Source organism: Bradyrhizobium sp. 138, from assembly GCF_023074075.1.
GTDB lineage: Bacteria > Pseudomonadota > Alphaproteobacteria > Rhizobiales > Xanthobacteraceae > Bradyrhizobium.
This window is the reverse complement of sequence record NZ_JADPKT010000049.1, coordinates 1-52,088: the sequence shown is the minus strand read 5'-3', so window position 1 is coordinate 52,088 and position 52,088 is coordinate 1. Positions and strand designations below refer to the sequence as shown.

Sequence of the window (52,088 nt, the reverse complement as noted above, 5' to 3'; positions counted from 1 at the left end):
AATCTTCCCGCGGAGGGGCTCTGGATTGCTTCGCTACGCTCGCAATGACGGAGGGGAGAGGCGCGTTTCTCTAGTACTATCGTGCGGAAGCGGCCGCGGCGCCGACGGTCATCGCCGCTCCTTGTCCTTCGGAGTGGCCGCTGGCTCGCGCGGCGCAGCCGGGCGCTGCGCGGCGGGGAGGCGCGGCTGGAATCCGCCGGGGCGCTGCACGCTTGGCGGTTGAGCTGCGGGCGGCTGGCGGGGCTGCATCCCCGTGCGCGGCGGTTGTGGCATCACGCCCGGCTGCGGCGTGATTCCGCCGGGCTGAATTTGCCCGCCGCGTTGCGGCTGGGTTTGCGGCGCGCCGTTCGGCAGGGGGCTTTGTCCGGGGCGCGCTGGACGCCCCGCGCCTTGCTGCTGGGCCGGTGCCCTCTCGCCGCGCTCCTGTTGGCCTCGCGGCTGTTGCCCCTGACCCGCGCGCTGGCCAACCGGCTGCGCCGCGCCACCTTGGCCCTGCCGCTGTGGCGGCTGCGAGCCTTGCCGGCCCGGCGTGCCCGGCTGCTGCTGACCCGGACGGATGTTCTGGCCGGGCTGACCGTTCGGCCGCTGCGGTTGCTGTCCTGGTGCCGCATTCGGCCGCAATTGTTGCTGCTGCGGCGGCTGGGCCGGCCGCGGAATGCGGCTGAGCGCGGTCGGATTGGCGCGGCGGAAGTCGCGCTGCTCGATGACGATCTGGCGGCCCGTGGTTTGTGCCAGATGCACCTGGCTGACGAAGCCGCGGTCGCGCGCGATCTGCTGCGCGGGAATCGTGATCGGCACCGCGGCGAAGCGCATCATTCCGGCGGTGGCTGCGCCGGGCCGGATCGCAAAGCCGCTCGATGCCTGCGTCAGCGCGCCGAGCCGCGTGCCGCTGGTGCGATCGTCGACGTCGATGTGCCCGACGCGGCCGTCGGCGTCGGGATAGAGCTTGATGTTGACGTTGCGCGCGCTGTTCGCTGCCGCGCCTTCAGGCACGTCGATGACGCCGGTGGTGCCGCGGATGCCGAGCGTCGCCGTCGGTGTCGTGATCTTCATGTTGCCGGTCTTCGCCACCGCTGCCGCGACGAAGGCGACCGTGCCCTTGCCGACGTCGAAGATCCCCGAGTTCTGCTTGCCGCCATCCTCGTAAACGTAATTGTCGATGGTGATCCTGGCGCTGGCCGAGAGGTTGAACGTGGTCGCGTCGTTGAAGGTGATGCCGAGCGAGGAGTTCGAGGAGGTCTGCACGACGTCATTGAGATAGATGTCGTCGCGGACGCGCAGCGGATAGGAATTCTTGTCGCGGATCACGGTCGCGATCCCCGTCACGGTCGCGACGTTGCCGATCGGCTCGACGGCGGTGGGCTGCGCGTCGGGCGTGGGGGAAGCCGATGGAGTCGGGGAGGAATCCGGTATCGGCTGTGCTTGTGGCGGCGCCTGCGCGAGCTCGATGGCATCGGATGCGGACGCCACGCTGCTGCCCGCCAGCGGCAAGGCCAGAGCGAACGCGAGGACGAAGCGGCGCCAAGCCACCAATGCAGTCACGAGAAGATCCCGGTGAGAACGCGAGGCGAGAGCTGCGGATTTCAGCCGGGATGAGCTGAATGGCAGATGAATAGGCGGCGCATGGACAGGCCAACGCTTGCACTCAACTCTCTTCCCTCATGGTGAAGGGTAAAGTGAAGTTGTCGCGCGAGATCCCGGGTCGATGCCTTGCATCGCCCGGGATGACGATTGTCGGAGACAACGCCTCCAGCGTCAGCTCACGCGCTTCCAGGTCTGGCCGCCGCAGAACATGCCGCCGAAGGCGCAGCCCTGCACGCGCATCGCATTCGGGCCCTTCATGGCGATCGTGGAGTCGTAATTGCGGCCGGAGTCGGGATCGTGGATGCGGCCGCTCCACTTCGACCCCTCGGGCTTCATGTTGATCAGGATGCGTGCGTTGGTCTTCTCGGCATAGCCGCAGAGATTGGCGCCGCATTGTTCGACGCGGACATTGCCCTTGTTCTGTTCGGTGGCCCAGACGCCGATCGGCGAGTTCGGTGCGGCTACGGGTGCAGCAGCGACCGGGGCCGGGGCGGGCGCGGGAGCAACCGCGACCGGCGCGGGCGCAGGAGCAGGAGCCGCAGTCGGTGCGGGCTGCGTCGTGTTGTCGAAGCTGGCGGACGGTGCGGCGGTTGCGGTCGTCACGGCCGCGGCGGGAGCTGCCGGTGCGGTCGCCTGAACCGGCGCCTGCTGCACGGGCTGCTGCTGCACCGGCGCCGGCGCGGGCTGGGTGGTCGTGGCCGGGGCGGGCGTGGTGTCGACGTCATCGTCCTTGGAGCCGCCGAGACCCTTGAGGTTGATGTTGTTCAGCTTGATCGGCTTGTCCGACAGGCCCGGGGCGACGATGGTCACGCAGTTGAGCGAGGCGCAGTTGCGCGGCGTCTCGATGCGGATGTGCTGGCCCTCGATCTGGAACGAGATCGAATTGCCGCCGGCATGCGCGGCGGCGGTCGAAGCGAGGAAGAGCGCGGTGGCGGCGATGGTGAGCTTGTTCATGACAACCTCCGAAAATGGCGTGGTCCCGATATGGACCGAAGTCGCTGGTGGATGAAGCGTGGTTCGACCCTACGTCCAGCCGCTCAGCCTCTCTGTGATAGACGTCACAAGGGGAGCCGGCGCCTGGGTGAGGCAGCGCACATTCAGCCGCGGTTGATTCTGCCTAACCTTGCCGCGACACGACAGGAGGCGCCGATGACCCGGCTTGTGACTTCGCTCGGCAGCTTGATCGCATTGATGGCGGTCGTGCCCGTGGCCGAGGCCGGTTCCTATTCCTTCTCGATCGGCGGCCACCGCTTCCACGTCGAGTCGCCCAGGAGTTGCCGATCCGCGTCCTGCGTTTCGATTTCCTCCCATCGCAACCTTCGGCCAAGGGAGGATGTCGACACGAGGCCCGTACCGTCGCCGGCGCCCGCGCCGGTCGCCCAAGTGCCGCAGCCGGCCTCAGTTGCTCCTGCCCGGCCATCACAGCCGGCCGTTGTCGCGGCACCGCCGGTAGTTCCAGCGCCCGTCCTTGCTGCGACGATTTCGCAGCCGGTTGTGCCGCCGCCTGCGCCGCCACGGATTGAGCCGCCGCGCGTCGATCCGCCGAAGATCGTTACGCTCGAGCCGCCGCGCATGGAGCCGCCGGTCGTTGCGCCGAGGCTCGAGATCAAGCAGGCGGCACCGGTCGCACAGCGCAGCGAGGATGCGCCGGCCTATTCGCCGCTCGGCGAATGGGAAAGCCTGGGTGCCAAGGGCATCGTTCGGATCGAACGCTGTGGACCCGCACTGTGCGGTTTCGCGCTCACGGAGGCGTCGAACAGGGGCGAGAGCGTGCTCGTCAACATGAAGCCGAAGACGCATGATGTCTGGACCGGCAGCATCTACAGTCGTTCCAGCGGCAGCACCTATTACGGAAGAATGACGCTGAAGAGCTCCGGCACGCTTCATGTCGAGGCCTGCGCGATCGGCCGCTTCTGGTGCTCCGGCAACGACTGGACGCGGGTCGAGGAGCCGCGCGAGCAACTGATCACGACGTCGCGGCAGTGGGGCGCACGGTCGTAGGAGTCTAGATCATACCGAGCACGATGGCGCCGACGAAGGCCATGGCGAGGTACGCGGTGACTACGCTCAGTCTCCCGGCGAAGGTCATGAGGTCCCTCCCTCCATGCACGCTGCTTGGCGCGCGACCTCATGGTTAACAGAAAGTGTCCTTCCGAAAAAGTCAGCCTTGTTGTCGCTGCGTCCTGCCGCGGTTTCGGCGCGCGCCAGCCGGCATGGTTAAAGAATCATGAAATCAACGTGTTGAAGAGTCTTTAAGTAAATTCACCGAACGTGCGTGCATGACGCGCGGAGTTCGTTTGTATCTCGTCGGCTCCATCGTCCTTGTTTCGCTAGCGGGTTGCGGACGCGGCTTCTTCCAGGCCGAACGCGAACCGTGGCGAGCCGAGGCGGAAGCCGCATGCCTGAAATCGGGCGCGGTGAAAGAGGGACCGGATCTCGTCCGGATCGATCCGATCTCCGGCCCTGGTCAGTGTGGCGCCGAGTTTCCGCTCAAGGTCGCCGCTCTCGGCGAATCCTCCACCAGCTATGGCTTTGCCGACGAGGAGCTGCGCCCGCCGGGCAACATCGGCGGCCAGCCGCGCTGGCCGGTGACGCAGCCGCGGTCGAATTACCCGCAGAGCCAGACTTATCAGTCGTCCTCCTATCCGCAGCGGCCGAACTATCCCGAAACCGCGGTGCGCCAACCTTCAGGCTATGGCACCTCAAACGGGCCGATGTCGCTGAACGCGCCCGGCGTCGCGCCGGAGGAAGACGAGATCGACCTGCCGCCCGACGGCACCGATGCCGCGGGCGCGGCGCGCTACATGAATGCCCCGAGCTATCCGGCCCGGCCGGCGCCTTACTCGCAGGCGCCGGCGCAGCAGCCGCTGCCACGCCTCGGCCCAGCGCAGGGCAATGGCGTCACGGCCGTCGGTCCGGTCGCGATCAAGCCGACCGCGACGCTCGCCTGTCCGATCGTGTCCGAGCTCGATCGCTGGCTTGCCGATACCGTGCAGCCGTCGGCGATGCGTTGGTTCGGCGTCCGCGTCGCCGAGATCAAGCAGATCTCCGCCTATTCCTGCCGCGGCATGAACGGTAACTCGCGCGCCCACATCTCCGAGCATGCCTTCGGCAATGCGCTCGACATCTCGGCCTTCGTGCTTGCCGATGGCCGCCGTGTCACCGTGAAGGACGGCTGGCGCGGCATGCCGGAAGAACAGGGATTCTTGCGCGACGTGCAGGCGGGCGCCTGCGCCCATTTCACGACCGTTCTCGCGCCGGGCTCCAACGTCTATCACTACGATCACATCCACGTCGATCTGATGCGCCGCGCCAGCCGCCGCCTGATCTGCCAGCCCGCCGCCGTTTCAGGCGAAGAGGTTGCCGGGCGTGCGAATTCGCGCAATCCCTATGCCAATGCGCGCGATCCGTCCGTGACAGGCTCGCTCGGTGCGCGCAAGAGCGCGACGCACAAGCGCGAGGAAGACGACTACGCCGACGATTAGGCGCGTGCGCCAGATCAGGCGCGGCAGTCCACCCGCTGCGGTCGGTCTGTTCAGGCGGCGCCGTGTCTTTGGCAAAGCACAGCTGACGCGCAAAAATTTGCGCAGTCGCGGATTTCCCCCAAATCATTGAATTGCAATCGGTATTGACGCCAGGGCGGACTTCCCTGGCGGTTGGCACAGTCGCTGCAATGAGGGTGCTGCAACGAAACGGCGCGGCCGGCGCTGTGAGCCAACGGAACCCGTCATGCAGATGCCTGTCAGCCCGCCTTACTCCGATCTCGAGCAGCGCGTGCTGTCGCGCATCACGGAGCAGCGCTGGCTCGACCTTGCATCCGAACTGATCCGCACCGGTCAGCCGCGTTCCGGCAATCCGCTCGATCCCGACCTCCCGCCCGCCGAGGAGGAGGCGATCTCGATGTTGGTCGCGGGCAAGCTTGAAGCCCTCGGCATGGAAGTCACCAAGCATAGTGCGCAGCCGCACCGGCCCAACGTGCTCGGTGTGCTGAAGGGGCGGGAGGGTGCGCCCTCGCTGATCCTCAACGATCATCTCGACACCTATCCGGTGGTCGAGCCCGAGAAATGGCACATGACGGATTTCGATCCGTTCAAGGCGACGCGCCATGGCGATTTGCTCTATGCCCGCGGCACCTCCGACACCCGCGGCAATCTCGCCGCATCGCTGCTCGCGGTACAGGCCCTGGTCGAAGAGGGCGTGAAGTTCGAAGGCACTTTGATGTGCTGCTACACCGTCGACGAGGAGCGCAACGGCACCGAGGGCTCGATCTACATGCTCAACAAGGTCGGCCTTACCGCCGACTATGAGATCACGGCCGAGCCGACCGCCTGGGGTGATGTCGGTAAAGACTGGGGCATCAACCTCTCGGTGGCCAATTCCGGCCACTGCCTGATCGAGGTGACGGTCCAGGGCATCAAGTCGCACATCTGGCGGCCTGACATCAGCGTCAACGCCATCAGCGAAGCGGCAAAGCTGCTGCCGAAACTCGAGGAGATGACGTTCACGCACGTGCCGAGCAAGTTCATGGGGCATACGCCGCCCTGCTGCTCGGTGGTGCGTATCCGTGGCGGCTTGCCCGGCGAGATGCAGTTCTCACCGGATGCCTGCACCATCACACTCGCCGTGGTCGGCATCGTGCCGGGCATGACGCTCGCCAGCGTGATGTCCGACATCGAGCGTCTCGGGCAGGCGACTTTTGCCGGCGCCAACGACGTCAAGGTCGGAGTGCGCCAGGTGCCCGGCTCGCTGTTCGTCAACGCGACCGAGCCCGTGCCGGTCGAGGAAGAGCCATGCCGCTCGCTTCGCGCGGTCTATCGACGCCTGATGGGCCGCGAGCCCGGCGTCAATCGCAAGAACGCCTTCAACGATACCATCCGCTTCCGCGAGGCCGGCATCAACGCGGTGACATTCGGTCCAGGCGAGGACGGCTGGGCCGTTGACAACGAGAACATCTCGATCACCAAGTCGGTGATGGCGACGCGGATCTACGCGCTGACCATCATGCAGATCTTGGGAGTGCGCGCATGAGTGTCGAGGCAAGTCCCGTGGCCATTCCAATCTCGGCCGATCGCACGCGGCGGGGCAGTTGGCGGCTGCCAACAGTCTCGCGGTCGGTGCTGCTCTCGACGCTCACCGTCGCCATGCTGCTCGCCGCCTGGGCTATCGTTACGGGGGTGGGCTGGGCCAACGAGCTGTTCCTGCCGAAGCCGCAGGCGGTGTGGGCCGCGTTGGTCAAGACCATGACGAAGGGCTATCAAGGCGCGACGCTATTCCAGCATCTTGGGGCGAGCCTCTACCGCATCCTCACGGCTTTCGCACTGGCCTGCTTCATCGGTATCCCGCTCGGGGTCCTCATGGGGGTGTCGCGCAATGCACGCGCGCTGCTCAATCCGCTGATCGAGTTCTACCGGCCGCTGCCGCCCCTCGGGCTCTATACGCTTCTGGTGATGTGGCTCGGCATCGGCGAGAGCTCGAAGCTATCGCTGCTGTTCCTCGCCGGCTTGCCGGGCATCGTGATCTCGACGATCCAAGCCGTCACCAGCGTCGACCCCGTTTATATACGTGCCGCGCAATCCCTCGGCGCAACCCGGCGCCATCTGCTGTTCCACGTCTATCTACCTGCGGCGGGACCCTTGATCCTTGCCGGCATGCGCATCTCGCTCGGCTTCACTTACACCGTTCTCGTTGCCGCCGAGATCGTCGCGGCATCCGCCGGCATCGGCTGGATGATCTGGGACGCTGCAAAATTCCTGCTGTCCGACGTCGTGATCATGGGCCTGATCGTGCTTGGCCTGACCGGCGTCGTGCTCGACTTGATGATGCGCGGAATCGCGAAACTGTTGATGCCGTGGGCTCGAACCTAGTCCTGATCGAGGAGAGATCGACATGATGAAGAGACTTGTTGCCACGCTCGCACTTGCTACGTTGGCGCTCACGGCTACCGCTCGTGGCGAGGACAAGCCGGCCAAGGTGACCGTCGGTTACTTGAACCTCGTGAATGCGCAACTGGTCACCAAGCATCTCGGCCTGCTCGCCAAGGAGATGCCGGGCGTCGACATCAAATACGTCAAAGTCGGCGGTGGTGGCGACATGCTGCGCGCGATCGCGGGCAATGACGTCGACTTCGGCGGTCTCGGCAATCCGCCGACCGCAATCGGCGCTACCCGCGCGCTGCCGATCAAGGGCATCCTGGTGATCAATATGCTCGACTATGTCGAGTCCATGGTGGTGCGCAGCGACAAGAACATAACCTCGCTCAAGGACCTGAAGGGCAAGACGGTGGCTGCCCCCTTCGGCTCGACGACACATTACCTGCTGCTCCAGGCGCTGAAGGACGAAGGCGTCGAACCCGCCTCGATGAAGATCATCGACCTTGCGCCTTCCGACATCGCTGCCGCCTGGCTCCGCGGGGACATCGACGCTGCATGGTTCTGGGAGCCGAATTTGGACAAGGCCGTGAAGAACGGCGGCAAGATCCTCGTCACCTCGGGCGACATGGCCAGGCGCGGTTACCCGACCTGGGACATCGGCGTCGTCATGAACGCGTTCGCGGAGAAATATCCGTCCTATGTTGAGAAGTTCATCAAGGCCGAATGCGAGGGGATCGATTTCTGGCTGAAGAACCCGGAGAAGACGGCCGAAATCATTGCAGAGGAGCTGTCGCTGCCGCTCGCCGACGCGACGCGGATGATGAAGGGCACCGGCATGGTCCCATGCAACCAGCAGCTCACGGAGGAGTATCTCGGCACAAGCGCGAAAAAGGGCAAATTCGTCGACACGCTGGTTGCGACCGCCGACTTTCTGGTGAGGCAGGAGCGCCTGCCGAAATTGCTGCCGCGCGCCGAGTTCGAGGCCTTCATCCAGCCGGCCTATATCGAGAAGGTGATCGGCCGCTGAGGGCCTGTGCCGGCGGACTCGTCGCGCCGGCACTTCCGACAACCATGCGCAACGTTCTTGGCGCCGGCCGGTCGGGAGCGCCTGCTCGCCGACCTCGCCTGCGCGTTCACCGCTGCGGCTGCCGTTCCTGACGCCGCGTTGCAATCCGGCCGGATACCTCCTAGCCTTCGAGCGGTCACTCGAAGGGAGCCTGATCGTGGGGCGCGGTCATGCGCATGAGGTCGCCGATCCAGGTGAGCCGTGCGCGGAGGTTCAGCGGGCTGGGACCGGACGTTACGTGCTGAAGGCGTTGGACAAGCCTGATCTGGACCTGGTGATGCGGACCGGCAAGTTGGCGACTTACCAGAACCGCGAATATCTGCTGCGGGAAGGCGAGCCCGCCAATGGCATCCACGTCATTCTGAGCGGCATCGTCGAAAGCACCCATGCCGGTACGCAGGGGCGCGAGTTGATGCTGGCGACCTGGGAGACCGGTGACTTCGTGGGCGCCCCCTACATTCTCGGCGATCACCGGCATAGCTGGTCGGCGCGCGCGCTCGGACGGGTCGAGGCGCTGCATCTCGACCAGGATGCGATCCGCCGGCTGATCGCGCAGTCGCCATCGTTCGCAGTTGCGCTGATCGAGTGTCTCGGCTTCAAGGGCGAGACCTATTCGATGCTGGCCCAGACGCTGGCAGGGCAGAAGGCCGCGGAACGGCTGGTGCTGCTGCTGGTGAAACTGTCCGAGAATGCCGCGCAGGACGAGAGCGGCCCCATTTCGCTCGGCCGCATCACGCAGGCCAATCTCGCGCGCATGATCGGCGCGACGCGCCAGTCGATCAGCCTGATCCTCAACCGTCTCCAGGACGACGGCATCATCTCGACCGGTCCGACCAAGATGGTCGTCAACGATCTCGCGGCTTTGAGGAAGCAAGTGACCGAGTAGCGCGCGCTGCGGTGATCAGGACGAGCCTCGCTTCGACGGTCCGGGGCCCAGTCCCATGCAGCGCTGCACCTCGCCCGGCACGTTGTAGGTGCGCATGATGTGGCGGCTGTCACGCAAGCCGGTCGCCTCACGCTGCACCACGAACATCCAGAGTGCCTGGCCGGCTTCCATCACCAGCTTGCGCCTGGCCGGCTGCATTGAGGCTCCAGTTGCCGCGGTGGCGTGGGCGGCGTCGAACTCCCGCAAACGCGCCAGCGCCTGTTCGAGCGCGCGGCCCATCCGTCCAAGCGCCGAGGCCTGTTCCTGGACGATCTCATAATGGAGGATATCGACCGGCGGGCGAAGATCACGAGACATCAGCGCAATATAGTGCGGCCGGACCGGCCCGCGCAACGCGCTGACCGCTTGCCGTCACTTCGCCTTATACGCCGCCAGGAACATTCGCGTCGCGCTGTCGACCACTTCGGTCATGCGCTCTTCCGACGGTGCGGGGGCGGCCTGGAAGACGAAAGGCAGAAAGAGTGAAGCCTTGCACAGTTCCATGAACTGCGACGCCGCAAGGCCGCAATCGTCGATCTCGAGATCGCCGCAGGCGACACGCGTTTTGAGATAGTCGGAGAGGCGATTGATGCTCTTGTCCAGCACGCGCGCATAATAGCGGCGACCGACATCGGGCATGCGCTCGGCGATCGCCATCACGGTGCGGATCGCCGATCCGCCGCCGGGCCGGCAGAGCAGGTGGATGTAGGCCCGGCCGAACTCCTTCAGCGTGGTCTCGGCATCGCGCGCGGGATCGAAACTGAATACGACCTGGCCGTGCTGGAGCGCCTCCTCTTCGATGATGGCTTCGAACAGCGCGCCCTTGTCGGCGAAGTAGACGTAGAGCGTGCCCTTGGAGACCTGCGCCGCGCGCGCGATCTCGCCCATGCTGGCGCCGTCAAAGCCGAGATCCATGAACACCTTGCGGGCTCCGTCGAGGATCTGGCGGCGCTTGGAGCTGTCCTCCTCTTGGACGACGTGCAGATGTTCGCTGCCGGCTACAACCATTGGTTCAGGGTCTCGGAAGGTTTTCGAGTCGAATCTGCGGCCATGAAACCCGAATAAAGGGTCCTCGTCAGTAGGGTTCAGCCGGGAACAATAAGTATATTGACCGAACCGTTCGGTCAATGGTATTACATTAGCGAGTGGGGAACAGGCCGCACGCCTGCCGTCTCCTTGATCGCCTTTTTGGGGAGGCCTTGATGGCCGTATCGAGAGACCAGGCTGCGCGCGTCCTTCGCCCGGAAGCGGTGGAGGAGCACGCGGGCGGTGATGCTGTGAGCGAGGGCTCTGCACCTCTGCGCGCGCATGCGGGCGAGGAAGCCAAACGCCGCACCGGTGAGGCGCCGGAGAAGCCCGTGACCGACAAGCCGGCTGCACCCGCGCCAGACGCACAAGCCGCCGTCGCTGCCAAATCCGGCAAGCGCAAGTTCGTCCTGATGGGCGTCGGCCTGATGCTCGCGCTCGCCGCCGCGAGCTATGCCGGCTACTACACCCTGGTCGGCCGCTTCTACGTCTCCACCGATGACGCCTATGTCCGCGCCAACAACACTATGCTGGGCGCGCGCGTTTCGGGACACATTTCCTCGATCCTTGCCGGCGACAACACGCCGGTGAAGGCCGGCGACATCGTCCTGCGCATCGACGACGGTGATTACAAGATCGCGGTCGATGCCGCCGCGACCAAGATCGCGACCCAGCAGGCCACCATCGATCGCATCGGCCGCCAGGTCGCCGCGCTCGACAGCCAGGTCGCGCAGGCCAAGGCACAGCTCGTCTCGGCCGAGGCGGGCCTCAAGCGGGCCGATCTCGATTACGACCGCCAGCAGGCGCTGAGCACCAAGGGCTTTGCCTCGCGCGCCGTGTTCGAGAGCTCGGAAGCCGGACGCGACCAAGGCGCCGCCGCGGTCAAGGCCGCGCAGGCCGCCTACGACGTCGCCGTCAGCAATGTCGACGTCGCCAAGGCGCAGCAGGCCGAGGCGCAGGCCCAGCTCGCCGAGCTCAAGACCACGCTCGCCAAGGCCGAGCGTGACCTCGCCTTCACCGCGGTGCGTGCTCCGGTTGGCGGCACGTTCTCCAATCGCCTGGTCAATACCGGCGATTTCGTCGCGGTCGGCCAGCGGCTCGGCAACGTCGTGCCGCTCGACGACGTCTATATCGACGCCAATTTCAAGGAAACCCAGCTCAAGCGTATCCGTCCCGGCCAGCCGGTAACGATCAAAGTCGATGCCTACGGCATGCGCAAGTTCTCCGGCGTGGTCGATAGCATCGCCGCCGGCGCCGGTTCGGTGTTCACGCTGCTGCCGCCCGACAACGCCACCGGCAACTTCACCAAGATCGTGCAGCGCGTGCCGGTCCGCATCCGCGTGCCGAAGTCGGTGGCGAAGCAGAACCTGCTCCGCGCCGGCATGTCGGTCTATGCGACTGTCGACACCAACAAGGGCGCCGCCGACGCCGACAGCGAGGTTGACCTCGACGATTCCACCGCGATCCACCCGCAGTAGGATCTCGTGACATGAGCCGCGCCGCTGCCTCGAATGCAGGTGCGCTCCCTCTCCCGCTTGCGGGAGAGGGCTGGGGAGAGGGTGTCTCCGCAACGGGAGAATCCCTAGACGGAGAGAGCCCTCACCCGGCGCTTTGCGCCGACCTCTCCCGCAAGCGGGAGAGGTGTAGCCAACTCACAGCTTGCTTGTGTCAGGCCTGACATCATGGCCAACGCCACCACCGCTTCACCTGCCATGACGGCGGATCCCGCTTCGGAGCGCATCGCGCCGAAGCGGCTGTTCGCGTTCATCATCATGGTGTTCGGGATGTTCATGTCGATCCTGGACATCCAAATCGTCTCGGCCTCCTTGAGCGAAATCCAGGCCGGGCTCTCGGCGAGCTCCAGCGAGGTCGCCTGGGTCCAGACCGCCTATCTGATCGCCGAGGTCATCGCCATTCCGCTGTCGGGATTCCTGTCGCGCGCCTTCGGCACGCGGCTGCTGTTCGCGATCTCGGCAGCCGGCTTCACCGCCTCGAGCCTGCTCTGCGGCTTTGCCACCACCATCGAGGAGATGATCCTCTGGCGCGCGCTGCAGGGATTCCTCGGCGCCGGCATGATCCCGACGGTGTTCGCCTCGGCCTATACCGTCTTCCCGCGATCGAAATTTCACATCGTCGGCCCCATCATCGGGCTTGTCGCGACGCTCGCTCCCACGATCGGTCCGACGGTCGGCGGCTACATCACCGACCTGATGTCGTGGAACTGGCTGTTCTTCATCAACGTCGTCCCCGGCATCGGCATCACAATCGGCGTGCTGGCGCTGGTCGATTTCGACGAACCGCATTTCGAGCTGCTCGACCGCTTCGATTGGTGGGGCCTCTTATTCATGGCTGGCTTCCTCGGCACGCTGGAATATGTGCTGGAGGAAGGGCCGCTGCACGAGTGGATGCAGGATACTTCCGTGGCGATCTGCGCGTGGATCTGCGCCATCTCGGCGATCGCCTTCTTCTGGCGCGTCTTCACGGCGGCCGAGCCCATCGTCAACTTACGCACCTTCTCCAACCGTAACTTCGCGATCGGCTGCCTTCTGCAATTCTGCATCGGCATCGGCCTCTACGGCCTGACCTACATCTATCCGCGCTATCTCGCCGAAGTGCGCGGCTACAGCGCGCTGATGATCGGCGAGACCATGTTCGTCTCCGGCATCACCATGTTCCTGGTCGCGCCGCTGGTCGGCCGCCTCATGGTGAAGCTTGACATGCGCTACATGATTGCGTTCGGCCTCGTCGTGTTCGCGATCGGCTCCTACCAGATGACGTGGATCACGCGCGACTATGATTTCTACGAGCTGCTCGTGCCGCAGATACTGCGCGGCATCGGCATGATGTTCGCGATGGTGCCGACCAACAACATCGCACTCGGCACGCTGGCGCCCGACAGGGTGAAGAACGCCTCGGGCCTGTTCAACCTGATGCGCAATCTCGGCGGCGCGGTCGGCCTTGCCGTCATCAACACCGTGCTCAACGACCGCACCGATTTGCACATCACCCGCCTGCAGGAGCGCGTGACCTGGGGCAACGCGAGCGCGACCGAAACCCTGACCATGTTCATGCAGAAGTTCCAGGGGCTCGGCGATTCCACGCTGATGGCGATGAAGCAGCTCTCCCAGCTCGTGCATCGCCAGGCCGTGGTGATGAGCTTCGGCGACGCCTTCTTCATCCTGACGCTGTTCTATCTAGGTCTCAGCCTGCTGGTGACGCTGCTGAACAAGCCGGCCTCCATGACCGGTGGCGGCGACGCGCACTAATTTGCAACACTCATCCGTGATCTTGCGCGGGCCCCGTTGCAAAGCGCGAACGGCACATCTATAAAGCGCACCTCATTCAATCGAACCGGGAGGGATTTGCATGATTTCGTCGCAGTCGCAGATCGCACGCCCGCGCTCGATGATGGTCTGGCTCGGTACCTGCGCGACCTCCTAGAGGTCCTTTCCGCCAGCTTCGATCGGGCCAGGGTTTGGTCCAAGCGTCCCGATCGCCCCGCTTCCCAAGTCAAAGTCAGTTTTGAGTGACGCCATTCCGGCCATCGTGGCCGGCCTGCGTCCATCGATGGAGCCGGCCCGCGCGAGCGGCCGGATGATGTCATGACCGCTCTGTCCAAGAAACCCGCCGCAATTCGCGTGGTGCTGCCCTTCGTGTTCCGGCACTGGCTGAAGCAGCCCGGGCGCGGCCTCGTCGTGGCCGGCGGCCTGCTGGGTGCGACCATCGCCGACCTGTTCATGCCGGTTTTCTCAGGACATCTGGTCGATGCGCTGACGCGCGGCCCGTCCGATCCCGACGCGCGTCACGCGGCGCTGGTGGCATTCGGTGCCATCGTGGGGCTCGGCGCGGCCTCGATGGTGCTGCGGCTGATCGGCCTTCAAGCGATCGTGCCGTTCACGCTGAAGATCATGTCGGAGGTCGCGCAGGACGCATTCACGCGCGTGCAGCGCTTCTCGACGGATTGGCACGCGAACTCCTTTGCAGGCTCCACGGTGCGCAAGATCACCCGTGGCATGTGGGCGCTCGACCTGCTCAACGACACCATCCTGATGGCGCTGGCGCCCTCGCTGCTGGTGCTGGTCGGCTCGATGATCCTGATCGGCGTGCACTGGGCCTCGCTGGGCCTCGTGATAGCGATCGGGGCGATCTTCTACGTCGCCATCACGGTCGTGTTCTCGACCCGCTACATCGCGCCGGCCGCGCGAATCTCCAATGCCTGGGACACCAAGGTCGGAGGCACGCTGGCGGACGCGCTGACCTGCAATGCCGTGGTGAAGTCGTTCGGCGCGGAAGGGCGCGAGGATGCGCGGCTTGCCCGCGTCATCAGCCGCTGGCGCGTGCGCGTGCGGCGGACCTGGTATCGCTACAATTACACGGCGATGTCGCAACTGTCCTTGCTGTTGTGCCTGCGCGCCTCCGTGATCGGGGGCTCGGTGCTGCTGTGGATGTCAGGTCACGCCTCGCCCGGCGACGTCACCTATGTGCTGACGAGCTATTACGTCATCCACGCCTATTTGCGCGACGTCGGCATGCACATCAACAACCTCCAGCGCTCGGTCAACGACATGGACGAGTTGGTGGCGATCCATGACGAGCCGATCGGGATTGCCGATGCGTTCGACGCGCGGGCGATCGCGATCGAGGGCGGCGAGATCGTGTTCGATGATGTCACGTTCCACTATGGCGGCCATCGCGCCCCGCTCTATGACGGGCTGTCGGTGACGATCCGGGCCGGCGAACGTGTGGGCCTCGTCGGACGCTCCGGCTCCGGCAAGACCACCTTCGTCAAGCTGGTGCAGCGGCTTTACGACGTCAACGGCGGCCGCGTGCTGATCGACGGGCAGGACATCGCGCAGACCACGCAGCAATCGCTGCGCGGCCAGATCGCGATCGTGCAGCAGGATCCGATCCTGTTTCACCGCTCGCTCGCCGAGAACATCGCCTATGGCCGGCCCGGCGCCAGCCTGGAGGCGATCGAGCAGGCGGCGCGGCTTGCCAACGCGCACGACTTCATCCTGCGTCTGCCGAAGGGCTACGGCACGCTGGTCGGCGAGCGCGGCGTGAAACTGTCGGGCGGCGAGCGGCAGCGCGTGGCGCTGGCGCGCGCGTTCCTGGCGGACGCGCCGGTGCTGATCCTGGACGAGGCGACCTCGAGCCTCGATTCGGAATCGGAGGCGCTGATCCAGCAGGCGATGGAGCGGTTGATGAAGGGCCGCACCTCGATCGTGATCGCGCACCGGCTGTCGACGGTGAGGAGCCTCGATCGGATCCTGGTGTTCGACCGCGGCGAGATCGTCGAGCAGGGCACCCACGCCGTGCTCGCAGGCAAGCGAGACGGCATCTATCGCGGCCTGTTCGAGCGCCAGGTGGTGGAGCTCGGACATATCGCAGCAGCGGAATGAGGCGCGCGGGACGGCGGGGCGAACGTTCCGCCGCCAAGCGCCCAAGGGGGAAGACATGAAAGACCTGACGAACGGCTCCATCGTGAGACACATCCTGGCCATGGCACCTCCGATCATGGCCAGCATGGTCACGATCATGATCTGCCAGCTGGTCGACCTCTACTTCGTGTCGGGCCTGGGCGATGCCGCCGTCGCGGGTGTTGCCGCGGCGGGCAACGCCGGCTTTCTCGTCAACGGGCTGATGCAGGTGCTCGGCGTCGGCACGGTGGCGCTGATCGCGCATGCCGTGGGACGCAAGGATCGGTCAGATGCCAGCTTGGTCTTCAACCAGGCGATCGTGCTGTCGGTGCTGTTCGGATTGTTGACCCTGGTCATGGGCGCAGCAATGTCGCGCCTTTACATGATCTCGGTTGCGGCGGACCAAGCCACGATCGATGCGGGGACGACTTATCTGCTGTGGTTCATGCCGGCGCTAGCGCTGGAATTCGCCATGCAAGTGCTGGCATCCGCGCTGCGTGCGACCGGCATCGTCGCCGCCGCGATGTTCGTGCGGGTGCTCGCGGTCGTGATCAACATCGTGCTGGCGCCGGTGCTAATCTCGGGCTGGGGCACCGGTTACGCGCTCGGCGTTGCCGGCGCGGGGTTGGCGAGCTCGATCGCGGTGGCTATCGGCTTGCTGATGCTGCTGGCGTATTTCCGCAAGGTCGAGCGCTATGTCGCCTTCAATCCGGCGCAGTGGCGTCCGCAGGCGCACCATCTGAAGCGAATCCTCGATGTCGGCCTGCCGGCCGGCGGCGAGTTCCTGATGATGTTCATCTTCATGGCGGTGGTCTATTACGTGCTGCGCGATTTCGGCGCGGCGGCGCAGGCGGGCTTCGGCATCGGGCAGCGCGTGCTCGGCCTGATCAACATGCCCGCGCTTGCGGTCGGGCTGGCGGCCGGGCCGATCGCCGGCCAGAACGTCGGCGCAGCCAACGCTGCGCGCGTGCGGGAAACGTTCGTCAAGGCCGCTTTGATCGTCACGATCGTGATGGCCGGCTTCATGATTCTCGTGCAGGTGAAGCCGGAGCTGCTGCTCGGCGGATTCTCGAACGACCGCGAGACCATGGAGATCGCCTATCTGTTCCTGCGGATCATCTCGCTCAACATGGTCGCGCAGGGGCTGATCTTCACCTGCTCGAGCATGTTCCAGGCCCTCGGCAACACCAGGCCGGCGCTTTTGAGCTCGGCGACGCGCCTGTTCACCTATTCCCTGCCGGCGATCTGGCTTTCGACGCGGCCGGGCTTTCGCATCGAGTACGTCTGGTACCTCTCGGTTGCGGCGACAATGTTGCAGGCGGGCCTGAGCCTGTGGCTGCTGCGCCGCGAATTCAGGAAGCGCCTGACATTGGCGCCGAAGGAGACGGCCCCGGAGCAGGAGAGCTCCGAACCCATTGCGCCACTCGCCCGCGAGCCTGCGTAACGACAGCTTGTTCCATCCTGACTGCTCCGGCTAACTTGCCGGGCGGTGTGGATGATGGGCTGCAGAAGGGCCAATGACGGGAGTGACGAACGAACAGCAGGGGGCGTCATGGCTCTCGGCGATCTGGGTGGCGCGCAACCGCACGCCGGCCCGCTTCGTCGCGCTGATCGCGCTGCTGCTGCCGTGGACAACGACCGGACTGATCTTCGCGCTCATCCCCTGGCTGATCGCGTTCGCGTTCCTCGATCTTCGCGAGTTTCCGCGTTCGCTGCTTCGCCCGATCTGCCTGCTGCCGATCGCGCTGGTCGCGCTTGCCGCCCTCGGCACGTTCTGGTCGGATGCGCCATGGCCGGAGCGAATCCATGCGATCGGGCCTGCAGCGAAGCTGCTGGTGATCCCGCTCTTGATCTATCAATTCGAGCGATGGCCCTACGGCCATTGGGTGTTTTCCGCGTTCCTGGTGTCCTGCACGGCCTTGATGCTCTATTCCTTCGCCGTCGCCGTCGACCCGGCGCTCTCGCTGAAGCTCTATCTGTCGCGCGGACCTTACAAGGTCGAAAGCGGGATCGCGGTGCGCAACTATATCAACCAGAGCCAGGAATTCGCGCTCTGTGCGCTCGCGCTGGTCTACCCGATCGTATTGCTGCTGCGACAACGCCGCGTCGGGATAGCGGTGCTGTTCGCGGCACTCGCGATCGGATTCCTCGCCAACATGATCTTCGTCGTGGTTTCGCGCACGGCGCTGGTGACCCTGCCGATCCTGATTCTGATGTTCGCAGTCCTGCATCTGCGCCGACGTATGGCGCTGCTCGTCACGAGCGCGATGGCGCTATCGGCTCTGCTGCTCTGGAACGTCTCGCCGCATCTGCGCGCGACGGTGGCCAAGTTCAGCGGTGACTATGACGTCAGTATCGTCGGCAACGACGTCAGCGGCATGGGCTCCCGGCTGGAGTTCTGGCGCAAATCGGTCACGTTCGCGGCAGCTGCGCCGTTGCTCGGCCACGGCACCGGCGCGACCCGCGGCCTGTTCGAGCGCGCCGCCGCCGGCGAGAGCGGGATTCGATCGGAGATCGTCGGTGATCCCCACAACCAGACTCTCAATGTTGCCGTGCAGTGGGGCGCGCTCGGCGTTGCGGTCCTCTACGCGCTCTGGTTCGCGCATCTGTCGCTGTTTCGCGGCGAGGGTTTGGCCTCCTGGATCGGCCTTCTGGTCGTCGCGCAGAACATGCTGTCCTCGCTGTTCAACTCGCATTTGTTCGATTTCGTCGAGGGCTGGATCTATGTGCTCGGCGTCGGTGTCGCCGGCGGCATGGCGCTCGCCAGGAGAGCGTAAGAGCTAGAGCGCGCCGAGACTGTTCCAGACGAGGGTCAGGCCCGACAGGAACAACAGGCCGAGCACGACATCGCCAAAATGCTTGTCGTTGAGGGCGTGATAGACGCGCGCGCCGGCCCAGGCGCCGATCAAGGTGCCTGGAAAGGCGACCAGCGCGAGCCAGACCACCTTGAGCTCGACGAGACCCGATGCGGTCTGCAGCACCAGCGCGGTGGCGAGCACCGTGAAATTGAAGAGCTGGAAGATGCCGCGCCGTTCGTGCTTGTTCCAGCCGCGGATGTTGGCCCACAGGATCGGCAGCGGTCCCGACAGTCCGGCGAGGCCGCCCAATATGCCGCCGGCAAAGCCGATCGCGCCGTCGGCGACGCGGCCGCCGAACTTGAAGGCAAGCGGCTTCTTGTTCAGATAGAGCGCGCTCGAGAAGATCAGAATCAAAACCCCGACGCTCAGCTTGAACACTTTGGGATCGGCCGAGGCGACCAGCGTGGTTCCTAGCGGCACGCCGATCAACCCGCCGATGAGAAACGGCCACACTAGCGAGAGATCAAAACTCTTCCACATCGAGGGCAGTGTCGAGGTCTGCGCGATCACGGAGCAGATCAGCACCAGCGGCACCGCGAGCGAGGGCGGCAGCACGTAAAGCCAGATGCCGAGCGCCATCAGCGCCGTGCCGAATCCGGCCAGCCCCGAGACGAAGCCCCCGGCCAGCGCGCCGAACAGCAGCAGGGCGTAGGTGAGTGTTTCCAACAGATCGTCCTCTTCGCCGGGGCGATCCCGAAGTGTTGATCGCCGTCGCCCGCATAACACGCTTGCTGCCGGGCAGGTCAATCCATGCGCCTGATGATGCCTATGCGTCGCAGGCCTATCCGCGGCGCCGGCCGTGCGCTCCGGCCATCGCCGTCATCGTCGATGATCTAGACGATCTGCCTGGTGTCGGCGGGCTCGCGCAGCGCGCCGACCAGGATACGCAGCGCTTCCGTCAGTTCCGATCTGTTCCGGGCCGCCCCCAGCGAGACGCGTGCGGCATGCGACGGTGCCCCATCGACTGTGAAGGCATCGCCGGCGACGACTGCAAGGCCATTGCGCAGGAGATGTGCTGAGACATCGGGCCGGCCCTCGGGCAGCCGCAGCCAGAGATGATGCGCGGCGGGCTTGGCCAGGAATTGGAAGCCCTTCAGCGCGCGTTGCGCGAGCTGTTGACGTCCGACCGCCTCGCTGCGGATGGCGGTGATGATGCGATCGGCAATGCCGCTTTCGATCCAATGCGTCACCAGCGCGACCATCAGGGGTGCCGGCATCTGCACGGTCGCCTGCAAGGACGTCCGCATCTCACGCTGCGCGTCGCTATCGGGCGTCACCAGATAGGCAACGCGCAGCGCCGGCGCGATGCACTTTGACAGCGTGGTCGCAAGATAAGTCCGCTCCGGAATGAGGCCCGCGATCGGCGATGCCGAGCGGTCGAGCAGGCCGTAGGCGTCGTCCTCGATCAAGATCGTGTCGGCATCGCGGATGATCCTTGCGACGGCGCTGCGCCGCTCGGGGGACAACGTGGCGGTGGTCGGATTGTGCAGCGTCGGAATGAGATAGATGGCCCTCGGCCGGTGCACGCGGCAGGCCTTTGCCAGCGCATCGGGCAGGATGCCGCCATCATCCATGGCGACGCCCACGAGCTTGATGCCGAGCCGCACGGCTGCGGCCTTGATGCCGGGAAATGTCAGCGCCTCCGTCAGCACGATATCACCAGGCCTCGCAAGGTGCGCGAGCAGGTTGAACAGGATCGTCTGCGCGCCAGGAAACACCACGAGCTTGTCGGCCTGCGCGTGCGGCACCCGTGAACGCATCCAGCGCGCGGCGACTTCGCGCTCATGTGCGCTGCCGCCGGGCGGCTGATAGTTGAGATAGGCCGTCAGGCCCGATTGCGCGCGGAGGGCTTCCATCCCGGCGATGATGCGCTCGTCGAGCTGCGCCTCCAGCGGATGCGGCGGCACGTTCATCGAAAGATCGATCGCGACCGGATGCGGCAGGTCGATCGCGCGGCGCGCGCTGGTCTCCGACACGAATGAGCCCTGTCCGACGCGCGCTTCCATGATGCCGCGGCGTCTCGCCTCGGTGTAGGCGCGCGTCACCGTGGTGAGGTCGATGCCAAGCGCCTTTGCCAGCGCGCGCTGCGTCGGCAGCTGCTGGCCGCGCACCAGCCTTCCAGCGGCGATGTCCGCCTCCATGGCCTCGACGATACGCTGGTAGCGGGGGCCCGAGAGCTCCGAGATTGTAGGGGTCCAATCCATGCAATTTTGGCCCGTATCGTTTGAATGTATGGATGCAAGATAATATTGTATGGATCGTTGGAAAGGAAGAGGTGTGGTCATGGCGGTCTCTCTGGCGACGGTCTCACTGGCAAAGGCGATGTGGCGCGGCTTCTGCGGCAAATGTCCGAATTGCGGGGAAGGGCACATGTTCGGCCGCTTCCTGAAAGTGACGGAGGCTTGCGACCATTGCGGCGAGGAGCTGTTTCACCAGCGCGCAGACGACTTTCCGGCTTATCTCGTCATGGTCGTGGTCGGCCATCTCGTGGTGCCGGCGATCCTCGCGGTCGAGACCGCCTATGCGCCGCCTGAGTGGCTGCAGCTCGCGATGTGGCTACCGGTGACGCTGTTCGCTTCGCTTGCGCTGCTGCAGCCGACCAAGGGCGCCATCGTCGGGCTGCAATGGCAGCTCGGCATGCACGGTTTCGACGCGAGCAAGCTGCGGCGCGAGGCCGATGAGCTTGCGCCGGTGCTGGTGAAGGCGGATACGCGCGCGGCCTGAGCGGCCGCAGCGTTTACATCGCGCAGCCCGCCGTTACACTCCATCGGATCAAGCAAGAACGATGGAAACGCCGATGGCCTCGCGCGCGAAGACTTTTCTGCTCTGTCATGGCGCCTGGTCCGCCGGGTGGGCCTGGAAGAAGATGCATCCGTTGATGGCTGAGGCCGGTCACCGCCTGGTGGCGCCGACCTATACCGGGCTCGGCGAACGTGCGCATCTCGCCAGCCCGGCGATCGACCTCGAGACGCATATCCAGGACATCCTCAACGTCATCGCCTTCGAAGATCTGAACGACATCGTGCTACTCGGCCACAGCTATGGCGGCATGGTCGCGACCGGCGTCGCCGATCGCGCCCGCGAGCGCGTGACGCAACTGATCTATCTGGACGCCTTCGTGCCGCGCGATGGCCAGTCGTTGTTCGATATCCACGAGGGTGGGCGCGAGCCGATGCGCAAAGCCGCAAGCTCCGGCGACGGCTATCGTGTTCCGCCGAACCCGCCGCCACCGGATACGCCGCAAGCTGATCTCGACTGGCTCAATGCGCGCCGGGTCGACATGCCGATCAGGTGCTTCGAGACGAAGCTGAGGCTCGCGCATGGCGAGCCGTCGATGCCGCGCAGCTACATTTATTGCACGCGCATTCCACCGGGCGATGTGTTCGGGCAGTTTGCGACCCGGGCGAACAGCGAGGAGGGTTGGCGCTATTTCGAGCTCGACGCCAGTCATGCACCGAATGTGACGGCGCCGGAGACGCTGATGCAGACTCTGCAAGAGATCGTCGCTTAGTTCGCAGCTCTCGCTGCGCTCACTCCGGCATGACACCGGTGAAAATGGTGAGGGGTCCGATGCGGTGAGCACCGAACCCCTCGTTGCAAGATATCAGCCGGCCTGTAAGCCAGGTTCTGTAGGGCACCGCCCGCTTGCGCGAACGATACGTGACGGCCATTCCTCTGGGACCATGTTTGCACATGGCCTCGAGCAACCTACCCGGACGGCGGGCCTGACATCGCCCCGCGGCGTTATCACTCAAAGCGAACAGCCCGCTGCGCCGTCCCTATTCGGTTTTGCTCCCGGTGGGGTTTGCCATGCCGGCTCCGTTGCCGCAGCCGCGGTGCGCTCTTACCGCACCTTTTCACCCTTACTTCCTCCGAGGAGGAAGCGGTTCGTTCTCTGTGGCACTTTCCCTGGGGTCACCCCCGCCGGACGTTATCCGGCACCGCATGTCAAGGGAGCCCGGACTTTCCTCCCCGGCGGCCTTTCGGCACCTGCCGGAGCGGCCGTCCGGCCGACTGACGCCATACGCATGGAGCATTTGTGACGGTTCCGTCAAGCCGAGATCGCCGTGCCCGCTGCGCCCGAAATAATTTATCCTGAAGATGTCGTTTGGAGCGTGCCCCGTTCGACTGAGTGTCGGCGATCCAGCCGTGCAACAGGAGTTAAGCGATGCAGTATTTGCTGATGATCTACCAGAACGAAGCCGAGTACGCCAACATGCGTCCGGCGGCCGGCCAGCAGATGACGGCGGAATATCAGACCTTCACCCAGTCCATCGTCCAGAGTGGCAACTTCAAGGCCGGCGATCGCTTGCAGCCGACCACGACCGCGACAACGGTGCGCGTGCGCGACGGCAAGACGCTGACGACCGACGGACCGTTCGCGGAAACGCGCGAGCAGCTCGGCGGCTATTATCTCATCGAGGCCAAGGATCTCAATGCCGCGATCGAGATCGCGGCGCGGATCCCCAGCGCGCGCATCGGCTCGATCGAGGTGCGTCCGATCTGGGTCTACGAGAAGTGACGGCCCGACCGCGCATCGACGCATGAATCCAGGCGGGATCGACACGATCTTTCGCGACGAGGCGGGGCGGGCGCTGGCCACGCTGATCCGCCTCGTCGGCGATTTCGATCTTGCCGAGGACGCGCTCCAGGACGCCTTTGCGGTTGCGCTCGAACGCTGGTCGGCGTCCGGTCTGCCCGACAATCCGCGCGCCTGGCTAGTCAATGTCGCCAAGCACAAGGCGATCGACCGTGTCAGGCGCCAGGCGATCTTCCGCGGCAAGCAGCAGGCGCTCGTGCACGAGCTCGAGCTGAACACGCAAACGGCAGCACCCTCGATACTCGACGACGACATGCTGCGGCTGGTTTTTACCTGTTGCCATCCGGCGTTCGCAGCCGAGGTCCAGGTCGCGCTGACGCTGCGCACGGTCTGCGGGATGTCGACCACGCAGGTCGCGCGCGCCTTTCTCCTCAGTGAGGAGGCAATGGCGCAGCGGCTCGTCCGCGCCAAGCAGAAGATCCGCCTCGCCGGTATCCCCTATGAGGTGCCCGAGCGCGACGCGCTGGCGCCGCGGCTCGATGGCGTGCTCGCTGTGATCTATCTCGTCTTCACCGAGGGCTACGTCGCGACCGCTGGCGCGGATCTGATGCGGCCCGATCTTGCGGCTGAGGCCATCCGGCTCGGCCGCTTGCTCGACCGGCTGATGCCGGATCGCGCCGGCATCAAGGGCCTGCTGGCCTTGATGCTGCTGCACGATGCCCGCCGCGCCGGGCGCGAGACGACGGCCGGCGATATCGTGCTGCTCGAAGAGCAGGACCGTTCGCTGTGGGATCGCGCGCAGATCGAGGAGGGCCTGCGTCTGGTCGACGATGCGCTGCGCGTCCCTGGCCGGCCGCAGCCTTATGCCGTGCAGGCCGCGATTGCCGCGCTGCACGCGCGTGCACTGAGCTTCGAGCAGACCGACTGGCCGCAGATCGCCGGGCTGTACGAGGTGTTGCTGCGCATCGGTCCCTCTCCGGTAATCGAGCTCAACCACGCTGCCGCCGTGTCGATGGTCGATGGGCCGGCGCGTGCGCTCGATCTCGTCGATGCGATCGGCGCCCGAGGCGGGCTCCGCGGCTACGAGTTGCTGCCCGCAGTGCGCGCGGATCTGTTGCGGCGAATGGGGCGCAAGGACGAAGCGCGCGAGGCGTATCAGGCAGCGACGGAGGCGACGCAGCTGGAGCCGCTGCGGCGGCTCTATGCGCGTCGGATGAAGGAGATGGAGTAGGCGCGCATCCTCCGTCATTGCGAGCGCAGCGAAGCAATCCAGACTGTCACCGCGGAGATGGTTTGCTTCGTCGCAAGGGCTCCTCGCAATGACGGCGGAGTACGCGGTTGGCGCCGTCACTTCGACGCGACGGTCGTCCCTTCCGTCGGCAGGCTCGCCAGCAGCGCCTGGAGCGTGGACAGCGTCGAATGGTCCGCGACACCATCCAGCCGTGCCGGGCGGAAATGGCGCTGGAAGGCCGTGACGACTTCCATGGTCGCAGCGTCGTATTTGCCGGTCAGCGGCACACCATAGCCGTATCTGGCGAGCGCCTGTTGAAAACCCCGCACCTCGTCACTGATGGTGCCGAGCATCAGAGTCTCGCCGCGCACGATCGGGGCGGGCGTCACCCAATGGCCGACGCCGGAATTGGCCAGTGAGTGCCACGGAAACTTTTCGCCGGGGTCCTTCTTGCGCGCGGGCGCGACGTCGGAATGGCCGAGCACCCGGTGGGTCGGCACCTTGCGGCGGAGCATGATACCGCGGCAGAGCGCGATCACGGCGGCGATCTGGCGCAGCGGAAACTCCGGATAGCCCCAGTCGTGGCCGCGATTGACGATCTCGATGCCGATCGAGCAGGAATTGACGTCGTCCTCGCCGGCCCAGGACGAGACGCCGGCGTGCCAGGCGCGCTTGGTCTCGGGCACGCATTGCACGATGCGGCCGTCCTCCAGCACAACGTAGTGCGCTGAGACTTCGGAACCGGCCGTGCACAGCCGAGCCAGTGCACCCTCGACATCGGGCATGCCGGTGTAGTGCAGCACGATCATGTCGGGCTGCCGGCCCTTGTTGCGCTCGCCATGGTTGGGCGAGGGGATGATGTCGGAGACGATCGAAGAGTCAGGCTCAAACGTCCGCATGTTCGCCGCGGCCTTGGGAACCGGGAGAACGCGTTGGCGCTTTGAATCAGATCCAGACGGTGTGGACGAACCGGACGGCGGCATGACAACTCAAGTTGAACGAGAATGGGCCAAGCCCTTCTCTTTTTACTATTCCTTTACCCTCCATTGCGCGCAATCGCGCGGTGCGGTTAACGGATGCATTTTGGCGCATGTGTGTGGATGAAGCATCACCGCCGCTGCACCTTTTCGACTTGTAAGCAGCCGATCAACGCTTTCTTAACGCTAAGGGCCGTTACTGAGGGATGAAGAGCCGACCCGTGCCCGGAGGCGGCCAAAGCGTATTTTGGCTCGAAATCCCATGGCTGCCCGACAAATTCCACTGGCAACACTGGGTTTGCAGCCCGGGACGACCGGGTTCGGTAACCATGCTGGACTGGGGCTTGGTCGTGGAACCGCCGCGACGCGGAATGATTCGAGGCGTTATGGGCTTGTTCGTCCCCGATCTCGCTTGGACGTCAGGCTGGACCTTCGGTCGGCGTGGCGCATGAGCCCGGCTCCGCACATCCCCGTTCTTGGCCGTGAGGCCATCGCGCACCTCGCCCCGCGCGAGGGCGGCATCTATGTCGACGCCACCTTCGGCGCCGGCGGCTACAGCCGTGCGATCCTGGAGGTGCCGGGAACCCGGCTCATCGCCATTGACCGCGACCGCACCGCGATCGCGGGCGGCGCCCAACTGGTCGAACGCTCGGCGGGCCGGCTGACGCTGGTCGAAGACCGCTTCTCCAACCTCGCCGAAATCTGCGCGGCACAGGGAATCGATGGCGTCGACGGCGTCGTGATGGACGTCGGCGTGTCCTCGATGCAGCTCGACCAGGCTGGTCGCGGCTTCTCTTTCCGCCTCGACGGCCCGCTCGACATGCGGATGGGGCAGGCTGGGCCGACTGCGGCCGACGTGGTGGCCCGCGCCTCGGAAGGCGATCTTGCCGACATCATCTATCTCCTCGGCGAGGAGCGGCAGTCGCGCCGCATTGCCCGCGCCATCGTGGCCGACCGGCAGGAGACCCCGTTCACGACCACACGCGCGCTCGCCGATCTCATCGGCAGGATCGTGCGTTCCAAGCCCGGCGACATCCATCCGGCGACGCGGACGTTTCAGGCGCTGCGCATCTTCGTCAACGAAGAACTCGATGAACTGCAGACCGCGCTCGTTGCGGCCGAGCGCGTGCTCAAGCCCGGTGGCCGCCTCGTCGTGGTCTCGTTCCATTCGCTGGAAGATCGCATCGTCAAGAATTTCCTCTCGGAGCGTTCGAAGACCGGCGGCGGCTCGCGGCATCTGCCGGAGGTGGCGCAAATTCCGCCGAGCTTCCAGCTGCTGACGCGGCGGCCTGTCATCGCCGGTGAAGACGAAGTCGCGCAAAATCCGCGCGCACGCTCCGCGAAGCTGCGCGCAGCCGAGCGCACCTCGGCCCCGGCGCATGACGATGGCGAGCCGTCGTCCTGGCCAAAACTCTCCGACGTGATGAGGGGCGGCTAGCGCATGCGCATCATCCACCTCCTCGTCATCGGCGCGCTGATCTTCGCGGCGGCCTATGTCTACCGGATCAAGATGGATTCCACGGCGCGCACCGAGAAGGTGCTGCGGCTGCATGCGGAGATCCGCGAGCAGCGCGACGCGATCGCTTCGCTGCGGTCGGAATGGGCCAAGCTCGATGCGCCTCATCGGCTGCAGGGCCTGTCCGATCGGCATCTGCAGCTCAAGCCGGTCAACGGCACGCAATATGATTCGCTGAAGAATCTGCCGGAGCGCCCGCCGCGGATGTTCAGGCCGGGCGAGCCCGATCCGATCGGAGCCATGCTCAACACGATCGAAGCCGCGAGCGATCCTGACACTGTGACGGGCTCCGTGCCTCAGCCCGAGGACAATCAATGAGCGCTGCGACTCCGGCCAAACCTGCAGAACCCTGGCGCCAGCGGCTGATCCGCAGCCTGCTCTACGGGCGCAATGTCGACCGCGCCGCCAAGGCGCGCGCGCGCGTTGGCCTCGCCATGCTCGCCTTTGCCTCGATCTACGCCCTGATCGGCGGCCGGCTCGTGATGTTCGCGATCGGCGCGGATGCTCATGGCGCACGCCGCGCCGCGGCGCAGGAGGTGGTTGCGACCGCGCGCCCCGACATCGTCGACCGCAACGGCGCCATCCTTGCGACCGACGTCAAGGCGGCGAGCCTTTTCGGCGAGCCGCGCCGCATCATCGACAAGGACGAGGCGATCGAGCTTCTCACCGCCACCGTGCCCGATCTCGACGAGGCCGAGGTGCGCGAGCGCCTGAGGACGCGCAAGGGCTTCGTCTGGCTCAAGCGCGAGGTCACGGCGAAGCAGCAGCAGGCCATTCACAAGCTCGGCATTCCCGGCATCGGCTTCCTGCGCGAGAACAAGCGCGTCTATCCCACCGGCAACGAGGTCGCCCACCTCATCGGTCTCGTCAACATCGACAACCAGGGCATCGCCGGCATGGAGAAATGGCTCGACAATCAGGGCCTCGCCGATCTCCACCGCGCTGGCTTTGCCACCGACCGGCTGCAAAAGCCGATCGAGCTTTCGATCGATCTGCGCGTCGAGCATGCGCTGCGCGACGAGCTGTTGAAGGCCAAGGAGAAGTTCCACGCCAAGGCGGCGTCCGGCATCATCTCCAACGTCAAGACCGGCGAGGTCGTGGCGATGGTGTCCTTGCCGGATTTCGACCCCAACAATCCGAAGGAAGCGCACGACCCTGACCGCATCAACCGCCTGACCACCGGCGTCTACGAGATGGGCTCGACCTTCAAGGCGTTCACGCTGGCGATGGCGCTCGATTCCGGAAAGATCAATTTGAACACGTCTTGGGACGCGCGCGGAAACCTGCACTACGGCAAGTTCACCATCCACGACAGCCACCCGCTCGGACGTTTCATCAACACCAAGGAGGTGTTCACCTATTCGTCGAACATCGGCGCCGCGCGGATCGCGCTGAGCCAGGGCGTGGAGGCACACAAGGCGTTCCTCGCCAAGATGGGCCAGCTGTCGCGGCTGCGCACCGAACTGCCGGAGAGCGCTGCGCCGCTGGTGCCGCGACGCTGGGGGGAGCTGAACACCGTCACCATCGCGTTCGGCCAGGGCATGTCGGTGGCGCCGCTCCAGGCGGTGATGGGCATCAACGCGCTGGTGAACGGCGGCTATCTGATTCCGCCGACCTTCATGAAGCGCAGCGAGTCCGAGGCCGCGGCGATGGCCAAGCGCGTCATCAAGCCGGAGACCAGCGACAAGATGCGGTTCCTGATGCGGCTCAACGCCGAGATCGGCACCGCCAAGACCGCGGACATCAAGGGCTATTATGTCGGCGGCAAGACCGGCACGTCCGAAAAGGTCATCAACGGCCGATATGCCAAGAAGCGCGTGCTCAATTCCTTCACGGCGATCATGCCCTGCGACGATCCCAAATATCAGATCCTGATCATGCTGGACGAGCCGCAGGCGATTGCTGAAACGAAGGGTTTCATCACCTCGGGCTGGAACGCGGTGCCGACCGGCGGCAAGGTGATCGAGCGGATCGCGCCGCTTCTGGGCGTCGAGCCACGGTTCGACCTGCCGCCTGCGGAACGCCTTATTCTTGCAGCATCCAGGACAACCCAGTAATCAACGGGGTAGGCCATCGCCACGGCTGAGTCGGGATTTTCCCTAAGGATTCGGCTTTGCGGCAGGGCATGTCGACTGGAAGACCATGAAGCTCTCCGACCTGCTAGGCAATGATGCCGCGATCGAGCCCGCTGTCGCGGCGCTCGACGTGACCGGCGTTGCGCTCGACAGCCGCGTGGTCAGGCCGGGTGATCTCTTCTTCGCACTTGCGGGCAGCAAGACCGATGGCGCGCGGTTCATCGATGCTGCGATTGCCGCAGGTGCGGTCGCCGTCGTCGGTGACCATGCGCCTGACGGCAGCAAGGTGCCGTTCATCACGGTTGCCAATCCGCGGCGCGCGCTGGCGCTGGCCGCGGCGAGTTTCTTCCCCGCCCAGCCGGCGACCGTCGCGGCCGTGACCGGCACCAGCGGCAAGACCTCGGTCGCAGCCTTCACCCGCCAGATCTGGGAGTGGCTGGGGCATGCCTCCGCCAGCATCGGCACCATCGGCCTCGTCTCGCCCAAGCGCACGGTTTATGGCTCGCTGACGACGCCGGACCCGATCGCGCTGCACCGGCAGATCGACGAGATCGCGCGCGAGGGCGTCACACATCTCGCCTTCGAAGCGTCCTCGCACGGGCTCGATCAATACCGGCTCGATGGCGTGCGGGTTTCCGCTGGCGGCTTCACCAATCTTTCGCGCGACCACATGGATTATCATCCGACCGTCGCGCATTATCTTGCGGCGAAGCTCCGCCTGTTCCGCGAATTGGTGCCGCCTGACGGCGCGGCGGTGATCTCGGCCGATCATGATTGCTCGGCAGAAGTGATCGACGCGGCAAGATCGCGCGGCCTGCGCGTGATGACGGTCGGCCGCAACGGCGATAAGGCAGGCGAGGGCATCCGTCTCACTGAAGCCGTCGTCGAAGGTTTCTCGCAAAAGCTTACGGTCGAACATCGCGGCAAGGGCTATGCGATCCGGCTGCCGCTGGTTGGCGAATTCCAGATCGAGAACGCGCTGGTGTCGGCCGGCCTTGCGATCGGCACCGGCAGCGACGCGGCCAATGTGTTCGCGAGCCTTGAGCATCTTGAAGGCGCCAAAGGCCGGCTTGAACGCGTCGGCGAGCGCAACGGCGCGCCGATCTTCGTCGACTACGCGCACAAGCCCGACGCCCTCGCGAAGGCGCTGCAGGCGCTGCGTCCCTATGCCAAGCGTCGGCTGGTGGTCGTATTCGGTGCCGGCGGCGACCGCGATGCCGGCAAGCGGCCGATCATGGGCGAGATCGCGGCCGAGAACGCCGACGGCATCATCATCACCGACGACAATCCGCGCAGCGAGAAGCCGGAAGCGATCCGCGCCGCGATCCTCGCCACCGCCAAGGGCGCCCGCGAGATCGGCGACCGCGCCGCTGCCATCCGCGCCGCGATCGAGGAATTGCAGGAGGGCGATGCACTGCTCGTCGCCGGCAAGGGCCACGAGACCGGGCAGATCGTCGGCGGAGAGGTTCTGCCCTTCAGTGATCACGAGGCGGTCGCCGCCGCATTAGCGTCGAGGGTTGCATGAGCGCGCCGATATGGACGGTGGCCGAGGTGGCGCGTGCGCTGGGCGCTGCCGGATCGTTCCCGGACACACCGATCGATTTCGTTACCCAGGACAGCCGCCTGGTGAAGCCGGGTAGCCTGTTCGTGGCGCTGAGCGGCACCCCGAGCGGCGGCTTTGTCTCGGCCTTCGCCAGCGCGCGCGACGGCTGGGAGTTCGCGGACAAGGCTGAAGCTTCCGGCGCGGTCGCGATGATCGTGCCGCACGAGATCGCGGGCATCCGCGTTCCCCAGATCGTCGTCAAGGACACGCTGATCGACGGCCTCTGGGGCCTCGCACGCGCCGCGAGGGCGCGTTTCAAAGGACCGGTGATCGGGCTCACCGGCAGCGCCGGCAAGACCAGCACCAAGGAATTTCTGGCGGCCTATCCGAACGCCTATGCCAGCCCATCGAGCTTCAATAATTTCTGGGGCGTGCCGCTGACGCTGTGCAACGCGAAGCCAGACGCCAGCCTCTGGGTCGTCGAGATGGGCATGAACCAGAAAGGCGAGATCGCGCGGCTCAGCGAATTGACCCGGCCGACGGTCGCGCTGGTCGTCAACGTCCAGCCCGTGCATCTGGAAAAGCTCGGCTCGCTCGACGCGATCAGGCGCGAGAAGGTGTCGATCGCGCTCGGCCTATCCGGGGACGGGGTGCTGGTGCTGCCTGCGGGCATCAAGGCGCCTGACTGGAAGGGCAAGGTCGTACGCTTCGGCGAGAAAGCCGAGGTGCACGAGGTCGCGCACGCCCCGCATGGCGAGAGCTGGCAAGTCGTGGCCATGATCGGCAAAAAGGAGATCGCCTTCAGCTTGACGCCGGGCGCGCCGCATCGCGTGCAGAACGCACTGGCGGCGCTCGCCGCGATCCGTGCCGCCAATCTCGATCCGGCGACGCTTGCGATCAAGCTCGACCGGGTCGGCATCATGACCGGCCGCGGCGTCGAGCAGGCGGTCGGCGGTATCACCGTGATCGACGACAGTTTCAACGGCAATCCGGCCAGCGTTGCTGCCGCACTGCAAAGCCTCCAGGCGCGCAACATGACCGGCGGCCGCCGCGTTGCGGTGCTCGGCGACATGCTGGAGCTGGGCGAAGGTGCGCCGGACTATCACACCGCGCTCGTCAAGCATCTCGATGGTATTGACGGGGTCTACTGCGTCGGCCCCCTGATGCGCCACCTCTACGATGTGCTGCCGGCTGGCAAAGGCCTCGGCTGGCACGACGATCCCGCTACGCTGAAGCCGGGCGAGGTCGCAAATCTGCTGAGGGTGGGGGATGTCGTGGTTGTCAAGGGCAGCAAGAAGATGTTCTGGGTCAACAAGTTTGTGCCGGGCCTGGTGGCCGCCTTGCAGGCAAAGGCGTAAACTGCTTGGAAGGCGCCGTTCCCGAATCCCACCCTTTGCGGCCAAGCCGTCCGGTTTCCCCAGAGGTCGCCCGACCCATGATGAAGACCAGCGAATGCGCGTGAGGCACGTTGAGGCCAAGACCAAGGCCAAAACCCGCGTGCATAGGCGCCATAGGACCGACTGAATGTTTTACTGGCTGATCGAGCTCTCCAACACATTTCCGGGCTTCGGTGCGTTTCGCACCTTCCTGAACGTGTTCCGCTACATCACCTTCCGCACCGGCGGTGCGGTGGTCACCGGCGCGCTGTTCGTGTTCCTGTTCGGGCCCTGGATCATCGATCATTTGCGCATCCGCCAGGGCAAGGGCCAGCCGATCCGCACCGACGGTCCGCAATCGCATCTCGCCAAGAAGGGCACGCCCACCATGGGCGGGCTGATGATCCTGTCCGGCCTCACCGTCGGCACCGTGCTGTGGGCCAATCCACTCAACCCCTACGTCTGGATCGTGCTTGCGGTGACGCTCGGATTCGGCTTCGTCGGCTTCTATGATGATTACCTCAAGGTGACCAAGCAGACCACAACCGGGTTCGGCAGCAAGCTCCGCCTCTTGATCGAGGCGGTGATCGCGCTGGTGGCCTGCTACGCGCTGGTGCGGCTGAACCGCGACCCTGCCTCGACCGCGCTGACGGTTCCGTTCCTCAAGGATACGGTGCTGCATTTCGGCTGGTTCTTCGTCGTCTTCGGCGCCTTCGTCATCGTCGGCTCCGGGAACGCGGTGAACCTCACCGACGGTCTCGACGGTCTCGCCATCGTTCCCGTGATGATAGCGACCGCGAGCTTTGCGATGATCGCCTATCTCGCCGGCAACGCGGTGTTCGCCGAATATCTCCAGATCAAATATGTCGCCGGCACCGGCGAGCTCGCGGTGCTCTGCGGCGCGCTGCTGGGCGCCGGCCTCGGCTTCCTCTGGTTCAACGCGCCGCCGGCCTCGATCTTCATGGGCGACACCGGCTCGCTCGCGCTCGGCGGCATGCTGGGTGCCATCGCGGTCGCGGTGAAGCACGAGATCGTGCTCGCGGTGATCGGCGGCCTGTTCGTGCTGGAGGCGGTCTCCGTCATCGTGCAGGTGGTGTCGTTCAAGCTCACGGGCAAGCGCATCTTCCGGATGGCGCCGATCCATCACCATTTCGAGCAGCTCGGCTGGACCGAGCCGCAGATCGTGATCCGCTTCTGGATCATCTCGGTGATGCTGGCGCTCGCCGGGCTTTCCACGCTGAAGCTGCGGTGATCGAGCGATGATCCCCGTTACGTCCTTTGCCGGCAAGTCCGTTGCGGTGTTCGGCCTTGGCGGTTCGGGGCTCGCCTCCTGCCACGCGCTGAAGGCCGGCGGCGCCGAGGTGATCGCGGCCGACGACAATGCAGAGAACGTCGCCAAGGCCGCGCAGGCCGGCTCCATCACCGCCGACTTACGCAACATCTCCTGGGCGAGGTTCGCCGCCCTCGTGCTCGCGCCGGGCGTGCCGCTGACCCATCCCGTGCCGCACTGGAGCGTGCTGAAGGCGCGCGAGGCAGGCGTCGAGGTCATCGGCGACATCGAGCTGTTCTGCCGCGAGCGTCGCCGGCATGCCCCGAATGCGCCATTCGTCGCCATCACCGGCACCAACGGCAAGTCGACCACGACGGCGCTGATCGCGCATCTCACCAAGGTCGCCGGCTACGATACCCAGATGGGCGGCAATATCGGCACCGCGATCCTGTCGCTGGAGCCGCCGCGCATGGGCCGCGTCCACGTCATCGAGATGTCGTCCTACCAGATCGACCTCACGCCCTCGCTCGATCCCTCGGTCGGCATTCTGCTCAATGTCAGCGAAGACCATATCGACCGTCACGGCACCATCGCGCATTACGCTGCGGTGAAGGAGCGCCTCGTTGCGGGCGTGCAAGACGGCGGCACCGCGATCGTCGGCGTCGACGACGGGTTTTGCCGCGACATCGCCGACCGGCTCGACCGCGCCGGCAAGAACGTGGTGCGCATCTCGGTCAAGAACCCGCTGGCGAGCGGCATCCATGTCGAGCACGGCAGTATCGTGCGCACGGCAGGCGGCGCGCGTAGCGAGGTCGCAAAGCTCGGCGGCATCGGCTCGCTGCGGGGCCAGCACAATGCGCAGAACGCGGCCTGCGCTGCCGCCGCCGCGCTCGCGATGGGCATCAGCTTGGAGGTGTTGCAGAACGGTCTGCGCAGCTTTCCCGGCCTTGCGCATCGCATGGAGCAGGTCGGCCGCCGCGGCGATGTGCTGTTCGTCAACGATTCCAAGGGCACCAACGCGGACGCCACCGCACATGCGCTGTCGTCCTTCTCGGATATATTTTGGATCGCCGGCGGCAAGCCGAAGGCGGGCGGCATCACTAGCCTCACCGGCTTCTTCCCGCGCATCCGAAAAGCCTATCTGGTTGGCGAGGCCGCGCAGGAGTTTTCGGGAACACTGGGCACAGTTCCGCACGAGATCAGCCAGACGCTGGACGTCGCCGTCGAGCATGCCGCGCGCGATGCGGAAGCCTCAGGCCTCCAAGATGCGGTCGTGTTGCTGTCGCCCGCCTGCGCCTCCTTCGACCAGTACCGCAACTTCGAAATCCGCGGCACCAAGTTCCGCGAGCTGGTTCAGGCGCTGCCGGGCGTGAAGCCGGTGGTGTGAGGCCGGTGGTGTGACGCCCGAGTGGGGTGACGTATGAATTTGCTAGGCGCCTGGCTGGTAGATGAGACCGATGAGTTGGCGTTGGCGCGTTTGGGAAATGTCCTGCTTGAGTTCGATGAAAGTGGTGGGCTGCGCTACACCATTCGTGAGCAGGACAAACGTCAAATCATCAATCTTCGATATCGGGTGGAGGGCTCGACGATTGTTACCGACCAGCCCTCCGCGCCCCACGTTGAGCGCACGGAATTCTCCTTCGCAGAGAATGGCGTTCTGACCCTCAGCTTTGGCGGCGTGCCATACCGGTTCGTCAAGGCACTTGGTCGGTAGCCCACAGGGCTTCTCTCAAAAGTTACCCGTGTCCTTAACCCCCCAGTAACCAACCTCGGCGACCAATGGAGCGACCTCTGTCCGAAAGCGGCCGCCCATGCTCTCCCGTGAAGAACGCACCCCCTTTTCCGAGTGGTGGTGGACCGTCGACAAGCCGCTGATGGGCGCCATCCTGGCGTTGATGCTGACCGGGGTGATCCTGTCGCTGGCGGCGAGCCCACCGGTTGCGACCCGCATCGGGCTCGATCCCTTCCACTTCTTCAGCCGCCACGTGCTGTTCCTCCTCCCGTCCTGCCTGGTGCTGCTCGGCGTGTCGTTCCTGTCGCCGCGCGCGATCCGCCGCTCGGCGCTGATCATCTTCGCGGCCAGCATCATCCTGATCGTGCTGACGCTCGCGATCGGCCCTGAAGTGAAGGGCTCGCGGCGCTGGATCACGCTGCTCGGCGTCAACATCCAGGCCTCCGAGATCGCAAAGCCGTCCTTCGTCGTGATCGCCGCCTGGCTGTTCGCGGAATCGACCAAGCGGCCGGAGATGCCGGCGACCTCGATGGCGCTGGTGCTGCTCTTGATGCTTGTCGCGCTCTTGGTGATGGAGCCGGACTTCGGCCAGACCATGCTGATCCTGATGGTGTGGGGCTCGCTGTTCTTCATCGCGGGCATGCGCATGATCTGGGTGTTCGGTCTTGCCGGGCTCGGTGCGGCTGGCCTGTTCAGCGCCTATCTGTTCGTCCCTCACGTGGCGGGGCGCATCAAGCGCTTCATGAACCCGGCCTCCGGCGACACCTTCCAGGTCGATACCGCCATGGAGGCCTTCTACAACGGCGGGTGGTTCGGGCTCGGGCCGGGCGAGGGCATCGCCAAGCGCAGCCTGCCGGACAGCCACACCGATTTCGTGTTCGCGGTTGCCGCTGAAGAGTTCGGCATCATCCTGTGCCTGGCGATGCTGACGCTGTTCGCCTTCGTCGTCATCCGCACGCTGTCGCGCGCCTATGCCAACGAGGACATGTTCTCGCGCTTTGCGGCTTCAGGGCTCGCGATCCTGTTCGGCGTGCAGGCTGCGATCAACATGTCGGTGAACCTGCAGCTGATCCCCGCCAAGGGCATGACGCTGCCCTTCATCTCCTATGGCGGCTCCTCGATCGTGTCGCTGGCCTATGGCGTCGGCATGATGCTGGCGCTGACGCGGCTGCGCCCACGCACCGAGGTCGAGGCCAGCGGCCACGCCGACGCGATGCGGAGTTACGCCTAACCGCTCTCGTGCCCCGGACCAGCGAAGCGCAGAGCCGGGACCCATAGTGCGGTGAGCATGGGCCCCGGTTCAGCAGCGCACCACGCTGCGAAGGGCAGCGCGCTGCGCTGCGCCCGGGGCACGCGCACCGTCTCGCCATGTTGGATGAACCCCTGTAAAAGTCCTCCACCATGGACAATTCCTCCCTGATTCTTCTCGCCGCAGGCGGCACCGGCGGCCATCTGTTTCCGGCCGAGGCGCTCGGCGTCGAACTGATCCGGCGCAGCTATCGCGTCCGCCTCGTCACGGACGAGCGCGCGCTGCGCTATAGCGGGCTGTTCAGCAAGGACATGATCGACGTCGTCAGTAGCGAGACCGCACGCGGCCGCAATCCGTTTCAGCTCGCCTATGCCGGTCTCACGCTCGTTGCCGGCACGCTGTCCGCCTACGCGCTGATCAAGCGATTGAAGCCCGTCGCCGTCGTCGGCTTCGGCGGCTATCCGACGCTGCCGCCGCTGGTCGCTGCGAAATTCGCGGGCGTGCCCGGCATCATCCACGACGCCAACGCGGTGCTGGGCCGCGCCAACCGGTTCCTGTCGAGGCATGTGCGCGCCATCGCGACGTCCTTGCCTGGCGTGCTCGACCGCGATCCGGCGCTCTCTGGAAAGACCACGACGGTCGGCACGCCGATGCGGCCCGCGGTCCTCGCCGCCGCTGCCGTACCCTATGCCGCGCCCGAGGTGAACGGCCCGCTGCGCCTGCTCGTGGTCGGCGGCAGTCAGGGCGCGCGCATCATGGCCGACATCGTGCCGGGCGCCATCGAGCGCCTCGAGCCCGCGCTGTGGAGCCGGCTCGTCCTGACCCAGCAGGTGCGCGACGAGGACATGACCCGCGTCCGCGCGGTCTACGACAAGCTCAAGATCAAAGTGGAGCTGGCGCCGTTCTTCACGGATCTGCCGGCGCGGCTTGCTTCCAACCACCTGATCGTGTCGCGCTCCGGCGCCGGCACGGTGGCCGAGCTCGCCGCGATCGGCCGGCCCTCGATCCTGGTGCCGCTGCCCGGCTCGATCGACCAGGATCAGTTCGCCAATGCCGGTGTGCTGGTCAAAGTCGACGGCGCGATCCGCATCCCGCAGACCGAGTTCACCTCGAATCGCCTGGCCGCTGAAATCTCCGCTTTCGCCGCCGAGCCCGCGCGCCTCGCCGCCATGGCCGCGGCCGCGAAGGGGGCAGGGCGGCTCGATGCCGCCGAGCGGCTGGCCGATCTGGTGGTCAAGGTCGCAGGAATCTGACGCGAAAAAGCCCTTGTCTTCGCCTTCTAAAGCGGGGCATCCAGTAACAAAGGACGCGGCTGATTTGGCCGTGACCTTCGCCAGATACCGCCTGTGCAAGGCGGCGAGGTCAGGGAACAGAGCATGAGACTGCCGCGCGAGATCGGACCCATCCACTTCGTCGGGATCGGCGGGATCGGTATGAGCGGCATCGCCGAGGTGCTGGTCAATCTCGGCTATGCCGTGCAGGGCTCCGACGCGTCCGATAATTACAATCTCGACCGTCTGCGCAAGAAGGGCGCGACAGTCTCGGTTGGTCACAGGAGCGAGAATGTCGACGGCGCCGAGGTCGTCGTGGTCTCCACCGCGATCAAGCGCGACAACCCGGAACTGATGGCGGCGCGCGAACGGCGCATTCCCGTGGTGCGCCGCGCCGAGATGCTGGCGGAGCTGATGCGGCTGAAGAGCTGCGTCGCCATCGCCGGCACCCACGGCAAGACCACGACGACCACGATGGTGGCAACGCTGCTCGACGCCGGCGGGCTCGATCCCACCGTCATCAACGGCGGCATCATCAACGCCTACGGCTCCAACGCGCGCCTCGGCGCCGGCGACTGGATGGTGGTGGAGGCGGACGAAAGCGACGGCACCTTCCTGAAGCTGCCGACCGATGTTGCGATCGTCACCAATGTCGACCCCGAGCATCTCGATCACTTCAAGACCTTCGACGCCGTGCAGGATGCCTTCCGCCACTTCGTCGAGAACCTGCCGTTCTACGGCTTTGCCGTGATGTGTATCGATCATCCCGTGGTGCAGAGCTTGGTCGGCAAGATCGAGGATCGCCGCATCATCACCTACGGCGAGAACCCGCAGGCCGATGCCCGGCTGGTCGATCTCACCGCGGTCGGCGGCGGCTCGAAATTCAAAGTCGTGATCCGCGATCGCAAGAGCGGGGCCGTGCACGAGATCGCCGACCTCGCCCTGCCGATGCCGGGCCGGCACAACGCTTCGAACGCGACGGCTGCGATTGCGGTCGCGCATGAGCTCGGCGTGTCGGACGAGGCGATCCGCAAGGCGCTGGCCGGCTTCGGCGGCGTCAAGCGCCGCTTCACCAAGACTGGCGAATGGAACGGCGTCACTGTGATCGACGATTACGGCCATCACCCCGTGGAGATCGCGGCCGTGCTGAAGGCGGCCCGAGATTCCTACACCGGCAAGGTCATCGCCGTGGTGCAGCCGCATCGTTACACCCGCCTGCAATCGCTGTTCGAGGAATTCTGCACCTGCTTCAACGACGCCGATGCGGTTGTTGTCGCCGACGTCTATGCCGCGGGCGAAGCGCCGATCGACGGCATCGACCGCGATCACTTCGTCGAAGGCCTCCGCGCGCACGGGCATCGCGAGGTAATCCCACTGCCGGGAGCGTCGGAGCTCGCGGGCATCGTCAAGGGTCTGGCGCAGCCCGGCGATCTCGTCGTGTGCCTCGGCGCCGGCAACATCACGCAATGGGCGTATGCGCTGCCCGGTGAATTGAAGGCGCTGGGGTAGGACGGTGGGCTTTCCCGACATCACGCCAGCTCTCAAAGCCGCGATGCCTGATCTTCGCGGCCGGCTGCTGGCCAACCAGTCGCTCGCCGAGCTCACCTGGTTTCGCGTCGGCGGCCCGGCTCAGGTGCTGTTCACGCCGGCGGATGAGGACGACCTCGCTTATTTCCTCGCGCATCTCGCGTCCGACATTCCCGTCTATGTCGTCGGCGTCGGCTCCAACCTGATCGTGCGCGACGGCGGCATTGCGGGCGTGGTGATCCGGCTCGCGCCGCGCGCCTTCGGCGAAGCGAACGCGAGCGGCGATGTCGTCACTGCCGGCGCTGCCGCGCTCGACAAGCGCGTGGCGGAGGTCGCCGCCTCGGCCAATATCGGCGGGCTTGAATTCTATTTCGGCATTCCCGGCACCATCGGCGGTGCGCTGCGCATGAATGCGGGCGCCAATGGCGGTGAGACCAAGGACGTGCTGATCGAGGCGAGGGGCGTCGGGCGCGACGGCACGAAGCGCGTGTTCTCCAATCCCGACATGAAGTTCGTCTATCGCAACAGCGGCGTCGATCCCTCCATCATCTTCACCTCCGCGCGCTTTCGCGGTGAGATCAGGGACACGGAGGCGATCCGCGCGCGCATGGCGGAGGTGCAAAGCCATCGCGAGACCGCACAGCCGATCCGCGAGAAGACCGGCGGCTCGACCTTCAAGAATCCGCCCGGCCATTCCGCCTGGAAGCTGGTGGACGCTGCCGGCTGCCGCGGCCTGCGCGTCGGCGGCGCTGAAGTCTCCGAGATGCACTGCAATTTCCTGATCAACACCGGCGATGCCACCGCGCACGACATCGAGACGCTGGGCGAGACCGTGCGCGAACGGGTGAAGGCAAATTCCGGAATTGAGCTACACTGGGAAATCAAGCGGATCGGGATTCCCGGCTAACTTAGACAGGCGACGAGAGACCATGCGCATCACCATCCTCTTCGGCGGCTCCAATCGGGAACGTCTCGTCTCGGTCGCCTCGGCGCAGGCGCTGCATCAGGCATTGCCCGAGGCTGATCTCTGGTGGTGGGACGTCGAGGACAAGGTGCATGTCGTGCAGTCGAAGCAACTGCTCGAACATGCCCGGCCCTTCGAGGACGAGTTCAAGCCGGGCACGCGTGGCATTCCGCTGGAGCAGGCGCTCGACCAGGCCAAGGCTGAGAACCGCGTGCTGGTGCTCGGCCTGCATGGCGGACGTGCCGAGAACGGCGAATTGCAGGTGATGTGCGAGGCGCGCGGCGTCCCCTTCACCGGATCGGGCTCGGCCTCCTCGCATCTCGCCTTCGACAAGATCGCGGCCAAGCACTTCGCCGCGCTCGGCGGCGTGACGCCGCCGAGCAACATTGCGCTCGTCGACATCGACGAGGCTTTCGCCGAGTACGGCCGGCTGATCGCAAAGCCGGCGCGCGACGGATCGAGCTACGGCCTGATCTTCGTCAACGCCAAGCAGGATCTTGTCGCCGTCCGCAATGCGGCCAAGCACGAAGAATATGTGATCGAACCCTATATCGCCGGCGTCGAGGCGACCTGCGGCGTGCTGGAGCGCGCCGATGGTTCGATCATCTCGCTGCCGCCGATCGAGATCATTCCGGGCGAGGGCAGTTTCGACTACGCCGCAAAATATCTCCTGAAGTCGACCCAGGAGATCTGCCCCGGCCGTTTCGCACCCGAGATCACCGCCGCGCTGAAGGCGCAGGCGATGCTGGCGCACCGCGCAATGTCCTGCTCCGGCTATTCCCGGTCGGACTTCATCGTCTCGGACAGGGGCCTCGTCTATCTCGAGACCAACACGCTGCCCGGGCTGACCAAGTCCTCGCTCTACCCCAAGGCGCTGAAAGCCGAGGGCATCGAATTCGTCGACTTCCTGCGCGGCCTCGTCGAGCTCGCCGAGCGGGGCGTCCGGAAATAATTAGGACTGGTTAACGGCCGAATGGGCGAAACGGGCCGGTTTGGCGCCCAAAGCCGGTAAAATGCCGGACATCGCGGCATAAATGCCTCACATAGCGGGGCAAAATGCGCCGGACGTTAACGAACTTTACCTTTTGTTTACCAGGACGTCCGAAGGTTAACGCTGGCGGCGCATATGGCGCTTTGGCTGCCGGCGCGTGAGCTGTCGCGGGTGATGTCACCTCCAGCGAACGCTTTGAAGGGGAGAGGTTTTCTTCTGCTGAAGACCAGCACCCGGCCCGGCATGTCCAAGACGTCATGTTCGCCAGGATCCGCGCGGTGTCGCGGGCAAACTGTTGACGAGCTCGTGCAATGGATGGAGCAGGAAGCCTCACCCGGTCGCTTTTCAGATCGCTGAGGCCCCAAGCCGACCTGAAGGCGGCCGCGATCGGAGCGGTCGTGCTTCTGCGCGAGTGGCTGCAGGACAAGCGCGACGAGAAGCGCGCTGCCGCTAAGGACAAGATCAAGATCAAGTCCAGAGCAAAGGCCGTCGTCGAGCGCGAGCCGCCGCCGCGCGTGATCGCACTCGTCGAGCGCTACCTGCCGCGCCGGGTCGGGATCAGCATGACCGTGCTGCTGCTGATCGGAAGCTGCGGCTTCGGCATCGTCAAGGGCGGCCATCTCCAGGATTTCATCACCGCGGTCAGCGATGCCCGCAACGCGCTGGCCAATTCCGCCGGGTTCCGCATCACCTCCGTCGTGATCAACGGCCGCAAGCAGCTCACCCAGGACGAGATCCTGGCGATCGGCGGCGTCAGCGGCCGCTCCTCGCTGCTGTTCCTCGATGCCGACGCGGTGCGCGACAAGCTCAAGGCCAATCCCTGGATCGCGGATGCGACCGTGCTGAAGCTCTATCCGGGCCAGCTCATGATCGAGCTCACCGAGCGCAAGGCGTTTGCGCTGTGGCAGGAGGCTGGCCGGCTCTCGGTCATCGCCGATGACGGCGCCGTGCTCGAGCCCTACGTCTCGCGCCGCTTCCTGTCGTTGCCGCTCGTGGTCGGCAAGGGCGCCGAAACCCAGGCCCGCGATTTCCTCGCGCTGCTGGCGCGCTATCCGCAGGTCAATGCGGTGACGAAAGCCGCGATCTTCGTCGGCGAGCGGCGCTGGAATCTGAGGCTCAAGGATGGCCTCGACATCCGCCTGCCCGAGCAGGACGTCGGCAACGCGCTGGCGATGCTGTCCAAGCTCGACAAGGAGGACCGGCTGTTCTCCCGCGACATCGTCGCCGTGGACATGCGCCTGCCCGATCGATTGGTGGTGCAGCTGTCCGAGGACGCCGCCAAGGCGCGCGAGGATCTGTTCAAGGACAAGAAGAAAAAGAAGGCCGGGGATTCCGCATGACCGGTCTCGATCGCACCCAGACGCCGAAGACGCGCCCGATGCCGCACAAGCGCGGCGGCCTCGTCGCCTGTCTCGACATCGGCACCAGCAAGATCGCCTGCATGATCGCGCGGCTGAAGCCGTCGCCGCCGAGCGAGGCGCTGCGCGGCCGCACCCATGCGGTGGAACTGATCGGATACAGCCAGATCCAGTCGCGCGGCATGAAGGCCGGCGCGGTGATCGATCTGACCGAATGCGAGCAGGCGGTGCGCCAGGCCGTTGCGCTTGCGGAGAAGATGGCCAAGGTGCGGGTCGAGTCCGTGCTGCTCTCGGTCTCCGGCGGCCGGCTTTCCGGCCAGCTGGTCGAAGCCGCCGCCGACATCCGTGGTGGCGCCGTGACGCAGGCCGACGTCAGCCGCGTCACCTCCACCGGAATGCGTCACGCCACCGGCGAAGGCCGCACCGTGCTGCATGCGCTGCCGGTCGGCTACACGCTCGATGGCGTCAAGGGCATCCGCGATCCTCGCGGCATGGTTGCCCATCAGTTCGGCATCGACATGAACGTCGTCACTTGCGATGCCACCGTGGCGCGGAACCTGATGCTGGCGGTGGAGCGCTGCCACATCAATGTCGAAGCCATGGCGGCGAGCCCCTATGTGGCCGGCCTGTCCGTGCTGACCGACGACGAAGCCGATCTCGGCGCCGCCGTCGTCGAGATGGGCGCGGGCACCACCACGATTGCCGTTTATTCAGGCGGCCGTTTCGTGCATGCGGCCGGTTTTGCGGTCGGCGGGCAACACATCACGATGGATCTCGCGCGCGGACTCTCCGCGACCATTGCCGATGCGGAGCGAATCAAGACGTTATACGGGACCGTCATCACCGGCGGATCGGACTCGCGTGAGCTGATGTCTGTGCCGACCGCCGGTGACGAGCAGGATCTGCCGCAGATCGTCTCTCGCGCCACCATCGCCAACATCGTCAAGCACCGTGCCGAGGAAGTCTTCGAAATGGTTCGGGACAAGTTGAAGGATTCGCCCTTCGCCTCAGAGCCCAACGGCCGCGTCGTGCTTTCGGGCGGAGCCTCGCAGCTCACCGGCCTCGTCGAACTCGGAACCCAGATTCTCGGCCGGCCCGTGCGGGTCGGACGTCCGCTCGGCTTTGGCCGGCTGCCGAACGAGGCGAAGAACGCCGCGTTCGCGGTGCCGGCCGGACTTCTCGTCTACCCGCAATATGTTCATCTCGAACATGTCGAACCGCGGCATACGCGGCAGCAGGTCAAGACAGGGACGGGCGGTTATTTCGGAAAGGTCGGACGATGGCTACGCGAGGGCTTCTGATGACTCCTTTCCGCAATTATCGATTTTCACCAACTCCCGCGGCCACCGGCCGGGGCGAACCCACGCGCGCGTGATCGAGAGGCAGCAACCATGACCATCAGCATCAACGTTCCTGATATTCACGAACTGAAGCCCCGGATCACCGTGTTCGGCGTCGGCGGCGCCGGTGGCAACGCCGTCAACAACATGATCACGGCGGGCCTTCAGGGCGTCGACTTCGTGGTCGCCAACACCGACGCGCAGGCGCTGACGATGTCGAAGGCGCAGCGCATCGTGCAGATGGGCACCGCGGTCACGCAAGGGCTCGGCGCCGGCTCGCAGCCGAACGTCGGCGCCGCGGCGGCGGAAGAGGTGATCGACGAGCTGCGCGACCATCTCTCGGGCGCCAACATGGTGTTCGTCACCGCCGGCATGGGCGGCGGCACCGGCACCGGTGCGGCTCCCGTGATCGCCAAGACCGCGCGCGACATGGGCATCCTCACCGTCGGCGTCGTGACCAAGCCGTTCCACTTCGAGGGCGGTCGCCGCATGCGCACCGCTGAAGCCGGCATCAACGAGCTGCACAAGGTCGTGGACACGCTCCTGATCATCCCAAACCAGAACCTGTTCCGGGTTGCCAACGAGAAGACTACCTTCGCCGACGCCTTCGCGATGGCGGACCAGGTGCTCTATTCGGGCGTTGCCTGCATCACCGACCTGATGGTCAAGGAAGGCCTGATCAATCTCGACTTCGCCGACGTCCGCGCCGTCATGCGCGAGATGGGCAAGGCGATGATGGGCACGGGCGAGGCCTCCGGCGACAAGCGCGCGCTGACCGCCGCTGAAGCTGCAATCGCCAACCCGCTGATCGACGATAGCTCGATGAAGGGCGCCAAGGGCCTCCTTATCTCCATCACCGGCGGCAAGGACCTCACTTTGTTCGAGGTCGACGAAGCCGCGACCCGCATCCGCGAAGAGGTCGACCAGGACGCCAACATCATCGTCGGCGCGACCTTCGACGAAGCGCTCGATGGCCTGATCCGCGTCTCGGTCGTCGCCACCGGCATCGAGCAGGCCGCGATCGCCCGCAACAGCCAGGCGACCTCCGCTCCCGTCGCGAACGCGGCACCGCAGGCGCAGCAGGCACCGGCTGCTCCGGCCGCAGCCGCCGAGAGCCGTCTCGCCGACCTGACCGCGCGGCTCCGTGAAGACAATCGGCGCATGGCCGAGCGCGCCCAGAAGCTGGAAGCGCAGAGCCCGGCCACTGCTTCGGCTCCGGCTGCTCCGGTCGCGCCGCGCCCGAACGTCGAGCGTGCTGCGCTCGCCGCCATCGCGGCTGCCGTCGCCGAAGTCCCTCAGGCCTCCGCGCCGCAGACCTATGGCGACGTCACCGTGCGCCCGATCGCCCAGAAGCCGACCCTGTTCCCGGAGCCTGACATGGCCCCGGTCGCGATGCAGGAGCCGATGACGCCGGAAAACTTCATCCCGCCGCAGGCCGAGCGTCCCGTCCGTGCGCCGCGGATGCCGCGCATCGACGAGCTGCCGATGCCGGCCCAGGCCGAGCTTCGCCAGGCTCGCGGTGAGGTCGAGCAGGAAGCGCCGCAGAAGAGCCGCCTGTCGCTGCTCCAGCGCCTCGCCAATGTCGGCCTCGGCCGTCGCGACGAGGAAAGCGAGCCACAGGTCGCGGCCCGCACCGCCGGTCCCGCGATGCCGCCGCTGCCCGAGCGCCGGCCGCAGAAGACCGTGGCGCAGCAGATCGCATCGAGCGAGCCGGTATCGGAGTATGCCCGTCGGCCCGCGCCGCAGGGCTTGGACATGCATGGCCGTCCCGCGCCTGTTGCGCCGGCGCCACAGGGTGACGACCATCTTGATATCCCGGCCTTCCTGCGGCGGCAGGCGACCTGAGGATTGTTACAATAAGGCAGACGAAAAAAGGTCCCGGCAACAAGCTTGCCGGGACCTTTCCTTTTGTCCCGTGCATGCCCGGATTGTCCGAGCAAGCAACTGATTTTAAATCATTAATTACGTGTTCGGGTGTTCAGTAAAACTGCCGGCAACGGCCCCGAACCTCGGCGCAATTTGGTTAAGCCTTGGCGCGAATACGGCAGGTTTGGGGTAACAATCGGTAAAAAAGCGTGAGTTGGCGCTGTTTGGGGCAGTGACTATGGTTTGCCGTGACTTGGGGATACGGATTCGCGGCGCCGGCACTGGCCGGCCAAGTGGGTCTAGTATAAGTCGCAGTGGGTCGTAGTGGGGCGGGTTCCTGATGAAATTTAGCCGGCAAACAACGCTTCGTGCGCAAGCCTCAGTGGCAGGCGTGGGCGTTCATTCCGGTCTTCCCGTCACCCTCACGCTTGGGCCTGCGCCTGTCGACGCGGGCTTTATCTTTCTCCGGACGGGCCTTGAGGGAAGCGATCGCGAAGTTCAGGCGACCGCTGACCAAGTGATCGCGACCGACTTCGCCACTGTCCTCGGCGATCGCAACGGTCCGCTGGTCTCGACTGCCGAGCACGTGCTTGCTGCACTGCGGGGGATGGGTGTCGACAACGCCACCATCGAGATCGACGGTCCGGAAGTGCCGATCATGGACGGCAGCGCCGCGGCCTTCATTGCGGCGATCGACCAGGCCGGCATCGTGACCCAGCCTGCACAGCGCCGCTTCATTCAGGTTTTGAAGCCGATCTCGGTCAAGATCGGCGACTCCTTCGGCGAGATCAGGCCCTACGCCAACGGGTTCTCCGTCGAGGTCGAGATCGACTTCACCAATCCGGTCATCGGCCAGCAGGCTTACGCTTTCGACCTCAGCCCGGAACGTTTCCGCCGCGAAGTCGGCCGGGCCCGGACCTTCGGTCTGATGTCCGACGTCGCGCGGCTCTGGAGCGCGGGTTATGCCCTCGGCGCCTCCTTCGACAACACCGTCGTGTTCGACGACGAGCGCCTGCTCAACACCGAGGGCCTGCGCTACGCCGATGAATGCGCCCGCCACAAGGTGCTGGACGTGATCGGCGATCTCTCGCTGGCCGGCCTGCCGCTGCTTGGCGCCTACCGCTCGGTGCGTGGCGGCCACAAGCTCAACCACGCTGTGCTGACCGCGTTGCTCGCCGACCGTACCGCCTGGCGGGTGGTCGAGGGCGAGGCGGCCCGCCGCACCAGCCGTCCTCAGGGCGAAGTCGGTCGCGGTATCGTCGGCGGCCGGATCGCTGCCGCCTACGGGCCGGACGTGTCCTGACGGCCTTGCCGTCGCGGGCCTTGCCGTCGCAGATTCTGGCCGCGGCGTTACCCGGGAAACTCCTGGTAACCATGATCGGCTAGCATTGCGGCACGTTCGCCTTAATCCGGGCGAAATGCCTGCCTATCCGGTTGGTTAAAGATCGCTTTTCGGATACATCGGCGTGGTCGCATGGCAGGCACCACGGTCACATTTCGCGCCCATGACGGGGTTCATGGGCTGGCGGGCACCGCATCACAGGGCGTCAGGGCTTAAACTCATGTCGGCACAGCGTATGACGCGCGGATATTTCTCGGTCTCGTCGCGAGCCCGTGGGCTGCTTCAGGCCGTCACCTTCATCATGCTCGCGCTGCCACTCGCGGGCTGTGGCACGGGCGCGCTCTGGGACAAGTTCACCGCCAAGGACGACACCTTCGTCGAGGAGCCCGCCGACAAGATCTACAATGAGGGCCTGTACCTCATGAACGAGAAGAAGGACATGAAGGCGGCGAACAAGAAGTTCGAAGAGGTCGACCGCCAGCATCCTTATTCCGAATGGGCCCGTAAATCGCTGCTGATGTCGGCCTATGCGTCCTACCAGAGCGGCGACTACGACGGCTGCATCGGCGCCGCCACCCGCTACGTCACGCTGCATCCCGGCAGCCCGGATGCGGCCTATGCGCAATATTTGATCGCGGCCTCCCATTACGATCAGATCCCGGACACCAGCCGGGACCAGACCCGCACCGAGAAGGCGATCGCCGCTCTGGAAGAGGTGGTGCGCAAATATCCGAACTCGGAATATGCGACTTCGGCCAAGGCCAAGATCGAGGGTGCGCGCGACCAGCTCGCCGGCAAGGAAATGAACGTCGGCCGCTACTACGCGCAGAAGCGCGACTACACCGCGGCGATCAACCGCTACAAGACCGTCGTCACGCAGTATCAGACCACCCGCCATGTCGAGGAGGCGCTGTTCCGGCTCACCGAGGCCTATATGGCGATCGGCATCGTCGGCGAGGCGCAGACCGCGGCCGCCGTGCTTGGGCACAATTTTCCTGACAGTCGCTGGTACAAGGACGCCTATAATCTTGTAAAATCCGGCGGTCTCGAACCGAGCGAGAATCAGGGGTCCTGGATCAGCCGGACCTTCAAGAAAATGGGTCTCGGCTAGGAAATTTGGTTCCATGCTGGCGCGTCTGTCGATCCGTGACATCGTCCTGATCGAACGGCTCGATATCGAATTCGCCACCGGGCTCGCGGTTTTGACCGGCGAGACTGGTGCGGGCAAATCCATCCTGCTCGATGCCTTTGCGCTGGCGCTCGGCGGCCGCGGCGACGCTGGCCTCGTGCGCCACGGCGCGGAGCAGGGGCAGGTCACTGCCATGTTCGATATCCCCAGAGATCACCCCGCGACGAAGATCCTCGCCGAGAACGGTCTGGACGATACCGGGGAGATGATCTTGCGCCGCGTGCAGCTCGCCGACGGCCGCACCCGCGCCTTCATCAACGACCAGTCGATCAGCGTGCAGACGCTGAAGGCGGTCGGCGCCGCCCTGGTCGAGATCCACGGCCAGCACGACGAGCGCGCGCTGGTCGATGCCGCCACGCACCGCCGCCTGCTCGACGCGTTCGCCGGCCTGGAAAAGGACGTCGCCGCGGTCGAAACATTGTGGGACGCGCGCCGCACCGCCAACACCGCGCTGGAGGAGCATCGCGCCGGCATGGAGCGCGCCGCGCGGGAGGCCGATTACCTGCGCCATGCCTCGGACGAGCTGAAGCAGCTCGCACCCAAGGACGGCGAGGAGACTTCGCTCGCCCATCGCCGCACCACCATGATGCAGGGCGAGAAGATCGCCTCCGATTTGCGCGAGGCGCAGGAAGCGGTCGGCGGCAACCATTCTCCGGTCGCGGCGCTGTCGGCCGCGGTACGCCGGCTGGAGCGCCGCGGCGTCAATTCGCCGGCGCTGGTCGAACCTGCCGTGAAGGCGATCGACGCGGCGATCAACGCGTTGGAGGAGGCCGACCAGCATCTGCAAGCCGCGCTGGCCGCGACCGATTTCGATCCGTCAGAGCTCGAACGCATCGAGGAACGGTTGTTCGCATTGCGCGCCGCCTCGCGCAAATATTCGACGCCGGTCGACGGGCTCGCCGCGCTGGCGGCGAGATATGCCGCCGACGTCGTGCTGATCGATGCCGGCGCCTCGCGGCTGAAGAAGCTGGAGCAGGCCGCGATCGAGGCAGATAGCCGCTATGCCGCCGCCGCCAAGAAGCTGTCGATGGCACGGCAGAAATCGGCAGAGAAGCTCAACAAGGCCGTCAATGCCGAGCTCGCGCCGCTCAAGCTCGACCGCGCCAAGTTCATGACCCAGGTCGAGACCGACGAGGCCGCGCCTGGGCCGCAAGGCTTCGACCGCGTCGAGTTCTGGGTGCAGACCAATCCGGGCACCAAGCCGGGGCCGCTGATGAAGGTCGCCTCCGGCGGCGAGCTGTCGCGCTTTCTGCTCGCGCTCAAGGTCGTGCTGTCCGACCGTGGCTCCGCGCCGACGCTGGTGTTCGACGAGATCGACACCGGCGTGGGCGGTGCGGTCGCCGACGCCATCGGCGGGCGCCTGGCGCGGCTTGCCGGCAAGGTCCAGGTGATGGCCGTGACCCACGCCCCGCAGGTTGCCGCCCGCGCCGATCAGCATCTGCTCATCTCCAAGGATGCGCTCGACAAGGGCAAGCGCGTCGCCACCCGCGTCAATGCGCTCGCCGCCGACCACCGCCGCGAGGAAATCGCGAGGATGCTTGCCGGCGCCGAGATCACGGCCGAGGCGAGGGCGGCCGCGGAACGGCTGCTCAAGGCGGCAACGGCGTAGGTCTCGTGTCCCGGACGCGATGCAGCGCGTAGCGCACCGCACCGGACGATGCTTCGCATCACCGGGAGCGCGGCGCTGCGTCCGGGGCATGAGATTTCCACACGCCTTTACCGTGCTACCCGCTCCGTCGTATCCAAGCACCATGGCCAGAGCAGCAAAATCCAAAGCTACACCGCCCCGCGCCGTCGCCGACCTCACCAAGGCCCAAGCCAAGGTCGAGCACATGCGGCTCGCGCTCGAGATCGAGGGGCATAACGAGCGCTACTATCAGGAAGACGCGCCCACCGTCACCGATGCCGAATACGACGCGTTACGCCAGCGCTTCAACGCCATCGAGAAGCGCTTTCCGGAATTTGTCACGGCGGACTCGCCCTCGCAGAAGGTCGGCGCGGCGCCGTCCGGCCGATTCAAGAAGGTGCGGCATTCCGTTCCGATGCTGTCGCTCGACAATGCCTTTGCGGAGGAGGACGTGCGCGACTTCGTCGGGCGCATCGTGCGCTTCCTGAAGCTCGGCGACGACGAGGTCAATTTCTCCGCCGAGCCGAAGATCGACGGCCTCTCGATGTCGCTACGCTATGAGGGTGGCGAGCTCGTCACCGCGGCGACGCGTGGCGACGGCGCGGTCGGCGAGGACGTCACCGCCAACATCCGTACCCTCGAAGACGTGCCGCAGAAGCTGAAAGGCCGCAATGTCCCCGACATCTGCGAGGTCCGCGGCGAGGTCTACATGACCAAAAGGGCGTTCCTCGCGCTCAACGAGCGGCAGAAGGCGGCGGGCGATACCATCTTCGCCAATCCGCGCAACTCGGCCGCAGGCTCGCTCCGGCAGAAGGACCCGACGATCACCGCCTCGCGCCCCCTCGGCTTCTTTGCCTATGCCTGGGGCGAGATGAGCGCGATGCCCGAGGGGATGCAGAGCGGCATGATCGGCTGGTTCGAGCGCTGCGGCTTCAAGACCAACCCGTTGACCAAGCTGTGCCACTCCGTCGAGGAGTTGCTCGCATTCCATCACGCCATCGAGGAGCAGCGCGCACGGCTCGACTACGATATCGACGGCGTCGTCTACAAGGTCGACCGCATCGACTGGCAGGAGCGCCTGGGCTTCGTCTCGCGCACGCCGCGTTGGGGCATCGCGCACAAATTCCCGGCCGAGCGCGCCATGACCGTGCTGCGCGACATCGAGATCCAGGTCGGTCGCACCGGCTCGTTCACGCCGGTCGGCAAGCTCGAACCGGTCGGCGTCGGCGGCGTGATCGTGCAGAACGTCACGCTGCACAATGAGGATTACATCAAGGGCATCGGCAACAAGGGCGAGGTGCTGCGCGAGGGCCGCGACATCAGGATCGGCGACACCGTCGTGATCCAGCGCGCCGGCGACGTCATCCCGCAAGTGGTCGACGTGGTCCTCGACAAGCGGCCGAAGACGGCCAGGGAATTCCACTTCCCGAAGAAATGCCCGTGCCCGCTGCATACCGACGTCACGCGCGAGGAGACGGCGGCGGGCGAAGAGGGCTCGCGCGCCCGCTGCACCGGCGAGTTCGCCTGCCCCTACCAGAAGATCGAGCACCTCAAGCTGTTCGTGTCGCGCCGCGCCTTCGACATCGACGGTCTCGGCGAGAAGCAGCTGCAGTATTTCTTCGACGAAGGATGGGTCAAGGAGCCCGCCGACATCTTCACGCTGGAGAAGCGCAACTCGAAGCTCAAGCTCGAGGAGATCGAGGGCTATGGCGCGACCTCGGTGCGCAATTTGTTCGGCGCCATCGAGAGCCGGCGCAAAATCGCGCTGGAGCGCTTCGTCTACGCGCTCGGCATGCGCCATGTCGGCGAGACCACGGCGCTGGCGCTGGCCCGCGGCTACGGCTCCTGGGATGCCTTCCACGACGCCTGCCTCAAGGTCGCCAAGGGTGACGAGGAGGCGATGGCCGACATGGACGCGCTCGACCAGATCGGCGACACTGTGATCAAGAGCATCGCCGATTATTTCGGCGAGAGCCACAATCGCGGCATCGTGGAGCGGCTGACCAGCGAAGTCCAGATCATCGACGCCGAGAAGCCGAAGAGCAATTCGGCCGTCGCGGGCAAGACCGTGGTGTTCACGGGATCGCTGGAGAAGATGACGCGCGACGAGGCCAAGGCCACCGCAGAGCGCTTGGGGGCAAAGGTGTCCGGCTCGGTGTCGAAGAAGACCGATCTTGTTGTCGCCGGTCCCGGCGCCGGCTCGAAACTCGCCGAGGCCAACAAGCACGGCGTCAAGGTGCTGACCGAGGACGAGTGGCTGAAGCTGATCGGGGAGTGAGGTCTCGCTTTCGTCATTGCGAGGAGCCCGCGACAAAATTGCGAAGCAATTTTGCGCTGGCGACGAAGCAATCCAGA

The 52,088-nt window shown here is 65.6% G+C and carries 42 protein-coding genes and 1 other RNA gene; 35 read left to right on the top strand and 8 right to left on the bottom strand.

Annotated features, from left to right (window positions below):
* Window positions 1-108: 108 nt before the first annotated feature.
* Together IVA79_RS18160 and IVA79_RS18155 are read right to left on the bottom strand one after the other, a co-directional pair.
* Window positions 109-1,533, bottom strand: a complete 1,425-nt coding sequence (locus tag IVA79_RS18160; RefSeq protein ID WP_247555084.1) for a FecR domain-containing protein — start codon at window positions 1,531-1,533, stop codon at window positions 109-111.
* A 222-nt stretch (window positions 1,534-1,755) separates the two neighbouring features.
* A complete protein-coding gene (locus tag IVA79_RS18155) occupies window positions 1,756-2,538 on the bottom strand; it encodes a DUF2147 domain-containing protein (RefSeq protein WP_247555082.1) in 783 nt (260 codons plus the stop codon).
* A 195-nt stretch (window positions 2,539-2,733) separates the two neighbouring features.
* Here IVA79_RS18155 and IVA79_RS18150 point away from each other — a divergent pair, with 195 nt between their 5' ends.
* From IVA79_RS18150 to IVA79_RS18125, 6 genes are all read left to right on the top strand, one after another.
* The gene (locus IVA79_RS18150; protein WP_247555080.1) at window positions 2,734-3,585 is read left to right on the top strand and encodes a DUF2147 domain-containing protein; all 852 of its coding nucleotides are present in this window, start codon (window positions 2,734-2,736) and stop codon (window positions 3,583-3,585) included.
* 278 nt (window positions 3,586-3,863) lie between these two features.
* On the top strand, window positions 3,864-5,069 hold the full coding sequence (locus IVA79_RS18145; RefSeq protein ID WP_247555078.1) for an extensin family protein: 1,206 nt from the start codon (window positions 3,864-3,866) through the stop codon (window positions 5,067-5,069).
* A 244-nt stretch (window positions 5,070-5,313) separates the two neighbouring features.
* Complete coding sequence (locus IVA79_RS18140) at window positions 5,314-6,612, top strand: M20 family metallopeptidase (protein WP_247555052.1); 1,299 nt, start codon at window positions 5,314-5,316, stop codon at window positions 6,610-6,612.
* Window positions 6,609-7,448 (top strand): ABC transporter permease subunit, encoded by an 840-nt coding sequence (locus IVA79_RS18135; protein ID WP_247555051.1) that lies wholly within the window; start codon window positions 6,609-6,611, stop codon window positions 7,446-7,448. The genes IVA79_RS18140 and IVA79_RS18135 overlap by 4 nt, the downstream gene beginning before the upstream one ends.
* A 22-nt stretch (window positions 7,449-7,470) precedes the next feature.
* Window positions 7,471-8,481 (top strand): aliphatic sulfonate ABC transporter substrate-binding protein, encoded by a 1,011-nt coding sequence (locus tag IVA79_RS18130; protein ID WP_247555049.1) that lies wholly within the window; start codon window positions 7,471-7,473, stop codon window positions 8,479-8,481.
* A 196-nt stretch (window positions 8,482-8,677) separates the two neighbouring features.
* Window positions 8,678-9,406, top strand: coding sequence for a Crp/Fnr family transcriptional regulator (locus IVA79_RS18125; RefSeq protein WP_247555047.1), 729 nt, complete (start codon window positions 8,678-8,680; stop codon window positions 9,404-9,406).
* A gap of 15 nt (window positions 9,407-9,421) precedes the next feature.
* On the opposite strand, the gene IVA79_RS18120 is transcribed toward IVA79_RS18125, so the two are convergent.
* Window positions 9,422-9,763, bottom strand: a complete 342-nt coding sequence (locus IVA79_RS18120; RefSeq protein ID WP_247555045.1) for a DUF6665 family protein — start codon at window positions 9,761-9,763, stop codon at window positions 9,422-9,424.
* A 54-nt stretch (window positions 9,764-9,817) separates the two neighbouring features.
* Window positions 9,818-10,453: a TetR/AcrR family transcriptional regulator gene (locus IVA79_RS18115; RefSeq protein ID WP_247555042.1), complete on the bottom strand. Its 636-nt coding sequence runs from the start codon at window positions 10,451-10,453 to the stop codon at window positions 9,818-9,820.
* Between the two features lie 194 nt (window positions 10,454-10,647).
* Between IVA79_RS18115 and IVA79_RS18110 the strand changes: the two genes are divergently transcribed.
* The 5 genes from IVA79_RS18110 to IVA79_RS18090 all read left to right on the top strand — a co-directional run bounded on the left by IVA79_RS18110 (window position 10,648) and on the right by IVA79_RS18090 (window position 18,668).
* A complete protein-coding gene (locus IVA79_RS18110) occupies window positions 10,648-11,949 on the top strand; it encodes an HlyD family secretion protein (protein ID WP_247555040.1) in 1,302 nt (433 codons plus the stop codon).
* A gap of 204 nt (window positions 11,950-12,153) precedes the next feature.
* The gene (locus IVA79_RS18105) at window positions 12,154-13,737 is read left to right on the top strand and encodes a DHA2 family efflux MFS transporter permease subunit (protein WP_247555039.1); all 1,584 of its coding nucleotides are present in this window, start codon (window positions 12,154-12,156) and stop codon (window positions 13,735-13,737) included.
* Between the two features lie 336 nt (window positions 13,738-14,073).
* Entirely contained in the window at window positions 14,074-15,873 is a 1,800-nt protein-coding gene (locus tag IVA79_RS18100; RefSeq protein ID WP_247555037.1) for an ABC transporter ATP-binding protein, read from the top strand.
* 55 nt (window positions 15,874-15,928) lie between these two features.
* Window positions 15,929-17,335, top strand: a complete 1,407-nt coding sequence (locus tag IVA79_RS18095; RefSeq protein WP_247555035.1) for an MATE family efflux transporter — start codon at window positions 15,929-15,931, stop codon at window positions 17,333-17,335.
* A 73-nt stretch (window positions 17,336-17,408) separates the two neighbouring features.
* Entirely contained in the window at window positions 17,409-18,668 is a 1,260-nt protein-coding gene (locus IVA79_RS18090; protein ID WP_247555034.1) for an O-antigen ligase family protein, read from the top strand.
* A 3-nt stretch (window positions 18,669-18,671) separates the two neighbouring features.
* Here IVA79_RS18090 and IVA79_RS18085 read toward each other — a convergent pair whose 3' ends face one another.
* Together IVA79_RS18085 and IVA79_RS18080 are read right to left on the bottom strand one after the other, a co-directional pair.
* On the bottom strand, window positions 18,672-19,415 hold the full coding sequence (locus tag IVA79_RS18085) for a sulfite exporter TauE/SafE family protein (protein WP_247555032.1): 744 nt from the start codon (window positions 19,413-19,415) through the stop codon (window positions 18,672-18,674).
* A gap of 167 nt (window positions 19,416-19,582) precedes the next feature.
* Complete coding sequence (locus tag IVA79_RS18080; RefSeq protein ID WP_247555030.1) at window positions 19,583-20,953, bottom strand: PLP-dependent aminotransferase family protein; 1,371 nt, start codon at window positions 20,951-20,953, stop codon at window positions 19,583-19,585.
* Between the two features lie 79 nt (window positions 20,954-21,032).
* Between IVA79_RS18080 and IVA79_RS18075 the strand changes: the two genes are divergently transcribed.
* Together IVA79_RS18075 and IVA79_RS18070 are read left to right on the top strand one after the other, a co-directional pair.
* The gene (locus tag IVA79_RS18075) at window positions 21,033-21,473 is read left to right on the top strand and encodes a DUF983 domain-containing protein (protein WP_247555028.1); all 441 of its coding nucleotides are present in this window, start codon (window positions 21,033-21,035) and stop codon (window positions 21,471-21,473) included.
* Window positions 21,474-21,546: 73 nt separating this feature from the next.
* Window positions 21,547-22,260 (top strand): alpha/beta hydrolase, encoded by a 714-nt coding sequence (locus IVA79_RS18070; protein ID WP_247555026.1) that lies wholly within the window; start codon window positions 21,547-21,549, stop codon window positions 22,258-22,260.
* Between the two features lie 89 nt (window positions 22,261-22,349).
* On the opposite strand, the gene rnpB is transcribed toward IVA79_RS18070, so the two are convergent.
* Window positions 22,350-22,767, bottom strand: an RNA gene (gene rnpB, locus IVA79_RS18065) — RNase P RNA component class A.
* Window positions 22,768-22,917: 150 nt separating this feature from the next.
* Between rnpB and IVA79_RS18060 the strand changes: the two genes are divergently transcribed.
* Together IVA79_RS18060 and IVA79_RS18055 are read left to right on the top strand one after the other, a co-directional pair.
* Entirely contained in the window at window positions 22,918-23,271 is a 354-nt protein-coding gene (locus IVA79_RS18060) for a YciI family protein (protein WP_247555022.1), read from the top strand.
* 22 nt (window positions 23,272-23,293) lie between these two features.
* Window positions 23,294-24,520: an RNA polymerase sigma factor gene (locus tag IVA79_RS18055; RefSeq protein WP_247555020.1), complete on the top strand. Its 1,227-nt coding sequence runs from the start codon at window positions 23,294-23,296 to the stop codon at window positions 24,518-24,520.
* 116 nt (window positions 24,521-24,636) lie between these two features.
* Here IVA79_RS18055 and IVA79_RS18050 read toward each other — a convergent pair whose 3' ends face one another.
* Window positions 24,637-25,419 carry an N-acetylmuramoyl-L-alanine amidase gene (locus IVA79_RS18050; protein WP_247555019.1) on the bottom strand — a complete coding sequence of 261 codons (783 nt, stop codon included), beginning with the start codon at window positions 25,417-25,419 and terminating at the stop codon, window positions 24,637-24,639.
* Window positions 25,420-25,945: 526 nt separating this feature from the next.
* On the opposite strand from IVA79_RS18050, the gene rsmH reads away from it, so the two are divergent.
* The 20 genes from rsmH (at window position 25,946) to ligA (ending at window position 52,011) form a co-directional block, all read left to right on the top strand.
* Window positions 25,946-26,935, top strand: coding sequence for a 16S rRNA (cytosine(1402)-N(4))-methyltransferase RsmH (gene rsmH / locus IVA79_RS18045; protein WP_247555018.1), 990 nt, complete (start codon window positions 25,946-25,948; stop codon window positions 26,933-26,935).
* Between the two features lie 3 nt (window positions 26,936-26,938).
* A complete protein-coding gene (locus IVA79_RS18040) occupies window positions 26,939-27,331 on the top strand; it encodes a hypothetical protein (RefSeq protein WP_247555014.1) in 393 nt (130 codons plus the stop codon).
* On the top strand, window positions 27,328-29,070 hold the full coding sequence (locus IVA79_RS18035; protein WP_247555012.1) for a penicillin-binding protein 2: 1,743 nt from the start codon (window positions 27,328-27,330) through the stop codon (window positions 29,068-29,070). The genes IVA79_RS18040 and IVA79_RS18035 overlap by 4 nt, the downstream gene beginning before the upstream one ends.
* Window positions 29,071-29,155: 85 nt before the next feature.
* Window positions 29,156-30,613, top strand: a complete 1,458-nt coding sequence (locus IVA79_RS18030; protein ID WP_247555010.1) for a UDP-N-acetylmuramoyl-L-alanyl-D-glutamate--2,6-diaminopimelate ligase — start codon at window positions 29,156-29,158, stop codon at window positions 30,611-30,613.
* A complete protein-coding gene (gene murF, locus IVA79_RS18025; protein WP_247555007.1) occupies window positions 30,610-31,989 on the top strand; it encodes a UDP-N-acetylmuramoyl-tripeptide--D-alanyl-D-alanine ligase in 1,380 nt (459 codons plus the stop codon). Before IVA79_RS18030 ends, murF begins: the two co-directional genes overlap by 4 nt.
* Window positions 31,990-32,155: 166 nt before the next feature.
* Window positions 32,156-33,259: a phospho-N-acetylmuramoyl-pentapeptide-transferase gene (gene mraY, locus IVA79_RS18020; protein ID WP_247555005.1), complete on the top strand. Its 1,104-nt coding sequence runs from the start codon at window positions 32,156-32,158 to the stop codon at window positions 33,257-33,259.
* 7 nt (window positions 33,260-33,266) lie between these two features.
* Window positions 33,267-34,664: a UDP-N-acetylmuramoyl-L-alanine--D-glutamate ligase gene (murD, locus tag IVA79_RS18015; RefSeq protein ID WP_247555003.1), complete on the top strand. Its 1,398-nt coding sequence runs from the start codon at window positions 33,267-33,269 to the stop codon at window positions 34,662-34,664.
* Between the two features lie 33 nt (window positions 34,665-34,697).
* Window positions 34,698-34,991: a hypothetical protein gene (locus IVA79_RS18010; RefSeq protein WP_247555002.1), complete on the top strand. Its 294-nt coding sequence runs from the start codon at window positions 34,698-34,700 to the stop codon at window positions 34,989-34,991.
* Window positions 34,992-35,088: 97 nt separating this feature from the next.
* Window positions 35,089-36,240 (top strand): putative lipid II flippase FtsW, encoded by a 1,152-nt coding sequence (gene ftsW, locus IVA79_RS18005; RefSeq protein WP_247555000.1) that lies wholly within the window; start codon window positions 35,089-35,091, stop codon window positions 36,238-36,240.
* 170 nt (window positions 36,241-36,410) lie between these two features.
* A complete protein-coding gene (gene murG / locus IVA79_RS18000) occupies window positions 36,411-37,511 on the top strand; it encodes an undecaprenyldiphospho-muramoylpentapeptide beta-N-acetylglucosaminyltransferase (RefSeq protein ID WP_247554997.1) in 1,101 nt (366 codons plus the stop codon).
* A 123-nt stretch (window positions 37,512-37,634) separates the two neighbouring features.
* Complete coding sequence (murC, locus tag IVA79_RS17995; protein ID WP_247554995.1) at window positions 37,635-39,038, top strand: UDP-N-acetylmuramate--L-alanine ligase; 1,404 nt, start codon at window positions 37,635-37,637, stop codon at window positions 39,036-39,038.
* A gap of 4 nt (window positions 39,039-39,042) precedes the next feature.
* The gene (gene murB, locus IVA79_RS17990; protein WP_247554992.1) at window positions 39,043-39,963 is read left to right on the top strand and encodes a UDP-N-acetylmuramate dehydrogenase; all 921 of its coding nucleotides are present in this window, start codon (window positions 39,043-39,045) and stop codon (window positions 39,961-39,963) included.
* 22 nt (window positions 39,964-39,985) lie between these two features.
* A complete protein-coding gene (locus IVA79_RS17985) occupies window positions 39,986-40,972 on the top strand; it encodes a D-alanine--D-alanine ligase (RefSeq protein WP_247554990.1) in 987 nt (328 codons plus the stop codon).
* A gap of 350 nt (window positions 40,973-41,322) precedes the next feature.
* On the top strand, window positions 41,323-42,351 hold the full coding sequence (locus IVA79_RS17980) for a cell division protein FtsQ/DivIB (RefSeq protein ID WP_247554989.1): 1,029 nt from the start codon (window positions 41,323-41,325) through the stop codon (window positions 42,349-42,351).
* Complete coding sequence (ftsA, locus tag IVA79_RS17975; RefSeq protein WP_247554987.1) at window positions 42,348-43,670, top strand: cell division protein FtsA; 1,323 nt, start codon at window positions 42,348-42,350, stop codon at window positions 43,668-43,670. The genes IVA79_RS17980 and ftsA overlap by 4 nt, the downstream gene beginning before the upstream one ends.
* 90 nt (window positions 43,671-43,760) lie before the next feature.
* Window positions 43,761-45,554: a cell division protein FtsZ gene (gene ftsZ / locus IVA79_RS17970; protein ID WP_247554985.1), complete on the top strand. Its 1,794-nt coding sequence runs from the start codon at window positions 43,761-43,763 to the stop codon at window positions 45,552-45,554.
* Between the two features lie 361 nt (window positions 45,555-45,915).
* Complete coding sequence (gene lpxC / locus IVA79_RS17965; protein WP_247554983.1) at window positions 45,916-46,878, top strand: UDP-3-O-acyl-N-acetylglucosamine deacetylase; 963 nt, start codon at window positions 45,916-45,918, stop codon at window positions 46,876-46,878.
* Window positions 46,879-47,137: 259 nt separating this feature from the next.
* Window positions 47,138-48,028 carry an outer membrane protein assembly factor BamD gene (locus IVA79_RS17960; RefSeq protein WP_247554981.1) on the top strand — a complete coding sequence of 297 codons (891 nt, stop codon included), beginning with the start codon at window positions 47,138-47,140 and terminating at the stop codon, window positions 48,026-48,028.
* A 13-nt stretch (window positions 48,029-48,041) separates the two neighbouring features.
* Window positions 48,042-49,715 (top strand): DNA repair protein RecN, encoded by a 1,674-nt coding sequence (gene recN, locus IVA79_RS17955; protein WP_247554978.1) that lies wholly within the window; start codon window positions 48,042-48,044, stop codon window positions 49,713-49,715.
* A gap of 142 nt (window positions 49,716-49,857) precedes the next feature.
* Complete coding sequence (ligA, locus tag IVA79_RS17950) at window positions 49,858-52,011, top strand: NAD-dependent DNA ligase LigA (protein ID WP_247554976.1); 2,154 nt, start codon at window positions 49,858-49,860, stop codon at window positions 52,009-52,011.
* Window positions 52,012-52,088 lie beyond the last annotated feature (77 nt).

What these genes read in the sequence shown, in the direction of transcription:
- IVA79_RS18010 (WP_247555002.1), top strand. Translation starts at nt 34,698, where the DNA reads ATGAATTTGCTAGGCGCCTGGCTGGTAGATGAGACCGATGAGTTGGCG.
- murC (WP_247554995.1), top strand. Translation starts at nt 37,635, where the DNA reads ATGAGACTGCCGCGCGAGATCGGACCCATCCACTTCGTCGGGATCGGC.
- IVA79_RS18130 (WP_247555049.1), top strand. Translation starts at nt 7,471, where the DNA reads ATGATGAAGAGACTTGTTGCCACGCTCGCACTTGCTACGTTGGCGCTC.
- IVA79_RS18070 (WP_247555026.1), top strand. Translation starts at nt 21,547, where the DNA reads ATGGCCTCGCGCGCGAAGACTTTTCTGCTCTGTCATGGCGCCTGGTCC.
- murD (WP_247555003.1), top strand. Translation starts at nt 33,267, where the DNA reads ATGATCCCCGTTACGTCCTTTGCCGGCAAGTCCGTTGCGGTGTTCGGC.
- IVA79_RS18090 (WP_247555034.1), top strand. Translation starts at nt 17,409, where the DNA reads ATGACGGGAGTGACGAACGAACAGCAGGGGGCGTCATGGCTCTCGGCG.
- IVA79_RS17980 (WP_247554989.1), top strand. Translation starts at nt 41,323, where the DNA reads ATGGATGGAGCAGGAAGCCTCACCCGGTCGCTTTTCAGATCGCTGAGG.
- IVA79_RS18100 (WP_247555037.1), top strand. Translation starts at nt 14,074, where the DNA reads ATGACCGCTCTGTCCAAGAAACCCGCCGCAATTCGCGTGGTGCTGCCC.
- IVA79_RS18115 (WP_247555042.1), bottom strand. Translation starts at nt 10,453, where the DNA reads ATGGTTGTAGCCGGCAGCGAACATCTGCACGTCGTCCAAGAGGAGGAC.
- IVA79_RS18150 (WP_247555080.1), top strand. Translation starts at nt 2,734, where the DNA reads ATGACCCGGCTTGTGACTTCGCTCGGCAGCTTGATCGCATTGATGGCG.
- IVA79_RS18095 (WP_247555035.1), top strand. Translation starts at nt 15,929, where the DNA reads ATGAAAGACCTGACGAACGGCTCCATCGTGAGACACATCCTGGCCATG.
- ftsW (WP_247555000.1), top strand. Translation starts at nt 35,089, where the DNA reads ATGCTCTCCCGTGAAGAACGCACCCCCTTTTCCGAGTGGTGGTGGACC.
- IVA79_RS18145 (WP_247555078.1), top strand. Translation starts at nt 3,864, where the DNA reads ATGACGCGCGGAGTTCGTTTGTATCTCGTCGGCTCCATCGTCCTTGTT.
- IVA79_RS17960 (WP_247554981.1), top strand. Translation starts at nt 47,138, where the DNA reads ATGTCGGCACAGCGTATGACGCGCGGATATTTCTCGGTCTCGTCGCGA.
- IVA79_RS18035 (WP_247555012.1), top strand. Translation starts at nt 27,328, where the DNA reads ATGAGCGCTGCGACTCCGGCCAAACCTGCAGAACCCTGGCGCCAGCGG.
- IVA79_RS18075 (WP_247555028.1), top strand. Translation starts at nt 21,033, where the DNA reads ATGGCGGTCTCTCTGGCGACGGTCTCACTGGCAAAGGCGATGTGGCGC.
- IVA79_RS18140 (WP_247555052.1), top strand. Translation starts at nt 5,314, where the DNA reads ATGCAGATGCCTGTCAGCCCGCCTTACTCCGATCTCGAGCAGCGCGTG.
- IVA79_RS18110 (WP_247555040.1), top strand. Translation starts at nt 10,648, where the DNA reads ATGGCCGTATCGAGAGACCAGGCTGCGCGCGTCCTTCGCCCGGAAGCG.
- IVA79_RS18120 (WP_247555045.1), bottom strand. Translation starts at nt 9,763, where the DNA reads ATGTCTCGTGATCTTCGCCCGCCGGTCGATATCCTCCATTATGAGATC.
- IVA79_RS18050 (WP_247555019.1), bottom strand. Translation starts at nt 25,419, where the DNA reads ATGCGGACGTTTGAGCCTGACTCTTCGATCGTCTCCGACATCATCCCC.
- ftsA (WP_247554987.1), top strand. Translation starts at nt 42,348, where the DNA reads ATGACCGGTCTCGATCGCACCCAGACGCCGAAGACGCGCCCGATGCCG.
- IVA79_RS18135 (WP_247555051.1), top strand. Translation starts at nt 6,609, where the DNA reads ATGAGTGTCGAGGCAAGTCCCGTGGCCATTCCAATCTCGGCCGATCGC.
- lpxC (WP_247554983.1), top strand. Translation starts at nt 45,916, where the DNA reads ATGAAATTTAGCCGGCAAACAACGCTTCGTGCGCAAGCCTCAGTGGCA.
- ftsZ (WP_247554985.1), top strand. Translation starts at nt 43,761, where the DNA reads ATGACCATCAGCATCAACGTTCCTGATATTCACGAACTGAAGCCCCGG.
- recN (WP_247554978.1), top strand. Translation starts at nt 48,042, where the DNA reads ATGCTGGCGCGTCTGTCGATCCGTGACATCGTCCTGATCGAACGGCTC.
- murF (WP_247555007.1), top strand. Translation starts at nt 30,610, where the DNA reads ATGAGCGCGCCGATATGGACGGTGGCCGAGGTGGCGCGTGCGCTGGGC.
- IVA79_RS18030 (WP_247555010.1), top strand. Translation starts at nt 29,156, where the DNA reads ATGAAGCTCTCCGACCTGCTAGGCAATGATGCCGCGATCGAGCCCGCT.
- IVA79_RS18055 (WP_247555020.1), top strand. Translation starts at nt 23,294, where the DNA reads ATGAATCCAGGCGGGATCGACACGATCTTTCGCGACGAGGCGGGGCGG.
- IVA79_RS18105 (WP_247555039.1), top strand. Translation starts at nt 12,154, where the DNA reads ATGGCCAACGCCACCACCGCTTCACCTGCCATGACGGCGGATCCCGCT.
- mraY (WP_247555005.1), top strand. Translation starts at nt 32,156, where the DNA reads ATGTTTTACTGGCTGATCGAGCTCTCCAACACATTTCCGGGCTTCGGT.
- IVA79_RS18040 (WP_247555014.1), top strand. Translation starts at nt 26,939, where the DNA reads ATGCGCATCATCCACCTCCTCGTCATCGGCGCGCTGATCTTCGCGGCG.
- rsmH (WP_247555018.1), top strand. Translation starts at nt 25,946, where the DNA reads ATGAGCCCGGCTCCGCACATCCCCGTTCTTGGCCGTGAGGCCATCGCG.
- ligA (WP_247554976.1), top strand. Translation starts at nt 49,858, where the DNA reads ATGGCCAGAGCAGCAAAATCCAAAGCTACACCGCCCCGCGCCGTCGCC.
- IVA79_RS18060 (WP_247555022.1), top strand. Translation starts at nt 22,918, where the DNA reads ATGCAGTATTTGCTGATGATCTACCAGAACGAAGCCGAGTACGCCAAC.
- murG (WP_247554997.1), top strand. Translation starts at nt 36,411, where the DNA reads ATGGACAATTCCTCCCTGATTCTTCTCGCCGCAGGCGGCACCGGCGGC.
- IVA79_RS17985 (WP_247554990.1), top strand. Translation starts at nt 39,986, where the DNA reads ATGCGCATCACCATCCTCTTCGGCGGCTCCAATCGGGAACGTCTCGTC.
- IVA79_RS18155 (WP_247555082.1), bottom strand. Translation starts at nt 2,538, where the DNA reads ATGAACAAGCTCACCATCGCCGCCACCGCGCTCTTCCTCGCTTCGACC.
- IVA79_RS18080 (WP_247555030.1), bottom strand. Translation starts at nt 20,953, where the DNA reads ATGGATTGGACCCCTACAATCTCGGAGCTCTCGGGCCCCCGCTACCAG.